This is a genomic window from Actinoplanes subglobosus (assembly GCF_042650585.1).
GTDB classification, from domain to species: Bacteria; Actinomycetota; Actinomycetes; order Mycobacteriales; family Micromonosporaceae; genus Actinoplanes; species Actinoplanes subglobosus.
This window is the reverse complement of record NZ_JBHSBL010000019.1, coordinates 589,546-646,714: the sequence shown is the minus strand read 5'-3', so window position 1 is coordinate 646,714 and position 57,169 is coordinate 589,546. Positions and strand designations below refer to the sequence as shown.

The window sequence follows — 57,169 nt, the reverse complement described above, 5'->3', positions numbered from 1 at the left end:
TACCGGGTCGTGTCGAACCGGCTCACCGGCAAGGCGGTCGTCACCGGGCGGGCCGTCCAGCCGCTCACCCGATTCACCCTCGACCTGGCCCGGCTCGGCGTGCGCGGCGTGCGGGTCGACGGGCGGCCGGCGAAATTCGAGCATCGTGGCGGCAAACTGCGGATCAAACCCGACCGCCCGATCGGCTACGGGGCGACCTTCAAGACCGAGATACGGTACGGGGGAAAGCCCGGTCCCGTCTCGGGCCGGTGGGGTGACATCGGCTGGGACGAGCTCAGTGACGGAGTCCTGGTCGCCAGCCAGCCGAACGGGGCGTCGTCGTGGTTCCCGTGCAACGACCGGACCGATGACAAGGCGTCGTTCCTGATCACGTTCACCGCCGCGTCGTCGTACACCGTGCTGGTCACCGGCGACCTGGTGGCACGTCGTCGTGGGGCCGGCACCACCACGTGGGTGTACGAGCGGGAGGAACCGACCGCGCCGTACCTGATGAGCGTGCAGATCGGCCGCTACGAGATGGTCGAACTGGCCCGCGGGGGAGTGCCGCAGCGGGCCGCGATCACCCCACGGGTGCGGGCCGCGTTCCGGCACGACTTCGGCCGGCACGGCGAGATCATGACGGCTATGCAGCGCCTGTTCGGGCCCTACCCGTTCCGGGAGTACGTCGTCGTGGTCACCGACGACGACCTCGACGACCCGATCGAAGCGCAGGGCATGGCGGTCTTCGGGCGCAACCACGTCGACGGGCGACGCACCCACGAACGGCTCGTCGTCCACGAACTTGCCCACCAGTGGTTCGGCAACAGTCTCACGGTCGCTGACTGGCGGCACATCTGGCTCAACGAGGGCTTTGCGACGTACGCCGAATGGTTGTGGTCGGAAGACTCCGGCGGCCCGTCGGCGAACGCCCACGCCGCCGGATGGCACGCCTGGGTCGCGGCGCAGCCGGCCCGGTTCGCCATCGCCGACCCGGGCGTGGACCGGATGTTCGACCCGCTCGTCTACAAGCGGGGGGCGCTGACCGTGCACGCGCTGCGGGCCGAGGTGGGGGAGCAGGCGTTCTTCGCGCTGCTGCGCTCGTGGGTGGCCGAGCACCGGCATCGGACCGTGACGACGGCCCAGTTCCGGGAGCACGCCGCCCGTCACACGCCGAAGTCCCTCGACGCCCTGTTCGCGGCGTGGCTCGACCGGCCCGCCTTGCCGGCGTTGCCCCGCGTCATGTGAACCGGGTATCCGGCGGGAACCGGGTGTGCGAAGGCACGGCTCGCGGCCCGTCCAAAGGCCGCTGAGTTGCGCCAGCCTTGGGAATCCAGGCCTGGCCCTGGCCATCGGTCGCTCTCTCGACCAGCTCCCGGAGGTGCGTGGCGAACGCTGCGTCACCAATCTTCTCGGCGGCGCCAAGGCTGATCTCGAGCACGATGACGGCTTGTTCCTCGAGCACCCCGATCTGCCGGGACCGATGATCGACAGTGGAGGTCGACCGGGGTCGGTGGGTCCGGGCGCCCGTCACGTTCCTGGCATCATGCTCACCCATGAATGATCAGGGCCGGTTTCGTGATGCGGCGCTCGCGGCGGGATTCCCGGACGACGAGGTCGACAGGTTCCTCGGGCGGCTCCGCCTGTCGATCCGCCTGACAGCGGGCGCCGACGGTGTTCCCGCCGGACATGCCGGCGGGACGCCCCGGCTGCCGGTGGACGAGGGGTTGCCGTTCGTCTTATCGGTCGACTGCGCGGCGGTGCCCCGGATCGAGGGCCTGCCGGCGGCGGGTTCGCTGCTGTTCTACCTGGATCATGAGAAGGACCTCCTGGCCGCGGCCGAGGGCGATCAGTCGTACGCGCGAGTGGTGTACGTGCCGTCCGGGGTCGAGATCGACGACCCGGTGAGCTCCCTCAGGGCCACGATCGTCGCGGACCTGGCCGATGATCACCAGGACGACGAGGACGAGGACGAGGGTGACGAACTCCTCGCCCTGGCCGGCGAGTTCTGGCCGTCCGGCGGGGGATTCCCCACCGCATACATCGGCGGTCACGTCGACGACCAAGTGCTCACGAGCATCGCCGAGCAGACGCTCGCCGGCCGGGAGAAGGCCGGCGAGATCACCGTGCCGATATCCGGCTGGTACTCGGCCGTGGCCCGGGAGAAGCAGCGCCTGGCGGGGGAGTGGCTGACCCTGGCCGCATTTCCCACCGACGACGAGTTCTACTCCGGCAGTTTCGTGATCCGCTACGACGACCTGGCAGCCGGCCGATTCGACAAGGCGTTGTCCGTGACCACCTTCAGCGAGTAGGACGTGCCGGTGGCGCCCGGGCCGGCGCCACCAGCACGTGTCGTCAGGCCGGTTCGATCCAGATGTTGCGGTACTGGACCTTGTTGCCGTGGTCCTGCAGACGGATCGCGCCGGTGGACGGGCCCTCGGGGATGTTGCCGCCGGTTCCGGCCGGGATCTCGATGTCGTCGTGGACGGTTCGGCCGTTCCAGACGACCGTGATCCGGGCGTTCGCCGTCTTGGCGCCGCTGCTGTCGTAGCGGGCGGCCCGGAACGTGATGTCGTAGGTCTGCCACGTCTCCGGTGCGGTGGCCGCGTTCACGTCGGGTGCCTTGACCGTGTAGATCGCCCCGGCCTCGTTGTCGGCGAGAGTGGTGTCCCCGAACGAGTCGAGGATCTGCAGCTCGTAGCGTTCCTGCTGGTAGACGCCACTGTTGCCGCGGTTCTGCCCGGTCACGTCGTCGGGCAGCAGCGGCACCTTGAACTCGACGTGCAGCTGGTAGTCCCCGTACGCGTCCTTGGTCCGCAGGTCACCGCAGCAGACCTCGGTGGCGCCGCCGGTGATCAGCGGCCACTGCGCGCGGCGGCCGTCGGTGTGCAGCCAGTTGTCCAGGTCCCTACCGTCGAAGAGGGTGATCCGCCGGCCGGGTTCGCGGACGCTGATCAGGTCGAGGTTGACGTGCCCGGTGTCCAGGGCGTCGACCCGGTAGGTGATGGTGTTGGCGCCCTTGCGCAGGTTGACCGTTTCGGTGACGGTCGCCCACTCCTCCCAGGTGACGGTGCTGGGCAGCGCCACCTGTTTGATCTTGCGGCCGTTGACGTGCAGGCTGACCGTCTTGGTGCCGCTGAACGGGTTGGGCCCGTTGGAGTAGCGCAGCCCCACCGTGTGATCGCCGCTGCGATCGGCGTTGACGTGGATGGTGGTGGAGGCGTTGAGGCTGCCGAACCCGGCGGCGAACCCGATGCCGGAGAAGCCGCGGTGGTCGGTGGCCAGGCCGGCCGTGCCCTCCCGGTAGCCTTCCTCGGCCTCGTAGTACACCGGCTGTGGCTGTTTACCGGGCAGCTCGTTCATGGTGTACCAGGCTTCGGTGCTCCACAGTGTCTCGCCGTCGCGGCTGGCGAACGGCCGCGGCGAGCGCAGGTGCACGATCCGGTCGCGGCGCAGCCCGGGGACGGTCAGGGTGACGGTCCTGCGGTCGGCGGAGACCTTGGCCGCGGTGACGGTCAGGGCCTCGGTGTCGACCTGCGGCCCGCCGTACTGCGCGGTCGCCGCATACCGCCACTGCTCCAGCTGGTACGCGGTGGGCAGCTTGGCGATGGTCGTGTCGGACAGCGGCTCGGTGTAATCGATCTTGAAGCCGTCCGCGGTGGCCTTCATGGTTTTCATGTCGAAGACGGTGGTGCCGTTCGGGGTGAGTTTCTGCAGGCCGAACCGGAGTTTGCCGTCCTGCCCCCAGTTGCCGTCGGCGCCCAGCCCACCGACGTAGATCGCCCCGTCCGGTCCGATCGACACCCGGTTGACGCCGGCCTCCAGGCCCTGCGTGTGCCGGAACACCGCGCCCTGCTCGACACCGTCGACCGTCTCGATCGCCGCCCGCTGCAGACCGCCGTAGGTGACATCACCGATCAGGAACTGGCCACGGTACGGACCGGAGTCCAGCAGCACGGGCGTGCTGGGCGAGTTGCCGATCTGGTTCTGCGGCAGCCACAACACCGGCCGTGTGACCGGCTGCGCGTCGAACGTACCGTCGGGATTGGTGTAGTGGTTGTAGAAGGCCTTGTCCTTGATCTTGATCAGTTTCGACGAGGGCAGCCAGCCGCCCTGGTTGTCGGTCACGTAGATCGATCCGTCCGGGCCCCAGCCGATGCCGTTCGGGGTGCGCAGGCCCCCGGCCACCGTGGTGACCTGGCCGCTCCTGCGGTTGACCACGATGTGCGTGCCACGGCCGCCGACCGGCTGCGGGTCGGTGGTGGCGCCGCCGTAGTTGATCGACACGGAGAGGTTGAGGTGGAAGTTCCCGTCCCGGTAGAGCAGGCCGAACGCGAACTCGTGGAAGTTCCCGCCGAACGGCCACACCGCGACGGTGCGCCGGGTGTCGAGCACCTGGTCGCCGTCGGTGTCACGCAGCTCGGTGAGCTCGTGTTTCTGTGACACGTAGACCATGCCGTCGACGACGGCCACACCCATCGGCTCCTTGAGCCCGTTCGCGATCTCCCGGTAGGTGACGCTGCCCGGCCCGGTCTTCCCGGTCACGTCGGAGACGAGGTAGACCTTGCCCTCGACCTTGTCGGTGCCACCCCAGGTGGTGATCACCATCTTCTTGTCGGGCCGCCAGGCGATACCGGTGACCTGGGGTTCGAAGCCCGGCGGCCGCAGGTCGGTGAGCGTGTATCCGGGGTTGACCGAGGCCAGCGGCAGCCCGTCACCGGGCGTGTCGGTGCCGGAGACGCACTCCTTGCGGCCCGGGGCGGTCACCCGGACCACGCCGGCGTCGGTGCTCAGCGCGCTCGTCGGCACGATCGTGAAGTCGCCGGCGCCGGGTGGCTTCCAGGCCAGCCGCAGTTCCTGGCCGCCCTCGCGTTCGAAGTGCTCGACGCGCAGCGGGTGCAGGCCGGCGGCCAGGTCGACGGTGCCGTCCTTGGGCACGTTGCCGTGCAGCCCGTCGTGGTCGATGACCAGTTGGTCGCCGATCCACAGTTTCGAGCCGTCGTCGCTGGTCAGCCGGAACGTGTAGGTCCCGGCCGCGGTGGTGGTGAGGTTGGTGATCGCGTGGGTGACGAAGTTCGACTGCAGACCGAACTGCTCGTCGGTCGACCAGTCGATGGTGGGCATCAGTTTGTCCACGTTGGGCGTCTGCCCCGGCTTGAGCTCACAGACCCGGTTGAGTGGCACCCCGATGTCGAACGTCCGGAGGGTCACCCCCGGTTCCTGCGGCGGCGGATCGACGGCGAACGCCGCCAGCGGTGCCGCGGTGACGGTGACGGCGGCTGAAATCAGAAGGGCGACCACGGACAGGCGTCTCATCTGCGCTCCCCGGTTACGGGTGAGATTCAAGGTTGTGAACATCCTGATCTAGTTCTATCGAGACGTCCAGATCTTTCAATGCGCAGATGCCAAACTTTTCAACGCCGGAACCAAAAGCTCGTCAGGCGGGCCGGGCGTGGGTGACCAGCGGATTCAACAAACTCCGAACGATCGCCGCACGCCCCGGCCGCAGAGTCTCCCCATCGATGACGCGAAAGGGGCGGGCATGAGAAGTGTGTTCCTGGGGATGGCCGGGTTCCTCGGCCGGATCGACGGTGAGACCCGGTGCGCGTTCTGGGTGCGGGAGCCGGTGGAGCACGGATTCGATCCGGATCTGCTGATCGACGTCGACCTCGGGTGCTGCCCGTCGGCCGCCGTGGCCAAGGAGATCAGCTGGGCCGACGTGCAGGTGGACGATTGTTTCACCGGGCCGGACGGGGTCATCGGCGGCACCACCCTCGGCCCGCGATGGCCCGAGCTGACGCTGGCCGGCGCGGTCTATCTGGAGCGCTCCTACCTCGCCTCGCTGCCGGACCGGGTGCGCCCGTCGTGCCCGCCGCCCGGGGTGCTCGCCCACGACTACGAGTGCGCGACGGTCGTGTACTGGCCGGACACGGTGGACCCGCGGGCCGGGAACCGGTACACCGGGCACCACGCCGAGATCGTCGACGAACGCGGCCCCCTCGCCGAGGTCGACGTGTACCCGCCGGGACGGGCCCGGCATCCCGATGCCACTCCGGTCCGGATGTGGATCGACCTGGCCTCGGCCGACCAGTGCGACGCCGGCCCCGGCGCCCTCACCACGATCGGCGTCGCCGGCGGGCCGAAGAGCGGTGCGTTGTTCCTCGTCGGCGGCCCGGTTGCCGGCCGGCCTGGGCCCGGTGATCAACCATCGGCCGATGCAAGCCGCTCACCCGTCGAACGGGGACTGAGACAGCCGGGTGCGGACGGCGTCGGCGCGGGGGTGGTCCAGGGCGGTCAGGATGGTCAGGGCCGCCTGCCAGGCGGTGCGGGCCGCGGCCTGGTCGCCGGCGGTTCGGCGGGTGTCGCCCAGGTTGATCAGGGCGTTCGCCTCGCCGTCGCGGTGACCGACCTCCCGGAAGACACCGATCGCCTCCTGGAAGTAGGCGGCCGCCCGCTGGTGCTCGCCGAGCCGGTCGTGGACGTACCCCATGGTGTCCAGGGTGTTCGCCTCGTCGTAGCGGGAACCGGTCCGGCGGCAGAGCGCCAGGGCCTCCCGGGTGTGCGCGAGCGCCCGCTGATGATCGCCGGACTCGCTGAGCCGCCAGCCGATGTTGTTCAGCGCCCGCGCCTCACCGACCGGGTGCCCGGCGACCCGGAACGCGTCGAGGGCGTGCCGGTCGTGCCGTAACGCCCGGTGGTGATCGCTCTGCTGCTCATGGACCCACGCCACGCCGAGATGGGTGTGCGCCAGCCCGGCCGGGTCACCGAGCCCGTCGAAGAGTGTCAGGGCGGTACGGAGACGGGCGTGTGCCTCGTCGTGACGGCCGAGCCGGGCCAGCGCGCGGGCGAGGATGCGCTGGGCGTACCCCTCGGCGGGCTGATCGTCCGTGCGATGGGCGGCGTCCGCGGCGATGGCGAAGACCCGGGCCTGGTCGCTCCAGCGGCCGGTGCGGTTGAGGAAGTCGGTGAGCGTCCAGGCCAGCCGCCACGCGTCGCCGTCGAGGCCGGTACGGGCGGCGTGCTCGATCAGGGTGAGCAGCACCGGATACTCGCCCGCGATCCACGACCGGGCCAGTTCGAGGTCCGGGAAGCCGCTCGTCACCACCCGGGCCGGGAGCGGGCCGAGCCGGATCGGGTCGCGCTGCGGGTCGAGACACATCGCCGCCGCGTGCGCGGTGTGCAGGTAGTGCGCGATCATCCGGTCCCGGGCGGTCGCACGGTCGGCGGCCGAACCCGGATCGAGGCGGGCGAGTTCGGCGGTGTACAGCCGGGACAGGTCGTGCAGCGCATACCGGGCGGGCACCGGTTCGCCGACCATGTTGACGTCGGCCAGCCCGGCCAGCCGCGACGCGGTCACCGGGGCGGGCCACCCGGTCAGGCTGGCCACGGCCGGGACCGCCACATCCGGACCAGGATGCAGCCCGAGCAGGCTGAAGAGCCGGGCGCCGCCGGGGTCCAGCCGCTGATAGGACCAGGACAGCGCCGCCCGTACGTCACTGTGCGGGTCCCCGGCGGTGAGCGCGTCGAGCCCGGAGCCGGTCTCGGCGAGTTCCCGGCTCAGGGCCCGCAACGCGAACGACGGGTGGGTCGCGGCCCGGGCGGCGACCACCGACAACGCCAGCGGCAGTCCCGCGCAGCGGCCGATGATCTCGTCGACGGCACCCGCCTCGGCCGCCACCCGGTCCTCACCGAGGTGCTTGACCAGCAGTTGCCGGGCCTCCGCGGCGGGCAGCCGGTCCAGCGGGAGCGGCACCGCACCCTCGGCGGCGACCAAGCCGGTGAGCTGGTTGCGACTGGTCACCAGCACCAGACAGCCGGGCGCGCCGGGCAGCAGCGGCCGCACCTGCGCCACGTCGCGGGCGTTGTCCAGCAGCACCAGCATGCGCCGGTCCGCGACGACGCTGCGGAACAGGCCGATCTGCGCGTCGGTGCTCGCCGGGATCCGGGCCGGCGGCACACCGAGCGCGTCGAGGAACCCGCGGACCGCCTCGGCGGTGGCGACGGCGATGCCGCCGGGGTCGAAGCCGCGCAGGTCGAGGTGGATCTGCCCGTCGGGGAAGCGTTCGGCCACCGCATGTGCCCAGCGCACCGCCAGGGCCGTCTTGCCGACACCCGCCGCGCCGACCACGGTCGCGATCACCGTTGTGGTGGACTCCGCCGACAGCAGACGGTCGAGGGCGGCGAGCTCGCGTGACCGGCCGGCGAACAGCCGCGCGGGTGTCGGCAGCTGCCGCGGCACGACCTGCCGTGGGGTGTGGGGCGCCGGGATGTCCGGTGCTTCGAGGCCGGAGCCGAGGATGCGGCGGTGCAGCCGTTGGACGGGCAGGCTCGGGTCGGTGCCCAGTTCGTCGGCGAGCCGGGTGCGCAGTGTCGCGTAATGATGCAGCGCCTCCGCCGACCGGCCGCTGCGGTAGAGCGCGAGCATGAGGACACCGGCGAGGCGCTCGTCCAGCGGGTGGGCGGCGGCACCGGCGGTCAGCGCGGGAAGGATCTCGCGGTGCGTGCCGCGGGTCAGCGCCAGCTCGAAATGCTCCAGCTGGGCGGCCCGGCGCTCGCCGTCGAGGGCCTGCCGGGCGGTGGCCAGCCAGGGTGTGTCCAGATCGGCGAACGCCTCGCCCTGCCACAGCCCGAGGGCCTGCCGGAACAGGCCGTCGGCGGTCTGCGGGTCGCCGGCGGCGCGGGCCTGCTCCACCAGGTGGCGGAAGCGGTGGAGATCGACGTCGTGCGGATCGACGGTGAGGACGTAGCCCCCGGACCGGCGGGTGATGTGGACGTCGCCGACCTGGGCGAGGACCTGCCGGAGCCGTGACAGGTAACCGGACAGGGTCTGCCGGGCCCGCTGCGGCGGCCGGTCCGTCCACACGCGGTCGATGAGGGCGTCGGCCGGCAGCGGCCGGTTCGCCTCCAGCAGCAACATGGCCAGCACACACCGCTGACGGGCGTGACCGATGTCCACTGGCCGGCCGCCGACGTGCATCTCGACGTCGCCCAGCACCCTGAAACGCACCGTGACGCAGCTCCAATCTCGGTGAGATCGTTCCTGCGCACTATGCCTATACCGGCACGTTCTGGCCACCGACTATCGGATCGGCGGCACCGGCTTGACTCCGGCGGGCTGACCGGGTCAGCAGGCGGCGGGAACGGCTCCGGCGGCGATGGACCGCAGCGCGAGCAGCGCGTCGTCGAGGGCGGCGACCCGGACCGTGGTCAGGCCGGACGGCGGGCTGCGTCGCGCCTCCGCGCAGTTGTCGGCCGGGACCAGGAAGAACGTGGCCCCGGCGGCCCGGGCACCGTGCAGCTTCTGCGTGATGCCGCCGATCGGGCCGACCGCGCCGTCCGGGCCGATCACGCCGGTGCCGGCGATCAGGTGACCGCCGGTGAGGTCGGCCGGTGTGAGTTTGTCGATGATGCCGAGCGTGATCATGAGCCCGGCGCTCGGGCCGCCGATCTCCTTCACGTCGACACCCACCACGACCCCGGCCGGGTTGCCGAGTTCGGCCAGCGCGGTGGTGATCGCCGTGTTCTCCGACTCCTCGAACGCCGTCTGATTCGACTCGATCACCTGCTCCTCGCTGCGGCCGTCGGTGAAGACCGCCTCGCGGGGGATCAGCGCGTTCGTGTCGTCGAGCCAGGTCCGCAGCGCGCCGGCCGCGTCGACGTCGCCGACCTCCACCGTGGTGAGCAGCAGTTTCCCGGCCGACACCGACGTCGGTGCTCCGGTCACCGTGATCACCTCGGAGCCCAGCACGTCGACGGTCGGGCCCGGCTGCTGGATCAGGTACGGCAGGGGCGCGAACCAGACTCCGGCCGCGAGCAGGACCGTGACCAGCGCACCGGCGGCTACCAGGGAACCCCGTGACTTCACCGGCGTACCCTATCGGGCGTCCCGGACACGTTCACGACCTATGGGCGTCGCCGGGCCGGCCACTACCCGGCCCACGCCCTCGCCGCCTGAGCCGGGCGGCCGCGTCACCGGCGGCGGCCCGTGTCATCGGCACCAGCGGGCTCGACGCCATCAGGGTCAGATCCTCCCGCCATGAGGTGGCACCGTCGAGGAAACGCAGCACCCGCTCCGGGGGATTACGGTCGAACAGCCGGCCGAAGAACGCGACACCGTCGGTCAGGCCACGATCCAGGGCCCGCAGCTGCACCGCGTCCATCCAGCGGTGCCGTGCCGGATAGGCCGGACCGGGCAGCGGCGGACGGCCCGCGGCGATCTCGGCCGCGATCCGCCCCGCCTGCCGGGCCATCGCGGTGAACGTGAAACCCGTCGACGGCCGCGTCGCGCCGCCGGCGGTGCCCAGGCGCACCACCCGGGGCGACGGGCGCGCCTCGAACACGCCGTCGGTCATCGGGATCACCCCGTTCTCCACCTCACGCACCCGCACCGTGGCCTCGTCGATGCCCAGCAGGCGCAGATAGCCGCGCAACGCCGTGTCGTACTCGTCGCCGGACAGCACCGCGGGGGAGAACTCGGTGTACTCGACCAGCGCGAACCGGTCACTGACCGGGAGGACATAGCCGAACGACACCCCGCGGGCCGGTTGCGGGGTCCGGAAGTCCATTAGGACCGCGCGCCGCGGATCGAACAGCGGCCCGTCGGCCTCCAGCCACCAACCCCGGAAATGCTGGAGCCAATCGGTACGGCCGGGACGCGCCGGCGGCCGCGGCCGGGAGTCGAGCACCCAGCCGGCACGAACGAGCGGCGAACCGTCCGCACTCCGCACGGTGACGTGCGAGCCGTCGTCGTCCAGTCGCGCCGCCGCCGCGGTGATCCGGGTCGCGCCGAGACGCTGCTCGGCCGCCCCGGCCAGCTCGTACAGGGGAGCGGACCGCAGCATCGCGTACCGCAGCGGGTGCAGTGGCAGGGTCCGGTGCCCGGCCGGCGTGATCACGTCGACGGCGTCCCAGCTCGCACTGAGCAGCGGGTCCAGGAACGAGCCCGGGGTACCCCAGAACGCCCAGGTGCGGTCCTGGCCCCTCTTGTGAACCGGGTCGACGATCGCCACCCGTACCCCGGAGAGGTCTTGGCGGTCGAGGGCGGCGAGCACCAGCGACGCCGCGCCGCCGCCGCCGACCAGGGCCAGATCGACGGTCGCGGGCGGGGACATCCCGTGATCATCCCATCTGCTGGCCGATGTCGGCCCCTGACCCGCGCGGGTCGTTGCACAGATCGACAAGCCGACTACCCTCGACTGTCGTGGATGGACTACCGAGCGGGACCGCGACCCGACTGGCCGAGGCCATCCGCGAGCTGGAGGCGTCCTTCGTGATCGATCCGGCGGCCGCGTTGCGGATCGCCGCCGAGGCGGAGGAGGCCGGCCGGGCCGCGGGGGATGTCGAGCTGGAGCTGCGTGGTCAGGCACTGGCCGCCGACGCGCTGCTGCGGCAGACCGAGACGACCGGGGAGGCGACCCGGATCCTGCGGACCGTGGAGTTCCGGGCGGCCGAGCACGACCTGCCGATGCTCCAGGCCCGGGTCCACCGGCTGCTGTCACGGGTGGCGGCCAACATGGGTGACTACGCCGGTCAGCTCGATCATGCGCTGCGGGGTATCGAGCTGCTCCCGGGTGCGGCCGGCCCACGGATCCGGGTGATGCACCTGATGGCCCTGGCCGAGTCACTGTTCCGGACCCGATCGATCGAGTCGTCGATCCGGCGCTACCAGGAGGCCGAGCAGGTCGCGCTGACCGCCGAGGACACCCTCTTCTGTTCGTACGTGCTGAACGATCTGGCCTATGCCCTGTTCTCCGCGGGCCGGGCCGAACAGGCCGAGCCGGTGATGAACCGGTTGCTCGCGTTGCTGGAGGGCGACGGGCGTGAGCCGATCCCGCCGATGCTCGACACGCTCGCCCGCATCCAGCTCGCCGTCGGCCGTACCCAGGAGGCCGTGCTGACCGCCAAGAAGCTGATGGCCTGCGAGTTCGACCCGGAGTACCCGGAGTCCGAGGCCGAGGCGGTCCTCACCCTGGCCGCCGCCTACCACCAGTCCGGCGCCACCGACGAGGCGCAGGCCACCCTGGACCGGGCCCGGGAGCTCGCGTCGTCGCCGGCTCTCGCCCGGGTGCGCGCCAACGTGCTGCGGGAGCAGGCCGAGCTGTGTGCCACGCTCGGTGACTTCCAGGCCGCGTTCAGCGCGTACCGGGCCTACCACGAGGCCAGTGAGGAGCTCAGCTCGCGGGAGCGGGAGGCGCAGGCCCGGATCCGGCAGGCGGCCTTCGAGACCGCCGAGGCCCGCCGCGACGCCGAGAGTTTCCGCGAGCAGTCCCTGCGCGACCCGCTGACCGGGCTGCGCAACCGGCGGTACGTCGACACCGTCCTGCCGTCGCTTCTCACCGGGGGCACCGAGGAGCGGCCGGTGATCGTCGCCATCGTCGACGCCGACCACTTCAAGCGAATCAACGACACGTGGTCGCACGACATCGGGGACCAGGTGCTGATCGCGCTCGCCGGGCTGGTCGCGCAGTCGGTGCCCGAACAGGGCGGCGAGGCCGGTGGCTTCACCGCCCGTCTCGGTGGTGAGGAGTTCCTCGTCGTCATCGCCGGACTGTCCCGGGCGGCGGCGCTGGACCGGGTCGAGGCGCTGCGGTCGGCCGTCGAACGGCACCCGTGGCAGCTGCTCACCGGGGACCTGCCGGTGACGGTGAGCATCGGCGTCGCCTACGGCCGGCACCCGGTGCGGCCGTCCGAACTGCTCGGCGAGGCCGACCGCAATCTGTACGCCGCCAAGCGCGACGGCCGCAACCGGGTGGTGGACCGGAACTCGCACGCCCGCGCCTGATCGCGGCGTCGCCGGGGTGGCGCGATCGTTCAAGACCGCGGGTGCCGCCTGGCCCTAACGTTTGCCGCGTGGGAGACGATTTCGCCAGCGGGGTGCTGGTCGCGGCGGTGCGGCGGGTGCTCGCCGACGACGGGGTGGCCGTTGGCGCGGCTGCCGTCAGCGGCGCTCATGTGCCGCTCGCGGTCAAGCGGGAGCTGCTGGGCGGGGTCGCTGCCGAGCATGGGCTGCTGGTGTTGCTGCGTGCGGGGGCGGCGGTGCTTCGGGAGCGTTCCGATCCTCTGCTGGCGGCCCTGCATGCGGCTGCCGGGCCGGCTGATCTGCTCGACCGATGGGCGCGATTGGAGCGTTTTGCGCATTCACGGCATCGGGTGGCCGTACAGGAAATGGGTGTTGATCTTGTGCGCGCCGACCATGTCGGACCGCGCGGCGAACCTCCGCAACCGGGTGAGGACGCGCTGATCCTCGGTCTTCTGACCGGTCTGATGGGAGCGGCCGGGGCTCGGGGGCTGACCGTGACCGCCGGTGGTCACACGGTGTATGCCGACGGGAACTTCCGGGAGCCACCGCCTGATCTCGCGCAGTGGTGTTTCAGCTGGTCAGGGGTGGAGTCACGACCTTTTGCCGGACCCGGAGGCGCTGACCTCGCGGCCCGGGCCCGGCACCTGCTCGCCGACGATCCGGCCCGGCGGTGGACGCTGCGTGACGTGGCCGCCGGAGTCGGAGTGCCCGCCCGCAGCCTGCAACGGCGGCTGCGGCACGAACGCGGCTTCACCGGAATGCTCGCCGGAGTCCGGGCCGAAGCCGCCGCCGAAATGCTGCGCGCCGGGCCGCTGCCACTCGGTGTCATTGGTTTCACCTGCGGTTACGCCGATCAGCCGCATTTCACCCGCGAGTTCCGCCGTCGCACCGCCATGACCCCCGGCCAGTACCGGGCCGCCTTCGCAGTGGAGAGCCGAACGTGAGAATCCAAGACCAGACCGTTCTGATCACCGGTGCCACCCGGGGGATCGGCCGGGCCCTGACCGAGCAGCTCACCGGGCTCGGCGCGAGCGTCATCGCCGTCGGCCGCGACCCGGAGCTGCTCGCCGGCCTGCACAGCGAACGGGTCACTCCCTACGCCGTCGACCTCGCCGACCCCGGTGCCGTCGACACGTTCGCCGACGAGGTCACCTGGCGGCATCCCGGACTCTCCGTCGTGATCAACAACGCGGCCGTGCAGGTCCACGCCGACCTGCTCGCCGACGACCCGCCCGTCCGGCCCGAACTGCGCCGCGAGATCGCCGTCAACCTGGACGCGGTCGTCGCGATCTGCGCCGGGTTGCTGCCGCACCTGCGGCAGCAACCTTCGGCTGCCGTCGTCAACATCACCACCGGGCTCGCGGTGGCACCGAAACGCACGGCACCGGTCTATTGCGCGACCAAAGCAGGGGTACGGACGTTCACGCGCGCCATTCGCTACCAGTGCGAACAGTCCGCCCCGCACATCCGGATCGCCGAGGCGATGATGCCGCTGGTCGACACCGACATGACCCGCGGGCGGGGCAGCGGCAAGATCAGTGCCTCGACGGCGGCTGCTGCGGTGATCGAGGGGGTACGCCGCGGATCGCCGGAAATCTACATCGGCAAGGCGCGTCTGCTGCCCACGCTCATGCGGGTGAGCCCGTCACTCGGTTACCGGATGCTCCGCAACGGCTGACCGGCCGTGGCCACCTGGGCTTTGCCGGCTTCCCGGTGCGGGATCTTGACCGATTCACCACCGTTCGGGGTGGTCAAGTACTCAAGATCGGCTGTAACGGGTGTCAGCCCGGGTAGGTGAGTGAGCTTCGCTCGGCCGGGGTCAGCCACTCGTGGTCCACCATGATGTCCAGGATCTTCACCCAGCCGGCCGGCTGGGCCGGGTGGTCGGGGTCGAGCTGGACCGCGAGCAGCGCCGCCTCGGCGAGGGTCAGCTGCGTGGCCGGCTTGCCGAAGTACGTCTGGGCGGCGGCGACCAGGCCGACCGCTCCCCGGCCGAAGTCGGCGCGGTTGAGGTAGCGGTCGAGGATCTCCTCCTTGGTGTAGGTGGACTCGGCCTTCCTCGCCATGATCCGGGTTCGTAGGTCGGACTCCTCGCCGGTGCCGGCCGCGATCACCGCGTACCGCTGGGTGATCAGCGAATCGCCCGACTCGTAGAAGCCCGGGTCGACGGCGGCGACGAAAGCCTGCGCCACCTGGGGCGACAAAGCGGACACCGACACGACCTGGTACGTGACGGTGCTCTCCGGCAGGGCCACGCTGTCGTAGTAGTACGTCGCGCCGATGATGCCGCCGGCCGCGAGCAGCAGGGCGATCGAGGCGCCGACCACCAACTGACGCCCGCGACCTCGTGACGGCGACGTGGGCGCTGGATCCTGAACGGGCGGTGCGATGTCGGCGAGAGTCACCGGGACACAGTAGGTCCACAGGGCCGCCGGTACCAAGGCCGGTCCTGTGGACGGCACTCCCGGACGGGTGTCGGTCGCCGGTGGATGGGTAGTCAACCATCGATGGGTCGGGAATCGCCGAGTGGGAGGTGGAGTGTGCGCGGGACCGCGGTGGCGGGGCGGCGCATCGCTCAGCTCCTGCTCATCATCGGCCTGGCCGTCGGTGCCTACATCGTGCTGAGCGCGTTCGATCATGCGGCGCGGGCCGACGGGGTGCTGCCGGATCCACTGAAGGACCCGGGTGTGCCGGCGACGGCCGGACGACTGGCCGACACCGCCCGGAAACCCGTCGCGGAGTTCACGAAGCCGGTGCGCAGCGCCGTTCCTCCTCGCAAGGCCGCTTCCCCGAAGCCGATCTCCGTGGCACCGAAGTCCAGGGAGCGAAACGTCTGGGTCGGGGCGAAGGCGACATCGACCCCGAAGCCGGCCGTTCCGAAGGTCGCTGCTCCGAAGGCAGCGGTGCCCAAGGTTGCCGTGACGGTGGCGGTGTCCAAGGCGGCGGCGCTGAAGGTTGCGGTCCCGGAGGTTACCGTGCGAGCGGTACCGACGATCCCGACCCAGGACGATCTTCGTGGACTGGCGACGTCCCTGCCCGAGATGCCTACCGTGCCGGCCGTCGTGCGCATCCTGTCGGCGAGGCCCTTCGCCGGCCTGCCGGAGATGGAGTCTGTCGTCCCTGAGATGCCGGCGGTCTCCCACGGGCTGACACCGCCGGTCGTGCAGAGTGCCACGGGGCCGCTGCCCGGGATCACGGTCGCCGCGGAACCGGCAGCCCTGCCTGGGAGTGTGCACTCCCGCGGCCGTTGTGCCGGCAGCGAGCAGTCCCGAGGACACCGTGCCGAGAGTGGGCACCGGGCCGGGAGCATGCTGAGCCCGGCACCGGCCACACCGCCATCGTCCCCGGTTTCGCCGCCACGGCCCGGCGGCCAGTGTGCCGACCCCGGGCATCACCGCGACTCGGGTTCCGTACCCCCGATGGTGGTGAGTTCGTCGGGGTGGCCGGATGTCGCGGCAGCCACCCTTCCTCCGCCCGCCGATGCGGGTTCTGCCGGGCGTTCCGTCCGGTACAGCGGTCCTCCCAGCTGATCACGCGGCCCGGATTTCAGTCCGGCGCCGGCCTCCGCAGTCCGGACGTCGGCGTTCCCCCGCTCCAGGCTGGGAGGCCTTCGTGATCCGCATCCTGCTCGTCGAACCCATGAATCTGCTCCGCGGCGCCCTCGCCGTCACCCTGTCCCAGGAGGAGGACCTGACCGTCGTCGCCGAACTGGGGTGTCTCGCCGAGGCGCCCGGCATGGCCCGGGCCGTGGCCCCGGACGTGGCGCTCGTCAACTTCGGGCTGCTCACCGGCGACGGCACGGACCTGTTCGCGCGGCTCGGCTGCGCCACTCTCGTGCTCGCCGGCCCGAACACCCCGCCGCGACTCCATCGCGCGCTGGACGTCCACGCCCGTGGGGTGATCGGCACCCAGGCCGCGCCCCGCGAGCTGATCCGGGCGATCCGGCGGGTGGCGGGCGGCGAACGTGTCATCGACGCCCATCTGGCCGTCGCCATGGTCGCGGCCAGACCCAGCCCGTTGTCGGCTCGGGAGGCCGACGTGCTTCGTGTCGCCGGTTCGGGGGTGCCGTCGGCCGAGGTGGCCGCCGCACTGCATCTGACCGCGGGGACTGTCCGTAACTACATGTCGGTGATCCTGCGCAAGACCGGCGCCCGCAACCGGCTGGAGGCCGTCCGGGTGGCCGAGGACGCGGGCTGGCTGGCCTGAAACGTGACTTCTGTCAGCGGTTCACCATGACCGCGCTCACCCCGGGCCGATGACAGAACTCACTGGGGCAAGCCTCGCCGGACATCGAGGCTGGTGATGACAGCAGAGACGCGGAACGTAGGGAGAAACGATGACACACCGGCAACGTATCTCGATGATCGCCGTCATGGTGCTCGCGGCTCTGGGGCTGGCCACGACCGGTGCCGGGGCGGCAGCGGCCGCCCCGCGAGCCCAGGCACCGGCACCGGCCGCGGTGATCAGCACACCGGTCACCGGCACCTTCACCGACGCGAGCGGAGGGACCGGCGCCTTCGCCGGCACGTTCACCCCCACCGGCTTCGCAGACCAGGACGGCAGCCTGGTGGCCACCGGCACCCTGACCGGTACCTTGACCGACGCGGCCGGCACCACTGTCGGCGACGTCGACCAGAGCGTCACCACGCCCGCCGCGGTCGCCCAGGCCACCTGCCGGATCCTGGACCTCACGCTCGGCCCGCTGCACCTGGACCTGCTCGGACTGGTTGTCGACCTCAACCAGGTCCACCTGGTGCTCAACGCCGTGTCGGCGCCGGGCAACCTGCTCGGCAATCTGCTCTGCGCGATCGCCGGCCTGCTCAACCCGATCCCGAACGTGGGCACCATCGCCGCGATCCTGAACCTGCTGCTGGCGCTGCTCGCCCAGCTCTGATCCCGCCATGCCCCGCGCGGTCGCACCCCTGCCCGGTGCGGCCGCGCGGAACTATCCGGTTGCCATGGGCGACTCACCGTCCGGAGGTGAGCGCCACGATGACGGCACAGGTGCGTTTGCGGAGGCCCCGCGGCTGGGATCACCCGTCGCTGGACGACGTCGGGCTCGACACGATGCTCGACGCTTTCGCATCACCTGCGGGTTCTCGCTGACGGTGGCCTCGTGCGGGTCTGTCAGGAGGGCCGTTTCCGGTTGTGCGAGCTGCGTCTGGCGGAGATCGAGCATCGCTGCCTTTCGTAGCTGCCGGCGGGGGGAGTGGGGTCAGCTGGTTCGGAGGGCCCGGGCCAGGGTGGGGATCATCACGGCTGCCGGGATCAGGTGCAGGAGCAGGAGGGTGGCGGCGGTGGTGGCGGCCGCGCCGGAGATCAGCGGCGGGACCAGCGAGACGACCGTCAGTGTCACCGCCGTCCACACGAAACGCTGTTCGGGGCGGGCAGTCCAGCGCAGCAGCGCGGCGGCGATGGCGACGCCCACGAGGCAGAAGAAGCCGGTCACCACGGCGAAGCCGGCCAGCGGGATCGTCTCGCCCCCGTCGGGGATCGTGAACTCGACACCGGCGGCCCGGGCGATCGCGGCGGCGACGGTGGTGGCCACCACAGCCGCGAGGGTGGCGAGCAGCCCGGTGACGGCGAGCCGCCGGAATCGGTGGCTGTGACGGGACGGGGTGAGTGAGGTGGTGCTGCTCATGGCGTACCTCTCAGGTCGGGGTGTGGCGATGCGGATCCGGGCGGTGCGGCGGCCGGGGTTGTGCAGGGCGCGGACGCCGGTGCCGCGCAGCCAGAACCCGGCGTCGCGCCCGAGGACCGGCCCGGGCGCACCGTCGCGGAGTTCCAGCTGGACACGGCCGCATGTGACGACGGCAAAGGCGTCGCGCCACTGCGCCGCCACCACCGTCACACGCTCGCCGCCGCGCAGGGTGAGCGTCGGCACCGGGGCTATGCCGGCAGGCTCTCGGGCAGTTCGAGCCCCGCGAACCGGTCGCTGTGGAAGGTGGTGATCTCGGCGATCTTTCCGCCGGTGATCCGCAGGACGTCGAGGGTCAGCGGCAGGTGCAGGCCACGCGACGGGTTCCAGTGGTAGAACGCGACGGCAGGCTGCCGGTTCACGGCGGCGGGCACGGCACGCAGGCCGGTCATGCCGTCGAAGCCGCACTCTCTCCAGTAGTTCACGACCGTGTCGCGGCCCAGGTACAGGCCCGGGGTGGGCGGCATCGACGACCGGACGTCGTCGCGCAGCATCGCGGCCAGCGCGGGGATGTCGGTGACCACGCACGCATCGGTGAACCGGCGTACCAGATCACGGGTCCCGGCGTCCCCGTCGCCGCCGGTCCAGTCCTGCCGCTGCGCCGGCAGATGCTCGCGCATGCCGGCCCGGGCCCGTTGCAGCGCGCTGTTGACCGAGTTGACGGAGTCTCCGAGCAGGTCGGCGACCTCCTTGGCCGGCCAGCCGAGCACGTCGCGCAGGATCAGCACGGCCCGTGGCCGCGGCGCGAGATGCTGCACCGCGACCAGGTAGGCCAGCTCGATCGTCTCCCGCGCCACGGCGAGGCTCTCCGGTTCGTCGGCGTCTCCGGCGGGCAGCTCGTCGAGCAGGCGGTCCGGGTACGGCTGCAACCACCGCACCTCGCCGCCGGCCGCCGGTTCCGGCCGGCACTTGGCCAGCAGGTCCAGGCAGGCGTTGGTGGCGATCCGGTACAGCCAGGCGCGGAACGTCGAGCGCCCCTGGAAGGTGTCGCGCCGCCGCCAGGCCCGCAGCAGCGTCTCCTGCACGGTGTCCTCGGCGTCCTCGAACGACCCGAGCATCCGGTAGCAGTGCACGTGCAGTTCGCGCCGGTGCCGCTGGGCCAGTCCTTCGAACGCCGGTTCGTCCAGCCGCGTGTCCGTAACCATCACGTCATCCTCCGCCTTCGTCGTGTCCTGACGTAGGTATGACGGGTACGGGCGCGAGAACTCATCACCCCGTCCCTGTTGCGTGTCAGGCGAGGATCTCCTCCTCGTCGCGCTCCTCCTTCGTCCCCGGTGCCTTGAACGGGTCGGAGGAGCCGGTCAGGTACCGGCTGATGACCTTGACGATCCACTTCACCAGCTTCGGCACCTTGAACACCGGTGGGGGAGCGGCCTGGAAGTTGTCGCGTCCGGCGTCGCGCAGCAGGTCCGCCTCCAGCCGGTCCGCAGCCGCCTCCAGCTTCTCCTTGCTGACGACCCGGTCGGTCTCGAAGTCGACCAGTTCCTCGCCGTTCTGCAGAGCGGTGGCCACGTCCTCGTCGCGCAGCGCCACGATCAGGCGCCGGTACATCGCCGGGGCCAGCGGCCGGGCGTGACCGTACTGCGCGCGGGCGTAGACACGCAGCAGGTGCAGGTCGTCGAGCCGTTTGCGGTAGCCCTTGACCAGGTCGTTCTTCTTCTTGTCGCGGCTGTCCTCCAGCACGTCGACGAGTCGTTCCATCCGGCGCTGGCGGCGCTCCAGGCCTTTGAGCGCGTTGCCGCTGCGCGAGGACGCGTTGAGTGCCCGGTCGTGGGACAGCTGATTGCTCCGGCGCTGTTCCGGGGAGACCACCGGGCCCGGCGTGCCCTCCGGGGCGGCCGCTGAGAAGCCCACCCCGGCACGCAGGTTGAGCAACTGGTCGTCGGAGACCCGGATGTCGAGCATGCCGATGATCTCGCTGACGTGCCCGGCGTACAGGGGGTGCGCGGCGACGAAGATCTCGTCACCGCCGACCATCAGCTGGATGCTGCGCGCGAAGACGGGCATCTGTGCGCCGCCGTTCAACACGCCGCCGCCGAACGCCTGCACCGCGCCGAGGAGCGCGCGCTGCCGGTCGGCCCGGTTGGTCAGGATGCGGCCGTGCACCTTCTGGAACGCCGTGAGGACCGCCTCGTAGGTGTCACGTTTGCGCAGCACCGTGCGGTTGTTGGAGACGAACGTCGCCCGGAGCAGGTTCTCGCCGGTGAGCTGGTCGTCGACGACCCGTTTGTTGACCAGCTCGTAGAAGAGCATCAGATCGACACCGAGGTCACGGATGTCGAAGGTGAAGAAGATCTGATGCCGGAAGTCCGACGAGTAGGCGAAGAACGGGAACTCCGATGTGGTGCCCTGCTGTGCGATCGCCGACTTCTGCCGGACGTCGCTGGTCAGTATCGGAGTCAGGCGCTGCCAGTCGACCTGTGGTTTCTTCGCCAGGTCGTCGACCAGGTTCGACGCGGCGCGGTGCAGGTCGAGGACCCGGCTGCGGTATTCGCTGAGCACGAAACCGGTGATGAAGTCGATCAGGTTCAGCACCACCAGCCAGGTTTCGAGCAGGTCGACCTGGACCTGGAATCCGGTGGTCGTGCCCTGCCTCAGCGTGGGAGCCACGAGCTTCTTCTTGCGTACGTCGCGGATGACGTCGGGGTTGCCGAAGAACAGCCGCTCGAAGGCGAGGAAGACGTCGGTCCACACCTTGTCGACGAGGATCCGGGTCAGGTTGACGTTCTGCTTGGCCCCGCCACTGCCGAGGATGAACTTCTTGATGCCCGGGGCGACGGCGCTGACCCGAAGGTAGGCGTTCTCGTTGAACGGGCGGCCCCGGTCGTCGGCACCCTTCGGAGTCTTCGGTGCCGTCCCGGCGAGGTGACTGCGGGCCATCCTGGTGCGTACGGCGGCGGCCTTCACCGCGTACCGGGCCAGGCCCGCGCTCTTGAGGGTCTCGGTGGTCAGCAGGAACGTGACGTCCAGCTGGTCGCCCTGGACCACGCGGGCCTGGGAGCCGATCAGGAAGTCGAACCGGTAGCCGCTCCTGGACAGCGCCCGCTTCAGTTTCCGGCAGGCCTCCTTCGGTTTGTGGTCGGGGTCGGCCAGCGCCTCGTCGATCGTCGTGATCAGCGCCTCGACGAGTGCCTTGTCCAGGCGGGCCAGGTCGGCGGCCACCTGTTCGGGCTTCTTGCCCTCGGCCAGGAAGAAGCAGATCTTGTAGTCCTGGCCGAGGGTCCGGTACGAGGGGCCCGGGCCGGTCGCGGTGGTGAAGATGTCACGGATGGCCTTGTTCCGGCGCTCGATGAAACGGTTCGTGTAGCCGTACTCCAGGACGTTGTCGTTGAGGTCTTTGATCCCGGTGTTGTCCCGGCCCTCGCCGGGGAACAGGATCGCGTAGAGCGTCAGCTCGTTCTGCCGCACCGGCCCGACGCCGCCGACCGGCAGGATCTCGCCGGCCACGCGGAACAGGTGCAGCGTGCGGACCTGCCGGTGGATCGCATCGGTCAGCAGCTTCCGGATCACGTCCGGTGGCCGGGCGTCGGCGCGTTCCACGATCTCGCGCATCTGCTGCGACTCCGTCCAGACCCGCGGCGGATCCTTGTCATCGCCGTCGTGGTACCGCGGGTCCAGGACGAAGTCGCTGGTGTCGTCGGCCATCAGCTGATCGACAGAGAGTTGTCGAGTTTGACCAGGCTGGTGGGGAGCTTGACCTCCCACGACTCACCGACGAGCTTGCCGCCCATCGAGTAGGCGAGCCCGCTGTCGTTCTTACCCGTGTAGTTGCCGGTCAGCTTGATGTTCTGCTCGTCGGTGACCGACTTGACGACGAACACCGACCCGCCGATCGAGATGCGCCGGTTGACGTCGTCGCTGCTGAACGCGGTTCCGGAGCCGACGACCTCCGGCTTGTCCTTGGTGACGCTCAGCGTGCCCGGCCCGTCGACGTTGTTGTCGCCCTGCTGCGACTTCAGCTCGTCCACGATCGACAGGTGCAGCACGTCGGCGGAGTCGGAGTCGGAGTTGACCAGGGCGCCGGCCCCGGCCCACAGCTCGCCGGTGCTCAGGTAGGTGAGGACCTGGTTCTCGAAACCGAGCCGCACCGGGACCTGAACGCGGGCCGCGCCGGCCCGCAGGAAACGGGTGAACAGCGGATCGTCGTCGGACAGCTGGGAGACGACCGGCCACTCCCGCTTCCGGCCCCAGAAGTACGGGTAGAAGATGTAGGTCATGTTGTTCCACTCGAAGCTCTGCTCGAAGACCTGGATGTAGGCGCCCTCGGCCTTGGCCTCCGCCAGGTCCACCTCCGGGTATCCGAACGGGCCCGCGTTGCCGGTGACCGCGTCGAACAGGTCGAACCGCTGGCCGGTCAGCAGTTGCACACAGCCCTTCTTCAGTTCGGTCTGCTCGGTCTCCCGGTTGATCGCCGGGTTGGTCCCGGTGATCGTGGCGTCGTTACGTGCCTGGAGACGGGCCTCGGCGACGGCCTCGTCGAAACGGGACTTGAGCCCGGCGTACGCCGTCATGATCGAGTTGAAGGTCTTGAGCTGCCACTCCTGGAGCTTCTCCGCCGTCAGCTTGCAGAACACCACCGCCACGACCTCCCAGTTGTGGAAGGCGAGCGTGTTGAGCGTGACGTCGACCGACGACGCCCGGTTGGCGCTCAGGTCGAAACCGGTCGGGTCCTGGCCCGGCTCGATGTAAGTGGCTTCCTTGTCGGCGACCTGCACGACGATGCGGTGGGTGCCCTTCTGCGTCTCGCCGAAGACGTTCACCGTCGCCGTCTGGGTCTGGTAGCCGTCCGGGATCGTCACCGCGAAGACGTCCGAGCTGATCTTCCGGTTCTCCTGGCCCTCACCCTGCGAGCTGTCCGGCACCGTGTCCATCTTGTCGGGTGACTTCCGGCTCGCCGTGGCGAGGGCCAGTGCCGGCGGCGGCGACGTCACGTCCTGGGCGCCGTACTTCGCCGCCCACATCTGGTACGAGTCCGGCCGGATGTCGGTGACCTGCAACGGCTGGAAGGTGGTGCCGTCGGCCAGGCAGTACCCCGGCGGCTCCGGCTCGGTCTGGCTCACCCCGGCCACCGGGCGGCTGCCCGCCACATGCCGCAGGAACGCGGCCGGCTCCGGGACCAGGAACTCCAGCATCAGCCGCTTGCCGTAGTTGACCACCTGCGCCCGGTACACCTTGTCGACGAACCGGTAGATCCCGGTGATGTCGTTGTTGCCGGTCCGGTTCTCGAACGCGTGGACGTCGGTCTCCTCCACCACGTCGGTCGTGGTCGTGGTCCGCCGGGTCAGCGACCGGGTCTGCACCCGGTTGACCGCCTTGGTGGAGATCTCCCGGGCGAAACTGGCCGACGCCGAGTCGGACTGCTGCCGCGAGCTGCTGCTGGAGAAGTTGAAATTGGAGGTGGCGTCGACCGACGGCCCGTAGGACGCGTGGATGGTCAGGCCCGCCTGGCTGCTCGCCGTCTCGTTGATGACGCTCTGCGACTCGGTCTGCAACTCGAACCGGTCGGTCGAGGAGAGATCCTGCTCCTTCTCCTGCGTCGTCTCCGTCTCGACGGTGTCGGTCTGCGTGGTGGTGTGACTGGTCCGGAACGTCCGCGACCGGGTCTCGCCGCGCAGCACGTTCTCGATGTGCGCGACCTCGCCCAGCTCGTACCGCAGCAGGGTCTGCTCCACCAGGTTCAGGTCGGCGACGCCCAGGACCTTCGCGTCGCCGTGCCCGGTGGGAACGGTGACACCGTCGGCGGGCAGCGCCGCCGGGGCGGGCGCGCACGGCCCCGGGGTCCGGCTGTCGGCCGGATCGGCCGCCGCCGGCCCGCCGTCGAGGTCGGAGCGGGCGAGGAACGTGTTGCCGATCCGGACGACCTGCCGGTCCGGGCCGATGTCGGCGTGCAACGAGCGGGCCAGGCCAGCCGCCCGGGTCTCCAGCAGGGCGACGGTCCGGGCGAGATCAAAACCCGTTTCCGGTACGCCGTTCGCCGCCAGCACCGCCCGGGTACTCCCGGTCAGGTTCCGCACGGCGGCCTCGGCGAGCCCGAAACCGGTGCGCCCGCTGTCGAGTACCTTCGTGCCGAACGCGTCCACCCCGTCCAGCAGCTCGTCGAGAGCCTGCCGGTGCGCTTCGAGGTTGGCCGACAGGGTGACCCGCCGCTGTGCCCGGGCCCGCGCCCGCGACGCCCGGCCGGCGGACGCGGCACGCAGCTCACCGTTGCCGGTGGCCACCGGCGGCAGCGGGAAGATGTCGCGCGGCAGAGCCAGCGGCGCACTGCCGAACACGGTCCGCGACAGGCTCGACTTGGCGGCCAGACGCCGGATCAGCCACAGCGCCCGGGCGGCGGTGGTGAGCAGTTCGCGCGTCTTGGTCGGCACCGACGGCACGATGGTGGCGGCGACGATGCTGTCCGAGACACGGCCGTGCAACGCGATGAACGCGTCGGTCCTGATGTGGGCGGCCGGGTCGGCCTTGTTGAACGCGTTACCGAACGCGGTCCCCGCGCCGGTGAAGAAGCCCTGGTCGGGCAGCGCGCGCACGGCGGTCATGAAATCCAGGTACGGCTTCTCGATCTTCTTGACCGAGTCGACGAACGCCGTCGAGCGGGTCAGCGTGGTGGCCGCGTCGATCATGCCGGTGCGGCCGCCGTCCCCGCGCAGCGACCGCAGCGTGTCGGCGAACGTCGTGACGAACACGCCGAGGTCCACGCTGGCGCCGGCGTTCTGCTGAAGGATGTCGACGTCCTGCGGCGGACGGACGGTGACGAAACGGAAGACCTCGGCGGTCGCCATGGATGTGCCCTTCGGTACGACGGATCGTGTCGTCCCGACGCTGGCAGCAGGGGCTGAAACCACGCTGATGCGGCGCTGAAACGCCCTGTCAGACGTCCCTGCGGTGGTGCGTGACCAGAGCGGCGGCGATGACGAGCAGCGGCCACAACAGATAGGCGAGCCACGCCTGGGTGACCGTGGCGTACAGGTCACCGACGACCTCGGGCGGGCCGTAGGACCGGGTCAGCCGCTGCCACGCCGGCACGAGCATGGCATGGTTGGCGGTGACCAGCTGGGGCGCCACCACCAGCAGCATGACGCCGGTGACGTAGGTGGTCCCGCCGTGCCGCAGCACCACCGCCAGCCCCAGCCCGACCAGCGCGCACACCGGGGCGATCAGGGTCGCCGCGGCGAACGCCGCCGCCGTGCCCTCCGCCGTGAACGACAGATCGCCCAGCATCAGACCGGACACCGTGAACGCGGCGACGGTGGCCACCGCGCCGGTCACCGTCCACAGCGCGGCCAGCACGGCCGCCTTGGCCAGCACCAGCTCGGCACGGGCCGGCACCGCGACGGTCGTCGCCCGGAGCAGCCCACTGCCGTAGTCGCTGATCATCGTGGCGGCGCCGGAACTGACCGCCACCACCACCAGCGCGAGACAGTCGGCCAGCGGGAAACCGTCGCTCAGGTCGAGCTCGTCGGCCGCCGGTTTGGCCTTCGCGGCGATCACCGCCGCGGCGACCGCCGTCAGCACGGTCAGGAGGACGGTCCACCGGGTGGACCGCAGCGCGCGGAGCTTCAGCCACTCGGCGGCGATCAGGTCACGCATCAGGCACCCCCGGCCCGGTAGTCGAGGCTGGTTGCGGTGAGGTCGAGGAACGCGTCCTCCAGCGAACGGCCCGGACCGGCCAGCTCCGCCACCGGCCCCTCGGCCAGCAGACGGCCACGGCCGATCACGATCACCTCGTCGGCGGTCGCGGCCATCTCACCGATCAGATGACTCGACAGGAACACCGTGCGGCCCTCGGCGGCGAGCCGCCGGAACAACCCGCGCGCCCACCGCACCCCCTCCGGGTCCATGCCGTTGACCGGCTCGTCGAAGATCAGCACCGGCGGATCACCCAGCAGCGCCGCCGCGATACCCAGCCGCTGCCGCATGCCCAGCGAGTACGACCCGGCACGCCGCCCGGCCACCTCGGTCAGCCCCACCTCGGCGAGCACCTCGTCCACCCGCCGCCCCGGCAGGCCGTTCCCCCGGGCCAGCGCCGCCAGATGCACGAACGCCGGCAGGCCCGGATGCGCCTGCGGGCCGTCCAGCAGCGCACCCGCGTGCCGCAGCCCGCGCCGATGCGTGCGGAACGGCACCCCGTCGATCGTGGCGCTGCCGCCGGTCGGTGCGTCCAGGCCCAGCAGCACCCGAAGAGTCGTGGTCTTACCGGCCCCGTTCGGCCCGAGGAATCCGGTCACCCGCCCGGGCCGCACGGTGAAGGACAGATCATCGACCGCGGTGGTACGGCCATAGCGTTTGATCAGTTGGTCGACGTGAATCATGCCGATCACTGTCCGGGAGCAGGCGCCGTACCGTCATCGGACCGTGGTCGTCATGCCGTGGTCTGATGCCCGCGCCATCGGACCGCCGATAGTCTCGGGCAATGTTCGGTGCGCCGGGCGCCTGGGTGGCGCTGCTCTGGTCGGCCGCGGCGTTCGCGGCGCTGCGCGGCTACTCCGGTGTGCCCGGCATGCCCGACGGACTGCCGCCCCGGCCCGCCTGGTGCTGGTTGCTGGCCGCCGTCGCCGTCATCACCGGCCTGGCCGCGAGCACACTGGTCCGCCGCCGGCCGCTCACCGCACTGCACCTCATGCTGCTCGCCGCCGTCGGTCTCGTCCTCGCGGTCGGGTCGGACGGCATCCCCAACCAGCCCGACCAGTCGGTCGCACTGTTCCTGCTCCCCGCCGGGATCGTGTTCGCCCGGGTCGTCATCGTCGACCCGCCCCGGGCGTGGTTCGCCGCCCTCGTGTCGATGCTGGCCGCGGTGCCGGTGAACGCCGGGCTGCGCGTGCTGCTGAGACAACCCGACGGGTTCCAGCCGACCGCCTGGCTGGCCTTCGCGGTGCTGCCCACGGTCGTCGCCGGGCTGCTCGGTTTCTCGGTCCGGCAGGCCCGCGACTATGCGCGACGGCTCAGCGAGCAGGCCGCCGAGCAGGCCGTGGTCGCCGAACGGCTACGGATCTCCCGGGAACTGCACGATCATGTCGCGCACAGCGTCGGCGTCATCGCCATGCAGGCCGGCGCGGCCGCCCGCGTCATGGACACCCAGCCCGAACGGGCCCGGGAGGCGATGCTGGCCATCGAGACGGTCAGCCGGGACACGCTGTCCGGGCTGCGGCGCATTCTCGGCGGACTCCGCGAGACACCGTTGCAGCCGCCGCCCGGTCTGGCCGATGTGGGCGAGCTGGTCGGGGCCGCACAGGCCGCCGGGGTGACGGTCGACGTCGCCTGGAGCGGGGAGCGGCGTGCGCTGGCCGCCGAGGTCGAGCTGTCCGCCTACCGGATCATCCAGGAGTCGCTCACCAACGTGGTACGGCACGCGGGCGCCGGCCTCTGCCGGGTATCGGTCGACTACGGGCCGGCGGAACTGGCGATCGCGGTCGTCGACGACGGGCGCGGCGGTGACACGGGTGGTGGCGGTTTCGGGCTGGTCGGCCTGCGCGAGCGGGTGGCGCTGGTCAACGGCACTCTCACGGCTGGTGCCCGGCCCGGTGGCGGCTTCGAGGTCGCGGCCCGGATCCCGGTGTCGGCGTCATGAGCGTCGGTGTCCTGCTCGCGGCGGCGGATCTCCCTTCGGCGGACCTCCTTTCGGCGGCGTCATGAACGTCCGAGTCCTGCTTGCCGACGATCATGCGCTGATTCGCAGCGCCCTCCAGATGGTCCTGGCCGACGCCGGGGACATCGAGGTGGCCGGCGAGGCCGCGTCCGGCACCGAGGCGGTGCGCCTGACCGGCGAGCTGCGACCCGACGTGGTGCTGATGGACATCCGCATGCCCGGGCTCGACGGCATCGAGGCGACCCGCCGGATCACCGCCGAGCCGGGCGGACCCCGGGTCGTCGTGCTCACCACGTTCGACGACGACGCGTACGTCCATGGGGCTCTGCGTGCCGGGGCGTCGGGGTTCCTGGTGAAGGACATGGCCCTGGAGGAGATCGTGTCCGCGATCCGGGTGGTCGCCACCGGCGACGCGCTGATCGCGCCGAGCGTCACCCGGCGGCTCATCGAGATGGTCGCCCGGCAGCCGGAGCCCGCCGCGCCACCCGTGGACCTCGACGGTGTCACCGGCCGCGCGCGTGAGGTGCTGATCCTTGTCGCGCAGGGCGCCACCAACACCGAGATCGCCGAGCGGATGCACATCACGATGCCGACGGTGAAGAGCTACATCGGCCGTCTGATGGTCAAACTCGCTGCCCGGGACCGCGTCCAGCTGGTGATCATCGCCTACCAAGCGGGCCTGGTCACTCCCTGACCTCGGCACCCAAACCCGCTGGTTGCGGACGCCTGGACGTGGCAGGTCAGTCTCGTTGGAGCAGAGAACCGAGCGAATGTCCCAGAGCGGAGCCGAGGATCTCGTGTGCCGGATCGATCCTCAGCCACAGCAACTTGTGACGGCTGCCGTCACGCATCGTCAGCGCCAGCCGGTCGGACAGGATTCCGCGGTGAAGCCTTGCCTCCACCACCTCATCGAGTGGAAGCACCTTGTTGGTCGGATGGGCGGAAACGATGTCCTGCTGCGACAACGACGATGCCGGCACCTCGAGCAGAACCATGGGCACGGTGCGCTCGTTCTTGTTGGCCAGTGTCGCCCGGAGACTCAGTCGCCGTCGCACCAGATGACGCGGCAGCAGCCACAGCTCACCGTGAATCCAGTCCGCCCATCCAGTCGTACAGCTCCTGCTGATCAACTGTGCTGTCTCAGTCACGGCGCCACGCTAACCGACAGTGGTGCCGACAGAGCGCCCGGAGTGCGCGCTCCCGCGGTGGAACGGACGCTCGTCATGATGCTGACCGTGGGCATCAGCGTGCAGGTCGCGCCCGGATGAGGGTGCGGCATCAGCAGGCCGGAGTCGCGTGGCCGGGTGCGGGTCGTGGTCTGCGACTACGCGTGCGAGCCGGGCGTGTGACCGGTTCGAAGGCACGGTTCAGGCGTGCGGCGACCGGCTGTTCCAGGCGGCGGCTGACCAGGATCGCGACGCCGGTCAGCACCACGAGGGCGAGCACGAGCAGCGGTACCGGTCCGATGGTGGTGTGGGTGCTCACGAAGTGGATCGCGGCGAAGCCGGTCGCGTAGTGCAGCAGGTAGAGCGGGTAGCTTGCGGTGCCGAGGACGGCCAGCCGCCGCCACCGGATCCCGTCGAGGCGGTGCAGTGACAGCAGCGCCAGCGCGCCGAAACACGCGGTGATCAGGAGGCTCGACGGTGCGTACGACATGCCTTTGTCGGCCGGCAGCGGATTGCCCTGGTAGTAGTGGATCGACAGGGCCCAGCTGAGCCCGATCAGCAGCCACAGCTCCGGCCGGGGCCCGGACCGGTGGATCAGATAGAAGGCGATCCCGGCCACGAAATAGTGCGAATTGCCGCGCATCACCAGGGCGTCCAGCCAGGGCTGCCCGATCTCGGCCGCCAGGATCGACGCCAGGCTCCAGATCAAACAGAACGCGAGCACATTACGGTACGTGACACCGATCCACACGACGACGAGGAAGAGCAGGTAGAACTTGAGTTCCAGCCACAGCGTCCAGTACACGTCGTCGATGCGCGGCGTACCGAGCGGATCCTCCAGCAGGAACAGATTCGCCGGCAGCGCCCGCAGTGGCACCGGGCCGAAGACCCGGGGGTAGACGGCGGTGACCAGTGTGGTGATCGCCGCACAGATCCACAACGCTGGGAAGAGACGGACAAACCGAGAGATCAAATACTTCTCGGGGGCACGACCCCACGCGGTCAGGCAGATCACGAAACCGCTGATCATGAAGAAGAACGGGACGCCGACCCAGCCGTACGCCGCGATCCGGTAGAACCAGCCGAAGACCTGGTCGGGTGGGCTGCCCCAGATCTGGACCCCTCCGTGGCCGGCCACCGCGACCAGGTGGAAGACGGCGACGCCGAGCGCGGCGACGAACCGGAAGAGGTCGAGTGCCGGCAGGCGTGTGCCCCGTGATGCCGCCGGCAGCCGGGTCACGGTCATCCCGCGGTCTCCGGTTCCGGCGCGGGCATGACCGTGTGCAGCAGCCGGACCCACAGCGACCGGCGGGCCGGGGTGCGGACGGTGCCGGTGGCGGCGCGTTCGGCGTTGTCGAGCAGTTCGGCGATGAGCGCCTGGTGCAGCCATCGTGCGGCCAGCGGCCAGAGCAGGAGCATCGCGCCGCGGGCCCGGGCAACCAGGATGTGCACCATCTCGGCCCGGCCGTGTCCGGTGGCGCGGACCCACAGCTCGTGGTATCCCGCCAGTGGTGCGTCGTCGGGGAACTCGAATCGCACGCGCAGGCCGGGTTCGTAGGCGGTGACGGTGTACCGGATCGGTCCGTGGCCGCCGCTCGCGCCGACGCCGAGCGGGCGGTCCAGTCTCAGCGGCCCCCAGCCGGGTGCGGGCCACAGCGGGTCGTCGGGTCCGGCGAGCCGGTCGTGCAGCGCGCCGAGGGTGGCCACGGGTGCGGCGATGACGCGTCGTTGCATGTTGATCATGGGGGCTCCGTACGGGCATGGCGAAGCCGTCGCGCCACCTGACGGTGTGGCGGACGTGTTCGCGCTGAGGGGTGTGGTGTGGTGGTTACCTGTCGACGCCGGGCACCGCGTCGCCCAGCTCGGTCCAGGTGCCGCTGTCTCCGGGGTCGTCCAGGCGCATGCCGCGCAGCACCTGGACCAGCTCGTCGGTGGATTCGCCGGCGTTGCTCGACGCCTCGATGACGTATTTCCCGCCGCTGCTGAGCCGGTAGCAGGCGTTCCCGGCCGGCGCGCAGAACGGCTGATCGTCCGGCATCGCCGGCCCGGCCGACGGTCCGAAGGACGGCTCGTAGGACTGCGCGAAGGACGGCCACATCGAGGGATCGAACGACTGCCCGTACGAGGGGGAGCCGGACGGCCCGCCGGCGACCTCGGTCGTCGGAATGAGTTCCTCACGGCTGATCCAGCCCGGGTACACCCGCACCCGCAGGCTGGTCACGCTGTCGCCGGTGAGGGGCTGGGTCAGGTCCGAATAATCCTCGGTCTCCCTGGTGAAACGCGCGGCACCCCGCTGGAGGTGTGCGCCGGTGAGCTCGTCGTCGCCGGTGACGCCCATCGAGGTGAGGTGGTAGCCGGGCGGGAGGTACGACATCCGCCAGGGCAGCGTGGCGGGACGGCCCGGGCCCGGGTGCAGCCCCGTGGCCACGCGGATCATGTCGGCCCGGCTCAGATCATCGCCCGCGGACTGGACGACCGCCCAGGCATCCGGGCTGTACTGCCAGGCCAGCGCATTGTCCGCGGAGGAGTGGAGGCCCTGCGCGTCACCGATCCGGACGGACTCGGCGTGACGGAACTGAGCCGGGTCGAACACGCCGTCCCGGTAGACGGTGAGCACCGAGTGGCTGACCGGGATCTGCTCGGTCGTGCCGTCACCGTGGTCGAACGGGGCCTTCGTGCCGCTCCTGTGGATGCGTGCCTGCTGGTAGCCGGGTGTGACGTTGACCGGGTCGCCGACCTCGAGGTCACCGACGGTGTAGGCGGTGAGGGTGTGATCGAACGCCGTCACCGGGAACCGCGCGCTCCCCTGATCGGCGGCCGAGACGGTACCGTTCCCGGCGATCACCTGCGGGACGACCGCCGCCGCGGCGACGGCGAGGACCAGCCCGGCCGCGCTGCCGGCCAGGGTCAGGCGTCTGCGGGCCTCGCGGCGACGGCCGCCGGCCACGAAGTCGTCGGTGCTGCGCCGCATCGGCGGGTCGCCGGCCCGCGCCGCGTCCAGCAACTCATGCATGTCGAGTCGCATAGCGCTCCGTCCCGTGCGTGTCGCCGGTCAGCAGGGTGGTGTCGGGACCGAGAACCTCACGCAGGGTCCGCAGACCGCGGACGGTGTGGCTCTTGACGGTCGCTTCCGGGCAGTTGAGAGCCTCGGCGGTCTCCTGCACGCTCAGGTCCTCGAAATACCGCAGCACCAGCACGGCCCGGCGGCGGACCGGCAGGCTCGCCAGCGCGGCGTGGATCCGCAATCGCTCGTCGACGTCGTGGGCGTCGTCCGAACCGGCCTTCTCCGGCATCACGTCACCGGTCGGCTGCTCGCGCCGCCACCAGGGCCGGCGCACCTCGTCGATGGCGGCGCGGACCACCATCGTGCGGGCGTAGCTCTCCGGCCGGTCGACCCGGCGCCACCTGGTGTAGAGCTTGGCCAGGGCGGTGAAGACCGCGTCCTCGGCGAGCTGCCAGTCGCCGCAGGTGAGGTAGGCGAGTGAGCGCAGCGAGTGCGCCTGCGCGTCGACGAAACTTCGGTAGTTCGTCTCTTCATCACTGTTCACCAGCCGGGGCTCCTGTCTGTCCGAGAACTAGACGGCCGGCGGGATGCGCGGCGGATGCACATCGACCGAAGTTTTTTCGGAAACTTCTGCCGTGCCCAGAATGATGGCCTTGAGCTCGGCCAGGGTCGCGATCCGGTGGCTGGCCGAGGAGAAGTCGTGTCCCTGGGTGAAGGCGTTGTGCACGACGGCGCAGTCGATGCCGGCCGCCACGGCCGCGTTCAGTCCCCGGGCGGAGTCCTCCACGACCAGGGCCTCCTGGCGGGTGGCACCGAAGCGCCGCAAGGCGGTCAGATAGGGCTCCGGGTGTGGTTTGGCCCGGTCGTAGTCCTCCCGGACCAGGACGAAATCCATGAACGGCCTGATCCGCCGCCGTTCGTGGATGATGTCGAAGTCCGCGCGTTTCGCCGTCGTGACGATCGCCATCCGGACGTACTTCGACAGTTCGGCGAGGACGTCGGCGACGCCGTCGATCTCGATGTCCTCGGTGCGCAGATACTCCTGGTAGTAGGCGTCGCGGACGGCACGCCGGGCGATGACGGTCTGCTCGTCGGCACCGGCCGCACGGGCCTGCTCCCAGGCACCCCAGCCGCGGCCCATGTCCCGCAGATAGCGATCCTTGTCCAAGGTCAGACCGATGTCGGCCAGCGCCCGTTCGCTGGCCTTGTAGTACCAGTGCTCGGTGTCCACCAGGACGCCGTCATGATCGAAGAGGATGTACTTCTTCACCTGGGCGATCGTAGCCACGTGAAGCCGATTGGCTCACCAGGGACGCCCGTACGGCCGATCATGGGGTGGTGGCGTCCCTGACGGTGGTGTCGGCTCGCGACCGGTGGTGGCTGCGTGCCGCTTTCGGGCTCGGTGTCGTGATGGTGATCGCCCAGTTCCTGGCTGCTGTCCCGGCGGTCCGTGGCTGGCTGGACGGGCATTCGTGGGCCCGGGACGTGCTGCAGGACGCGGTCTACCTGCTGGCCGCGGCGCTGGTCCTGGCCCGGGCGCTGATCGTCCGCAAGGATCGCGGCGCGTGGCTGGTGATGGCCGGTGGACTGGGCTTCTACGCGGCCGGCACGGTCTGGTGGATCGCCGTCGTCGTCAAGCAGGACCCGATGCCGTATCCGTCGGTCTCCGACCTCATGTGGCTGGCGTACTACCCGTTCGCGTACACCGCGGTGGTTCGTCTGCTCCGGGCACGGCGGTCCCGGATCAGTGTCTCCTCATGGCTGGACGGACTGATCGCGGCGTCCTGTGCGGCGGCGTTCGCGTCGGTGGTGTTCCTCAACGGCGTCACCGTCGACTCGTTCGAGCCCGGGCTGCCGATGCTGGTCAGCGTGGCCTACCCGGTCGCCGACATCGTGCTGGCCGGTGTGCTGCTCGGATCGTGGGCGCTGAGCAACTGGCGTCTCGAACGGGTCTGGACGTTGCTGCTGACCGGGATGGGCATCAACACCCTGGCCAACGCGCTGCGGATGCTGGAGACCAACAGCGGCATCTACGTACCGGGCGGCTGGACGGACGTACTCTGGACCGTCGCCCTCGCCTTGATCGTCGCCGCCGCCTGGCAGAGCCCGCAGCCCAGCGCGGAACGGCGGCCGGCCCGGGCACTGGTCGGCATGACGCTGCCGGCGCTGCTGGCGTTCGCGTCGATGGTCCTGCTGCTGAGCGACGGCTGGCGCCACAACGGGCTGCCACTGGCCAGCAGTTCCCTGGCCGCCGTCGCGATCACCGGCGCGATCGTGCGGATGCTGCTGACCGTGCGGGCGGTGGAGAACCTCGCGGCCGCCCGCCGGCAGGCCCGCACCGACGACCTGACCGGGCTGCCCAACCGGCGCCGGTTCCTCGAGATCCTCGCCCGTGACCTGGACCAACGTGACCCACGGTCGCCGATGGCGGTGGCCGTCGTCGACCTGGACCGGTTCAAGGAGATCAACGACAGCTTCGGTCACCACCTCGGCGACCAGTTGCTGCAGATGGTGTCGGAACGCCTGACCGAGGCGATCGGCAGCGATGGGGTGCTGGCCCGGCTCGGCGGCGACGAGTTCGGCGTGGTCATGCCGGACGCGGACGCCGTACGCGCGCAGAAGATCGCTCTCGGTCTTCTGCCCGCTCTGCGGCACCCGTTCGACCTGGACCAGATCGCGCTGCACGTCGACGCGAGTATCGGTGTGGCGGTGTTCCCCGATCACGGTACCGATCACTGTGTGCTGCTGCGCCAGGCCGACAGCGCCATGTACCTGGCCAAGAATGATCACCGTGGGGTGGCGGTGGCCACCGGGGCGGCCGCGGACGACGCCGGCCGGCAGCGCCTCACCACGCTGGAGGAACTGCGCACCGGACTCGACCGGGGCGAGCTGACGCTGCACTACCAACCGCAGATGGAGGTCGGCACCGGCGAGACGACCGGCGTGGAGGCGCTCGTGCGCTGGGAGCACCCACGCCGCGGCCTGGTGTTCCCGGACGTGTTCCTGCCGCTGGCCGAGCACGCCGGGCTGATGGGCCGGCTCACCCTGCAGGTCCTCGACATCGCCCTCGCCCAGTGCCGGGAGTGGCGCGACGAGGGCCTGTACCTGGTGGTGGCGGTGAACCTGTCCGCCTCGAACCTGCAGGACACCAGCCTGCCCGGGCACGTCGCGGACGGTCTGGCCCGCCACGGTGTGCCGCCGGGCGCGCTCCACCTGGAGGTCACCGAGGAGATCCTGATGCGCGACGCGGCCCGCGCCACCGAGGTCCTGGCCGAGCTGAGAGCCATGGGGGTACGGCTGGCCGTCGACGATTACGGCACCGGTTACTCCAGTCTCGCCTACCTGCACGCGCTGCCGGTGGACGACCTGAAACTCGACCGTGCGTTCGTCACCCACTGTGACACCGACCCGCGCAGTGCCGCGATCGTGAAGAGCACCGTCGAACTGGCCCACAACCTGGGCATGCGGATGATCGCCGAGGGCGTCGAGAACGAGGCCGCCCTCGACCGGTTGCGTGAGTGGGGCTGCGACCTGGTGCAGGGTTACCACCTGAGCCGCCCCCAGCCGGCCGACCGTCTGGTCACCTGGCTCCGCGAGCGTCAGCCCAGCACCCTGGCGTAATGGTCCAGCGTCCACGGCGCCCGGATGCGGGCGTCGCCGCGTCGTACCGTCTCAGGATTGAAAAGCTCCGCCCGCCAGGTGAAACGCGATGTGGCGATGTCGGCTTCGTACCTTTTCTGCGGTATCTCTACATCACCGGCAGCTGTCGGATGACCGCGACGTCGTCGCGACGACACCATCGACCGCATCAGCCGGCACCGAAAAACGGAGACGATCATGACCGAGACACCCATCCACCACCGGTACGGGTTCTGCGCCGTCGCACCGAGCCCGGAGGCGGCCGCCCTCATCCGCGCCGAACGCGACCTGAATCCGGCCGCGGCCGCCCTCGCCGAGAGCGTCGCGCCGCCGCCCCGGCCACTGGGCTACAACGACGGCATGATCATCCCGCCTACGGAGTTCCCGCCCGGCACCCCGGAGGCGGTCCTGCGGAGCACCGCGCTCACCAGGACGCCACTCCGAGGCGCCGTCCGTGTCATCGTCGTGCTGGTGGACTTCCCCGACCGGGCCATGGAACGGCCGGCCGAGGAGTTCGACGACCTGTTCTTCTCCACCGGCGTCCTGCCCAACGGCAGCGTGCGGGAGTACTACCGCGAGGTGAGCGGCGGCCTGATCGACCTCGTCGGGAAGACCGTCGGGCCGCTGCGGCTCCCGCGCCCGCTGTCCTGGTACGCCAACGGCAACTTCGGTATCGGCCGGCCGAGCGGTGCTCCCCGGGCCAACATCATGGCCCAGGACGCGGCCCGGGCCGCCGACGGGATCGTCGACTTCACGTCGTACGACAACGACGGCAACGGATTCGTCGACGCGTTCGTGATCGTCCACGCCGGGCGCGGTGGCGAGGAGACACGCAGGCCCGGGGACATCTGGTCGCACAAGTGGGTCCTGCCGTCCGTTCACCGGGCCGACGCGACCAGCATCTTCGCCTACCTGACGATCCCCGAGGACTCGAAGATCGGCGTCTGCGCCCACGAACTGGGTCACCTGCTGTTCGGTTTCCCCGACCTGTACGACGCCGACGACACGTCCGAGGGCCTCGGCGACTGGTGCCTGATGGCCGGCGGCTCGTGGGGCGGTGGCGGCGACGTGCCGGTCCACCCCTCCGCATGGTGCAAGGTCAACCAGGGGTGGGCGACGGCGGTCAACGTGACCACGCCCGGCCCGCTGACGCTGCCGGACGTCAAGGACAGCAACACGGTTCACCGGATGTGGACCGACGGCCGGACCGGGCCGGAGTACTTCCTGATGGAGAACCGTCAGCGAACCGGCTACGACGCGTCCCTGCCGGGCGACGGCCTCCTGATCTGGCACGTCGACGAGACCCGGGAGAACAACCAGGACGAGCGCCGCTACATGGTCGGGCTCGTCCAGGCCGACGGGCGGCGCGACCTGGAGGCCAACCGCAACCGTGGTGACGCCGGTGACCCGTACCCCGGGCGGTCGGAGAACACCCGTTTCGACGGGGAGTCCACGCCGAGCTCCGACTCCCACTCGGGGCGCGCCACCCACGTCGCCGTCACCGGCATCGCCCGGGACGGCGCGACGATGACGGTGCACGCCGCGGTCACCGCCCCCGCCGGCGTCGACGACGAGCAGAAGCCGGTGGCGGTCGGTTCACACATGTGACGTGCGGCGGGAGGCTGCCCCGGCCGGGTGGTGCGCTATACCTGGATCATGGATCTCGGGCTCGCGGGGCGTACCGCGCTGATCGTCGGTGGAAGCGGTTTGATCGGCCGGGCGGTCGCCGCCGCGCTGATCCGCGAGAAGGTGCGGGTCGTGCTGGCCGCCCGGTCGGCGGACCGGCTCGATCTGGCCGCCGGGGAGTTCGGCGGCCAGACCGGGACGGTCGTCGTCGACACCCGCGACACCGCCTCGGTGGCCGCCGCGGTCGAGCGGGTGATCGCCGACGAGGGCGCGATCGACATCCTGGTCAACGCGGCGGCGCCACCGGCCAACACCCTCGACCCGGCCAAAGATCAAGACCCTGATCAGGTACGGGACGCCTTCGACGCCAAGACGGTCGGCTACCTGCGGGTCGTCGACGCGGTACTCCCGCACATGCGGCGGGCCGGGTTCGGCCGGATCGTCAACATCAGCGGGCAGAACGCGTTCCTGAGCCGGTCGGTGACCGGTTCCATCCGCAACGCCGCCGTGATCGTCGGCTCCAAGGCACTGGCCGACTCGGTCGCCGGGACCGGGGTGACGGTCAACGTCGTCAACCCCGGTCTCGTCACGGCCACGCCGAACCCGGTGCCGCAGGCGGCGGCCCCCGGCGACTCCACCCCGGAGCAGGTGGCCGCCCTGGTCACGTTCCTGGCGTCGGCGCAGGCCGCGGCGATCTCCGGCGAGTCCATCGCCGTCGGCCACCGGGTCCTGGGCGTCCAGTGACCCCCGCCCGCCGTCACAGGTCGTAACCGCCGGGGACCTCGACGTCCCGCGCCGTCATCCATCCGCGCGGCGTACGCGACGCCCTCGTCGCGGAACACCTCAGCCGCGAGTACCGCCGCCAGTCCGGCGCCCCACCCAGCCAGGACGTCACTCTCCCGTGGTGAACCCACCCGCCGTACCGACCTCCATCTCCCGCGGCACGGCCGCCGCCCCTCGGCCGACGTCCTACGGTGTGTGCTTCCCATCCCCGCAGGACGGCCGTGGCGGGCCGGGATGGTCGCGGACAGCTGCGTCGGCCCACGGCACGCGGCAACCGCACAGTGCCCCCCACATCCGGTGGCTATCGCGTAGCCTGCCCGTTGATCGGGGGAGGGTGAAGCTTGTTCGCGCTCGTTTTCGACGCGGTGCGGGCGCGAACCGCGCAGGTACTGGCGATCTTCGTGCTGACCGCGCTCGCCGCCGGCGTCGCCGCCGCCGGACCCTGGTATGCCTACGCCTCGGCGACCCGCGCCGCCGAGGCGCAGCTGAGCGCCGCAACGGCGGCCCAGCGCAACGTCTCGATCCAGACCGAGACCAGTACCCAGAACGACGCGGCCGGTGCGCTCCGCCGGTTCGCCGACCTCGCCGCCGGTGGGCTGTCCAGCTCACTGGACCAGCCGGTGCGCGGGATCCAGCTGCGGCTGAGCGTCACCCGGGTCGACGGAGAAGCGGTCATGGCCGCCGCCTACCGGGACGACTTCTGTCAGCACGTCCGCCTCGACGGACCCTGCCCGTCCACCCCCTTCCAGATCGCGGTCAGCAACGCCACCGCCCAGAACCTGGGGCTGGAGACCGGCGACGAACTGACCCTGCTCGGCCAGCTGAGCGCCCCGTTCCGGTTCACCGTCGTCGCCCGCTACTCGATGCGTGATCCGGCGGACCCGTACTGGAGCAATCCGCTGTTCCGGGCCGAGGTCCCCGGCCTGGACCCGGTCTTCACACCGGTCGAGACGTTCGGTTCCGCCGGGTTCCCGGACCCGACGCTCACCTACGACGCCCAGGTCCCGCCGGAGCTGATCCGCGGCGACGGCGCGCAGCGCCTCGGTGCCGCGCTGGCCGCCGACGAGGACCGGCTGAGCCTGGACCGGCTGCGGATGATCACCGGCATCGACACGGTGCTGGAACGCATCGCCGCGGACCGGGCCACGATACGCCGCGGCGTCCTGACCGCGGGCCTGCAGATGCTGATCCTCACCTGGTTCGCGATCGGGATCGCCGGGCGCTGCACCGGCCGGGACCGGCGCACCGACCTGGCGCTGCTCAAACTGCGCGGCGTGAGCCGGGGCGGCATCCTGCGGCTGGCCTGGGGACAACACCTGGTGCCGCTGCTGTTCGGTGTGCTGGCCGGCGCGCCCGCCGGGCTTCTGCTCGCCGCCGGCCTCGCCGGGCCGGTACCCCCGAGCGACCGGGTCGTCGCGCTGTCCCTCGTCGGAGCCGCCGTCGCCGCCGTACTGCTCGGCGGCCTGCTCGTGCTGATCATCGGTGAGGTGCTGGTGCTGCGGCAGCCGGTCGCGGTGCTATTGCAGCGCTCGGCGGCGGGACGCGCCGACTGGCGCTCCACCCTGGTCGACCAGGTGCTCGCCGCGCTCGCGGCCGCCGCGGTCTACCAGGCCCGGTCGGGCGGGTCGGAGGACGGACTCAAGACCGCCGCGCCGGCCCTCGCCGCGCTCGCCATCGCGCTGCTGGCCGCGCGGTTGCTGGTACGCGTCGCCGACCGGATCGGCGGCGCGGCGTTGCGTGCCGGGCGGCTCCGGCTCGGCCTCACCGCCGTCCACGTCTCCCGGCAACGCGGCGCCGACCGGGTGTTCGCCCTGATCGTGGTGGCGGTCGCCAGTTTCGCCACGGCGGCCGGCGGGCTGGCCGCCGACCGTACCGTGCGGGCCGATCGCAGCGCCGCGGAGCTCGGCGCAGCCCGGGTGCTCACGGTGGAGGCACCGAACCGTACGGCCCTGCTCGCGGCGGTCCGGCGGGCCGATCCGGGCGGCCGGGAGGCGATGGCGGTGGTCACCGACACCACGACCATCCCGCGGGTGCTGGCCGTGGACACCACGCGGCTCGCCGCGGTCGCCGAGTGGCGCCCCGAGTTCGGGCCGGTCGGCCTGCTCCCGGACGCCACGGCGGCCGGAAGCGTGCAACCGCTGCCGGTGGTCACCGGCGACCGGTTGACCCTGCGGACACGGCGCGAGGGCACGGCCCCGGTCGCCGTCGAGCTGCTGCTCCAGCACGAGGGCACCGGCTTGCCGGTGCAGGTCGACTTCGGTGTCCTGAGCGCGGGGGAGGGCGCGGTCTCCGCTCCGGCGCCCGGATGCGCCGCCGCGCCCGGTTGTCGCCTGGTCCGCTGGGGGCTGACCGCGCCGGGCTGGACGAGCAGGTCGAGCCCGCTCCCGCCGGACACCGTGGTGACGCTGCGCAGCCTCCGGCAGGACGGCCCGGCGGCGGAGGTCCTGGACCCCGCCGGGTTCGGCAACATCGGCTGGTGGCGGCCGGCCGTCGGGGGCGTCGCCATCGACATCGCCACGACCGGCGACGGCCTGCGGCTGTCCGTCGACCGCAACGAGCTGGCAGTGCCGGTGATTGGCACCGAGGTCTGGGCATCCGACACCTCGATGCCCCTGCCGGTGGTGCTGGCCGGCGAAGCTCCGGCCGAGTGGCGGCTCACCGACCCGCTGCTGACCTCGTTCGGCCGGGCCCCGGCGCGGGTCGCCGGCTCCGTGCCGGCCCTGCCCGGGCTGGGCAGGGCCGGGATCCTCGTCGACCTGGACGCCACCAGCCGTGTCGCGGGTGGGAGCGATCCGCCCGGGGAGTTCCAGGTCTGGCTCTCCGCCGGCGCCCGCCCGGGCCTGGTGGCCGACCTGACCGCGGCCGGGCTCACCGTGACGACGGACGACAGCGTCGCGCAGCGATCCGCCGTCCTCGGCCGCCAGGGACCGGCGGCCGTCGCGCGGTTCGGTTTGCTGGCCGGCGTGGCGGCGCTGCTGCTCGCCGCGGCCACCACAGCCGTCGCTGTCGCCGTCGACCGGCCCACGCTGCGCAGGCAACTCGAGGCGCTGCGCCAGCAGGGACTACCCGCCCCGGTCGCGGTCACCACCGGTCATGCCGGGACGGCCGCCCTCGTACTGGCCGGTCTGTCGGTCGGTGTGTTCGCCGCCGCGCTGGTCGGGCCGCTCACCCGGATCGTGGTGCCACCGTTCACCGACGGCTGGGCGGTGCTGCCCCCGCCGGGCACGCTCAGCGGCGCCGCGCTCGCCCTGTCCGCGCTGGTCGCCCTCGTCGTGCTCGGGGTGACCGGGTGGCTGTCGGTGCTGCCGCTCCTTCGCAGCCTGCGGGCGCCCGGCTCGGTGCCGCCCCCGGCACCGCCCGACCGAGATAGCGGCGGTCTGCCGACCGGCACCTCGGCCGGTCGCGGAGCCGATCCGAAAGAGGACGGCCGATGATCTCGCTGGTCTTCGTCATGCTCTGGAACCGCCGCGGGCAGGCCGTCACCCTGGCACTGCTCGGCCTGCTGGCGGTCACCTCGGCGGTCGCTGCGCCGGCCTATCTGATCGCGGTCGACCGTGCGGTCGCCGTCGGGCAGATCGCCACCGCCGCGCCGAACGAGCTAGGGCTGGTGGCGAGCACGGTGCAGGACGAGCGCGTGGACACCGGCGACGGCACCGGGACCCCGGGCCAGGCGGAGCAGGGATTGCAGTTCGGTGACGTGGCCACCGCTCTGGTCGCTCTGCCCGGCTTCACCTACGTCTACTCGGCGGAGTACTGGGTCATCGGCATCGACCCGAATCCGGCGAACGCCGGGCGCTTCGTCTACCGCCAGGACGTCTGCGCCCACCTGCGGATCCTGACCGGCCGCTGCCTGGCCGCCGAAGGCGACGTACTGCTCGGGGAGCACACGGCGCAGCGGCTGAACCTCAAGGCGGGCGACTCGGTCGAGCTGCGGTCGGCAGTACCGAGTCCGGATCCGAAGCGGAAGATCTGGCTACCGGACGGCAAGCCGCGGCGCCTCCTGATCGCCGGCACCTACCGGACGACCGAGCCGGGCGCCGGCTACTGGGGCGGCCGCGGCTACTTCACCTCGACACCGGAGACCGGCCCGGGTGAACCGATCTTCACCACCGCGGTGACCCAGCAGACGATGGACCACGGCCGGATCACGCTGGTGATGGACGGCCGGGCCGGACCGGCCGCGTTGCATCCCGACCGTCTCGGCCAGCTCCGGACCGACCTGCGGAATCTGAATCAGAACACCGCCGACATCGGCATGGCGGTGCAGATCGACACCGGCATGCCGGCACTGCTGGACCGCATCGACATCGGACAGTCGTCGACCCGGCTGCTCGTGCCGGTGCTGGCCGTACCACTGATCCTGCTCGCCTGCTTCACCATCTTCCTCACCGTCGGCTACGGCCTCGAAGGCCGGCAGAGCGAGCTGGCGGTCGTCGCGCTGCGTGGCTCGCGATGGTGGACACGGTGGTGGCTGGCGGCCGGCGAGAGCCTCGTCGCGGTCCTGGCCGGCGCCCTGTTCGGCTGTCTGATCGGGCAACTGCTGGTCAACGCGGTCGCGGCGATCGTCTTCCCGGACGTCGGCATCCCCGCCGGCTGGAGTTCACTGCGTTACGCACCGCTGGCCGCCGGGGTGGCGCTGCTGTCCGTGATGGTGGCCCAGCGCCGCCAGTTCGTCGGACCGGTCGCCGCACTGCTGCGCCGGCACCCCACCACCGGCAACGGCCGGTGGGCGATCGCGGCGGAGGCGCTCGCCGTACTCCTCGCCGTCGTCGCCTCGGTCCAGCTCGTCCTCTCCCAAGGGTCACTGACCGGGGTGGGCCTGTTCGCACCCGCCATCCTGATGCTCGCCCTCGGCCTGCTCGCCGCCCGCGTCCTGCTTCCCCTGATCAGCCGGTACGCGGTGCGCGCCCTGCACCGCGGCCGCCTCGGTGTCGCCCTGGCCGGTCTGCAGCTCGCCCGCCGACCCGGCGCCGGCCGGCTCTTCGCCCTGCTGGTGGCCACCGTGGCGGTGGCCGGCTACGCGACCAGCGCGGTGGACACCGCCGCCGCCGGCCGCACCGTCGAGGCCACCCTCGGCATCGGTGCGGACCGGGTCCTCACCGTGCAGACGGCACAACCCCAGCAGCTACTGGCCGCGGTGCGCCGGATCGACCCGGACGGTGCCTTCGCCATGGCGGTCACCCGGCTGCCCCCGGGCGCCTCCTCGGCCGACCCGCCCGGCCTGGCCGTGGACTCCACCCGGCTGGCGGCCGTCGCGGCGTGGCCGGACGACGGACCCGGCCCGGCCGAGGTCGCCGGCCGGCTACGCCCGGAGTTGCCGGCCCCACCGGAGTTCCCCGGCCCGGACATCGCCGTCGACGTGTCGGCGTCCGGCCTGGCACCGGGCACGAGAGGCCTGCGACTCCAGGTGTCGGTCTCGTCCCTGAACGGGATCGGTGACGCGGTGATCGAGCTCGGCGAGCTGCAGAACGGGCCGGCCACGTACCGGCAGAAGATCGAGGTCTGCCAGGAGGGATGCCGGATCGACGGCATCGGGTTCGCCCGGACCGGCACGGCCCGCATCACCGCCGAGGTGGTGCTCCGGGGCGTGCGCGCCACCGGCCCGGACCGGGAGGTGTTGCCCGTGGCCCGGCTGGCCGACCCGGACAGCTGGCGGGCGAGCCCGGAGGTGCGGGTCGCGTCGGCGCCGGACGGCCTGCGGGTCGAATTCGCCGAATCGATCAGCGTGTCCCCGCTCGTCTGGATCAAGCCGGCCAGCACCCTTGACCCGATCCCGGTCGCCGCCGCCGGTGGCCGCCCCGCCGGCGGCGTCATCAACGGCCTGGACGGCAGGCCCATGCTCATCACCGACGCCGCGACCCTGCCGGTCGTGCCCCAGCTGGGCCGCCGGGCCGTCGTGGTCGACCTGGAGTACGCGGACCGGATGACCATGAACGCCGGCCTCGGCAACGCGCCACAGATCTGGCTCAACGCCGCGGCCCCGCCGGACATCCTGGACCGGGTCTCGGCACAGGGTCTCACCGTCGTCGACGACGTCCGCTCCGACCAGATCCGCCGCCGCCTCGAACAGCAGGGACCGGCGCTGGCGCTCGGGTTCCATGTGCTGGCCGGCGCCCTGGCCGTACTGCTGGGGGCGGGAGCGCTGGTGCTGTCGGCAGCGGTGGACCGGCGCCGCCGGGTCGAGGACCTCTCCGCGCTGCGGAACCAGGGGCTGCGTCCCGGACCGGCCGGACAGGCGATGCTCTTGACGTACCCGGCGCTGGTCGCCGCCGCCGTGGTGGTCGGACTGCCGGTCGCGGCGATCGCGTGGCTGGTCACCGGCTGGGCCCTGCCGCTCGCCGGCCCGTACCCGCCGGACCTCCCGCTGCCCGGCTGGCCGCGGGTGACCGTGCTGCTCGCGGTGGGTGCGGTGGTCCTGCTGGTGCTCACGGCCGTGGCCCTCGCCACGGGACGCGATCTGCGCCGGCGTGTGACGCGCCGGGGAACGCTGTGACACGGGGAGTGCGATGAGAACGCTGACGGTGGACGCGGCGGACCTGGCGTACGGGGACGCCGCCCCGGTGCTGCGCGGCGTGACGGCCGAGGCCCGGCCCGGCGAACTGCTGGCGGTGACCGGCACGTCGGGTGCGGGAAAGTCGACGTTGCTGAACGCGATGGCGGGGTTGCTGGTGCCCCGGTCGGGTGCGGTGTCGGTGGACGGTGTGCCGTTGGTCAACCGTGATCATGCGGTGGGCCTGGGCGTGGTCCTGGTGCCGCAGGACAACGGTCTGGCGGCGATTCTGACGGCTGTCGAGAACGTGGCGGTGGCGGTGCTGGCGACCGGTGGGACGTCGGCGGAGGCACGCCGCTACTCGACGGAGATGCTGGCCTCGCTGGGATTGTCCGGTCAGACGGATCAGCTGGTCGACGAGCTGTCCGGCGGGCAGCAGCAGCGGACCGCGATCGCTCGTGGCCTGGCGTTGCGGGGTGCGGTGCTGCTCGCCGACGAGGTGACCAGTGAGCTGGACGCGGCGAACCGTCAACGGGTGCTGGAGCTGTTGCGGGGCGAGGCGGCGCGGGGCGCGGTAGTGGTGCTGGCGACCCACGATCCGGAGGCCGCGGCGCTGTGTGATCGTGAGCTGCACCTGGCCGATGGCATGGCGTCCTGGGTGCGTGGTTGATGTTCCCCGGGGGCCTCCGGCCGTGGAACGACCGGAGGCCACGTTGCCGTTACGGGATGGCGCTGGTGTTGAAGGCGAACCGGGCCACCGAGTCGGCGATGGCGTCGGCGTTGACGTCGAGTGCCGTCATGTCGATGTTCGTGATCGTGTCGCAGGCCTGGTGGTAGCAGACGTCGTAGGCGACACCGGCCGTACCGCCGAACAGGGCCTGCTCCTCGGGCGTCTTGACGCCCTCGGCGCCGGTGAAGATGCCGCCGGCCGGAATGCCCACGGCGATGAACGGGCCGTAGTCCGACCGGCCGTCGAAGTCGGTGCCGACATGACCGAGCCCGCGACGGTCGAAGAACGCCTCGAGCTGCTTCTCGATCTGCGCCGAACCGGGCGGCCCGGCCGGCGAGCCCTCCGCGTCGGAGTCGTCACCGTCGTACAGCTTGTAGGCGTAGTTCGGCGAGGCCACCATGTCGAAGTTCAGGTACAGCCTGATCCTGTCCTTCTCGGCGGCGGACAGGCCCTCGACGTACTGGTCGGAGCCGAGCAGACCGGGCTCCTCGGCCGCCCAGAACGCGAAGCGGACCTTGTTCCTCACCGGGAAGTGCTTCATCTGGAGGGCCGTCTCGAGGATCGCGGCGCTGCCGGAGCCGTTGTCGTTGATGCCCGGGCCCTCGGGAACGCTGTCCAGGTGGGCGCCGACCATCACGACGTTCTTCGGGTTGCCGGTCCGGGTCTCGGCGATCACGTTGTGGTCGGTGCCCAGCGTCAGGGTGGCGTCGACCTTGAGCCGGACGGTGGCGCCCGGCGTGCCGGCGAGTTCGTTGCCGACGGCGAAACCCGCGAAGACCATCGGCACTCCGGCCCGCCATTCGCCGATGTCGAGCGGGAACGGGTCGGTACGGCCGGGCTGCCCCTCGTTGAACACGATGATCCCGGACGCGCCGGCGAAACCCGCGTTGCGGATCTTGGTGACGAACGGGCAGGTGCCACGCTGGATGAGCGCGATCCGGCCGGCGACGAAACCGTCGAAGTCGGAGGTCTCGCAGCCACTGGTCGACGTGGGCGTCGGCGTCGGCGGCAGGGTGAGGTCGACAGCCTGCACCTGTGCGGTCACGTCGCCGGGCGGGGAGGGCGTGAACGTGACGAAGTCCTGACCGGGCACCCAGGCCTTGCCGGTCGGCGCGGTCAGTTCCAGCGTGGGCGGGTTGTTCTCGACCCAGCCCTGCACGAAGTTGATCGGATCGAGCGTGACCTTGTAACCGGCACGCCGTAACTTGTCGGCGACGTAGTCACGGGACGCCTGGTAGCCGGGCGTCCCGGCCGCACGGGTCCCGCCGTTGGCGTCGGCGATCGCCTGCAGCGCGTTGAGGTGCTTCCTGGCGTTCGCCCCGGTCACCTGCTTGACCAGGATCTTGGCGAACACGTCGTCGAGTGAGGTCGCCGAGGCCGGTACCGGCTGGGCGAGGAGCAGGGCCGCGGTCGTGGCCACCGAGACGGCGGCGGCGAGGCCCCTGCGGAGACTGGTGCGCATGATCCCCCCGGACAGATAGATCAATCGATGCTCATGTTTCCGGTGAAGCGCGATCGCCCGGACCGTAACCCGCCTTTTCCGGAGGCAGGAATGGTCCGATCAGGCGGTCCCGCAGAACTGGACGCACCACATCATCCACTTCGGACAAACCGGATCCGGCGCGCTCGCCGCCGAGCGGCGAAAAGCTGTCGGGGGTACGCCTATCGTGCGGCCCATGACGGGATGGGAAGCGACCGGTCGCCGGTTGGTGCGGCGCTACGCCGTCACGCAGCGGTCCGCCATCGAGAGCGTCGCGCAGACCTCGGCCATCCCGGTGCGGCGTGACCTGTTCGCAGACCGTCGCCTGGAACCCGGCGTCCGTGACGAACTCGGGCTGGCACTCGGCCGGATGCTGCGGCAGCAGGGTGCGGCCCGGGCCGGATACGAGGAGATCGAACGGGCGGTGCCCGATCTGCGTCAGCACGGGCGGCGGGCGCGTGCCCTGGCCGTGTTGTCCGCTCCGGACACCGTGTCCCTCGTGCGGGCCAAGGGTCTGCCGGCGTGGGCCGGCAGGCCGCCAGTATCGTCGGCCGATGAACTTCCTTGCTGCTGGGTTGTCGCGGGCGGGGATGAACGACGTCATCTCCGTCGAGTCGGTGAGCGGTGGACTCGCCGCGGTCGCCGGGATCGCCCACCGGACGAACGCTTCCTCCATGTTCGTCAAGGCCTTCGCCGCAGAATCCGACGGCGGCGCCTTGGACAGCGGCGCCTTCGAAGCTGAGGCCGAAGGGCTGGCGGCCCTGCGCGAGGTCGGCGGGCTGGCGACGCCCGAGGTGATCCTCGCCAACCGGGAGCTGCTCGTGTTATCGCTCCTGCAGCCGCGGCCGGTCAGCGCAGGATTCTGGGAGCGGTTCGCCCATGGGCTCGCCCACCTGCACACGAGCACTGTTCATCCCCGCTTCGGATGGCACCGCGACAACTGGCTCGGCCGTCGCCGGCAGGTCAACACCTGGGCCGGCGACGGGTTCGCCTTCTTCGCCGAGCACCGGTTGCTCCGCTGGCTGTCCGAGCCCCGCGTCGAGGCCGCGCTCGATCCGGCCGACCGGGCCGCGATGCACCGATTGTGTGACCGGCTCCCCGAACTCCTTCCGGACCGGCCGGCCTGCCTGACACACGGCGACCTGTGGGCTCAGAACGTGCTGGCCACCCTGGATGGACAACCGGCGGTGATCGACCCGGCGGTGTCGTACATGTGGGCCGAGGTGGACCTGGCCCATCTCTGGACCACGGCACCGCCGCCGGAGTCGCGCCGGTTCTTCGACATCTACGCCGAACTGACCGGCCTGGACGACGGCTGGCGTTCCCGCATGCCGATCATCCAGTTGCGGCAGCACTTGGCGGTCGTGGCCCAGTTCGACGACGACTGGGGCGCCGCCGAGACGATCCGGGCCACCCTGCAGCCGTTCCGCTGAACCACGTCGCGACCGGTCGGAGGTTCTCATCCGGCGGCGATGAGAGCACACACAACGGGGCACGTGTGACCTCACCATCGCTATCACGCGGATGAACGATCACGATCCACTCATCGTGATCGTTCATCCGCGCCATCGCGACGCCCGACGCACACGATCGCCGATCGTATGCGCTGAACCACGCTGCCGACGGGGTGCTCTGGCTGGTGACGCGACCGCTGACGCTGCCGACGGGGTGCTCTGGCTGGGTGACGCGACCGCTGACGCTGCTGACGGGCTGCTCTCGCGGCGACGTGTCGGCTGATGCTGCGGGCGCGTCCGCTGAGGTTGCCGACGGCCGGGCAGGGCGCGCGTGCCCGGCGGGGGACGAGCCGTCTAAACGCGGGCGTTGCGGCGGCGGACCAGCAGCAGTGCGAGGGCGGCCAGGCCCGCCACCACCAGCAGGCCGCCGAAGACGAACGGCAACGGGCCGCTGCCCTCGTCGCTGACCGGGTCGAGGTTGGGGGCGGCCTCGGCGATGATGGTCGGCTTCTGGCCGGGGGTGTCGTCGTCCCCGGCGGCGAGCGGGCTCGGTGACACGCGGGGTGAGGACGACGTCCGGACGGGTTCGACCAGGGCGGCCAGTGTCATCTGCACGGTCGCCGTGTCGCCGGCGGTGCCCTGGACGGTGGCGCGGGCGGTCCGGTAGCCGTTGCGGGTCGCGACGACCCTGATCGACCCGGCGGCGATCGGCTCGGCGGCACTCGACCTGATCGAGAACCGGCCGGTGGGGCCACTCGTCGTACGGTATTCGTGCCCCGCACTGTCCCGGACGGTCACCGTCGTACCGCCGACGGCCTTGCCCCCGGTGTCCCGGACCCGGCCGGTGACCCGGTCCACCCCGGCCGCCGGCTTCTCCGCCCCGGAGACGTTGACCATCTTGAAGTCGTAGCTGTTCTGCCCACCCAGCCGCACACCGACCGAGATGTTGAGACCGCTGCTCTCACCCGGGGCGACGCTGGGCGCGACGACGGTGGCCGCGAGATCCTTGCTCTTGCCCGCGCCGAGACTCGGCTCGGCCCGGCAGCCGCTGGTGCACCGCAGGCCGCCGCCGACCACGACGATCGCCGTCTCGGTCGCGGATCCGGTGTTGGTGACCCGGAACTTCACCCGCACCGTCTCGCCGGGCGCGACGTTCTCCGCCGACACACTCAGGATGCGGACCGGTGCCGGCGCGGCTGCCACGGGTGGTGCGAACACCGCGAGCGTCCCCGTGGTCAGCACGATCATTGCGGCGGCTCGGGCCCAGCGGTGCGCGGTCACGTCCATCCACCTTCTCCGGGGGCGGGCGACATCGGTCGATGACGCCGCGGGCCACTATGCCCTGCCGGGACGAGATACGCGACCCGAGCCGGTTCTCACCGGCGGCAGGTGTGATTCCGGCGTCTGACGGGGCATGTCGTGGGCATGGCGACGACCGAACTCCAGAACCGGATCCAGCGCCACCTCGACACGCTGGTCGACTCCGGTGCGGAGAGCGCGGTACAGGCGGCCGCCTACCGTGACGGTGAACTGATCGTCGACGCGGCCGCCGGGCCGGTCACCGCCCGGACGCCGATCTTCAGCTTCTCCACCGGTAAGAACGTCACGGCCGTCCTGGCCCACGAGCTCGTCGCCCGGGGGTTCACCGGCTTCGACGACCCGGTGGCCGATCTGTGGCCGGAGTTCGGTGCGGGCGGCAAGACCGCTGTGACACTGCGGCACGTGCTGACCCACACGGCAGGGCTCCCGGCCATGCCGCAGGGGATCGGGCCGGCCGAGCTGCCGGACTGGGCAACGGTCTGTGACGCGCTGGCCGCCGCCGGACCACGCTGGCCGGCGGGCGAGGCCATGGGCTACCACCCCTACACCTTCGGCTATCTCGTCGGCGAGATCGCCCGGCGCGCGACCGGTCACCCGGTGCGTGAGTTGCTCCGGGAGTGGATCACCGAACCGCTGGGTCTCGACGGGCAGCTCTTCTACGGTGTACCGGAGGAGTCGCTTCCTGGTCTGCCCCCTCTTGACGAGGAGGAGCGGGACGGGATCCCCGGGCCGTGGGAGAGCGCGCCGAGCGCCGGGTTCGGTAACAGCGCCGAGATCCTGCGGGCTGACATCCCGTCAGTCGCCACCGGCACGGCGTACGCGCTGGCCACGGTGTTCGACCGGGCGCTGGCGGACCCCGTCCGGTTCGCGGGGATGTCGGCTGTCGCGTACGAGGGAGATGATGTGATCTTCGGAACGCCGGTGCGGATGGCCCTGGGCTTTCCGATCGGCCGGATCGGTGCCGCCGCCGAGGAGCGGTCGGCGGCGATCGGATGGCCCGGCGGCGGCGGAAGCTACGCCTACGCCGATCCGGTACGCGGGATCGCCTTCGCCCTGACGAAGACGCGGCTCACCCCGCACTTCGACACCGCCCTGTCAACGATCGCGATCGTCGAGGAGAACACGCCCGCGACCGGGTAGGCGCCTTCGCCACCGGTAGCGAGTCGTCACAGACCCGCTACCGGTGGCGGTGAGCGGCTTATCGTGGTTCGTCGTCCGGCGTTGTCGGCGCCGGGTCGGCGTGCAGTTCCCGGAGGCGCTGGGCCACGTCGATCCCGGCGGTCAGGGTGGTCAGGGCGGACGCGGTCGCACGGGCCAGGAACCGGTCCAGTTCGGCGTCCATGGTGTCGTCAAGGTCCATCGAACTCCCTTCCTGCCGTGTCGGCCATCAGGCGTTTCAGGTTCTGGCGGGCGTGACGGAGGTTGGACCGGACCGTGGCAGTGTTCTGTCCGGTGATCTCCGCGATCTCACCGGGTTCGTAGCCGTCAGTCGTCAGTGCGAGCACTGCTCGCTGTGCGGGCGGCAAGGTGCGGAGCATCGCCAGAACGGTGGTGGTGTCCTCGTCGAACGGGCTGCGCTGCTGGAGAGTCTGCGCCGCGGCGCGTACCTCGGCGTCATGCCGGCGGGTCGTCCGGGTCCTGACCCGGCAGATCTCCCGGCGCACGGCCGCTCTGGCGTACGCGTGCGGTGCTTCGATCTGCGCCCACTGGTTCAGCACGGTACGCATGACGTCCTGAACCAGATCCTCGGCCTCGTCCACGGACGACGCTCCGATCCGGATGGCGAACCAGGTCAGTGACCGGAAGTCGGCCAGGTAGTAGGCGTCGAAGGTGGCGGGCTTTCCAGACGGCGAACCCATGGCGTTCTCCTCAACATCGGTGGGGATCTGCTCATCGGGGTTGCCCTCCCTGATTTCGGTGTTGTGCGGGGTGTGGCAGTGGCGCTTTTGGCTTGACAGCGACATCCGGTTGCCGTCGGATGGCGCTGCTGCCCTCTCCCTTCCACGCCATCGAGTGGTTTTGCAGTAAAGGTGCGGGCAGCGGGGGCGGGCGTGCAATCGCCGGTGGGGATTTCTGTCAGGGACGGCGAGAAGCCACCACGGCGAGCACGACGGCGGCGGTCAAAGCGGTCACGGCCAGGGAACCGGACAGCAGGTAGGCGCCGGGCAACGTGGTGGCGATGAGGTTGACGACCTTCTCGGTCTCGCGGTCACGGTCGGGCTCGACGGTCACGGGTGGTTCCTCCTCCGGGGTCTGTACCCGGGGAGTGCGATGTGACCGGCCTGGCGTGCAGGTCAGTGCGGCTCGTGGGTTTCCGAGTCGAAGCGGAACCGCACGGCCGGGACGTGGAAGCTGAACGGTTCGGCGTCGCCGACGAGGGCTCGGGCCGCCGCCGAACGGACCGGGCCGGTCAGCGGGCGGCAGTCGTCGAGGGCGATGTCGAGGCGGATCTCCTGCCGGGTCGTGTGGTGGTGCCACTCCTGGACCGACAGGGCACGGTCCTGGCGTACGACGTACGCCAGCATGTCCTTGAAGCTGGTGAAAGCGGCATCCCACGGGCCGTCGGCCGGGTCCGGGGCGACCGTCAACCGCGCGGAGACGTCGGGGGCGCTGCCTCGCCCGGGGTCGAGCCGGACCGTGACCGTGGTGTCATCGGGTGTCTCCACCGCGGCCTCGCGCAGCAGGTGCATGGGCAGGGCCTCGCAGAGCAGCCGCCCGCCGAGCGCGTGCGCCGGATGATCGACGGCGGTGGTGACGAAATGCACTCCCGCGTGGCCGGTGCGCGGGTCGTGGACGTAGATCCGCCAGTTCGTCTGCACGGGTGACGGCAGCAGCCGGCGCAACCGTCCGAGCGCCGGCGGACCGAGATGCCCGTGCCGGTAGGCGAGGAAGCTGAAGACGGCCAGGTCCGCGTCCGGTCCGACACGCTGCAATTCCAGACCCGGTGGTACGAGGGGGAACAGCCGCGTGGCGGGGACGAGGTAGTTGACGTATACGACGTCGGTGATGTCACTGACCATGGGCGGGACGGGCAGCACCTCGCACGCGGCGCGGACGGCCCGGCTGTTGGCGAGCGCCTGAACCGGCCGGGCCAGCGGACCACCGGGATGAACCCAGTCCGCGTAACGCCCGTGGGCGGTCCGCGGCCGTCGCCGTCGCAGCACCAGTTCCGCCGCCGGCCCGGCCGTCCCGGCCACCGCGAGCGCCACCCGTAGATCCACCAGCGGATTGTCCTTCAGCGCCGCAACCGGCCCACGCCGACGATCGACGGGTTCCTATCCGGGGGCGCCGGATCGTTAGAATCATCCGGCGTGGATCCGATCTGGTGACGGGGGAACAGGGGCCGGTGTTCAACGAGGTGCAGCTCGAGCAGCAGCTACAGCAGGCGCGCGCGTCTTTGGTGCAGGTCCGGGATGCCGTGCGGCCGGAGGCTCCGGCCGATGTGACCGCTGAGGCGGCCGAGGGCCTGGTCCAGGTGACGCTGGGTGGCGCCGGTCTGGTCACCGAGCTGTCCATCGACCCGCGGGCGTTGCGTCTGGGCAGCGAGGAGCTGGCCGATCAGGTGCGGGCGGCCGTCAACGACGTGCTCGAGCAGCGGGCCGCGTCGACCGCGACGGCCGAGCCGATGCCCGATCTCGACGCGATGACCGCCGTCGTCGAGCGCCTGCAGGACGAGAGCCTGCGGCAGATGCGCGAGATCACCCAGGGCGTCACCGACACCATGCGCCGGCTGCACAGGGGTGGCCGGTGAGTGGCCCGCTGGACACCGATCCGGAGACCGTGTCGGCCGGCGCGGACCAGTTGCTCGCCGCCACCGGCAACGTTCGCGCGGTGTTCGAGAGGTTCTCGTCGGAGGTGACCGCGCACGCCGAGGCGTTCGGCGGCGACGACATCGGGATGCTGCTGGGGATCGCGCACCAGGCCTGCCTCGACGCGGTCGCCGAGTGCATGACCACCAACATCATCGACCTGGAGGACTACTCGGCGTCGCTGCATCAGATGGCGGAGAATCTGCGGGCCGCGGAGCAGGCCGGTGCGGACCTGTTCACGGCGATCATCGGCCGGCTCGGCTGACGGGGGCGGGGTATGGGTCTGGAGATTCCCGGCGAGCTGGCTTCGTTGCTGTCGCTGCTCGGCTACGACTGGCCGGAGTCCGACGAGACGAAGCTGTTCGAGCTGGCCGGTGTGTGGACCGGGATGGCCGATCAGATCAACTCCTCGGTGGAGCAGCTGAACGCGGCGGCCCGCACGGTGCTGGAGAACAACTCCGGTGACGGTTTCGCCGCGTTCGCCACCGAGTGGAACGACGAGGAGTCGGCGCCGCGCAACATCGGTGACGCGGTGATGCCGGCGAACATCATCGGGATCGGCCTGATGGTGTCGGCCGGGATCGTGCTGGTGCTGAAGATCCAGGTGATCGTGCAGCTGATCCTGCTGGCCATCCAGATCGCGCAGGCGATCGCGACGGCGGCGGTCACGTTCGGTGCCTCGCTGCTGGAGATCCCGATCTTCAAAATCATCAGCGGGATGATCATCGACCAGTTGATCGGTATGGCAGTGGACGCGGTCCTCAATGGCGGGTAGGACACGGGACCGGCCGGCCCGGCAGCCGCCCGCCGACGGCGGTGCGAAGATCGTCTCCGCGATCCTGAAGAACGCGAACGTCTTCAAGACCGGCAAGGGGAAGACGACAGTCGACCCGGACAAGGCGCCCGAGGCGGTCCTGGTCCTTCGGCGGGGCACCGGCTTCCATGCCGCCGACTTCGATCGCAAGGCCCGGGACCTCAAGAAGCTCGCCGACGCCGGCAAGCTGAAGAAGGCCACCCCCGCCGAGCGGGGGAAGGTGTGGGACCCCAAATACAAGATCAGCCGCACGAAGCCGAACACCCATCGGTGGCGCATGATCCGGCAGATCGACAAGAGCCCCGAGCGGAAGGCCTCGGCCGCCAGGACGCGCGCCGGAATCCTGCTGCCACTGCGTAAGGGATATGCGCCCCAACCGGGTGACGGCGGCCTCGATCCCGACCACATTCACGAGCTGCAGCTCGACGGGGGTGACGAGTATACTAACCTGCGCCTCATGGATGCCTATACGAATAGGACCATGGGCTCGGAAATTCAAAATGCGCTTCGTGACGTCCCATTCGGTACCCGAATACGAATAGAAATCGAAGATTGATGACTGCCCTTGACGAGCTCCGCCCGAAAGTCGACGCGTTCCGCCGGCTCGCCACCGAGCGCGGGCTGGACGTCCGCATCGAGGAGCCGGTGCCGCTGCCCGTCATCGACGACTGCCCGCCGGGCGTCCGCGACGCTTTCAGCCTGTTCAGCCTGGTGGAGGGGTCGTTCTTCCGCTTCGCCGTGCCGCCGGAGATCCTCGACGAGCAGGCGTGGCTGGCCATCCCGGTCTACGAGCACCGGCCGATCAACGAGGTCATCGCGATCGGTGCCGAGTTGTGGCAGTCGCAGTACCAGACTCGATTCCAGGACAAGTTCGAGGGCGAGCCCATCGTGATGGACATCGTCCGCGGTGACGTCTATTTCGCCGATGCGGACGCGTGGATGCAGGTCGACGAGTCACCCGACGATGATTTCGAGCCGCACGAGTTCGCGCCTGACGTACCCACATTCTTCAATGAATTTGTTTTCGGGCCGCGTTATCCCGAGCTGGTGACGACGGTGCTCGGTGCCGGGTCGCTGACCCACCGGGTCGCCAAGGGCCCGGACAAGGGCGAGCTGAGCGACACCTGGCTGCGGTTGCTGCTGGCCGCCGGCGTGGTCTCCGAGCTGCCGGAGGGGCAGGCCTGATGGCGGTCGATCCACGTTTCCCGGCCGTCTGGGGGCCGGATGAGCTGTTCGCCTACCCCCGTGACAAGTGGATCGCGGACGGTGTCCCGGCGGCCGCGCTGCCCGACGGCGACGAGATCCCGCTGGAGGTCACCGTCGTCTACACCGCCTTCCTCGACGGCGAGATCGGGATGTTCGACATCCTGCACCTGACCGGCGAGGACAGCGATCTCGACATCAAGCTGACGGTCGTCGGCGCGGTCGCGGAGAACCACAATCTGCTCTACGTCCTCGATCAGCGCACCGGTGAGGTCCTCCAGTTCGACCTGGAGGAGCAGGACATCCAGGCGGTCAACTCCAGTTTCCGGCAGTTCGTCGAGTTCCTGTGGAAATTCGCGCTGTTCGTCGAGGCCGACGAGGGCAAGCAGGGCCGCCGCGAGCGCGCGTTGCGGTTGAGCGGCGAGTTGCGCGCCATCGACCCGCAGGCGTTCGAGGCCGACGCCTGGTGGCCGCTGGTCATCGACCAGACGCGCTGACCAGTGGCTCCACGGCACCGCGCACCGGCGGCGCGAACCAGCGGTCGTGCAGCCGGCGCAGTGGTGCCGGGGACCACCAGTTCCAGTCGCCGAGCAGGGTCATCGCCGCGGGCAACAGCAGGCCACGGACCACCGTGACGTCGATCAGCAGCGCCACCACCATCGCGAAGCCGATCTCCTTGACCGCGATCAGGTCGCCGAGCAGGAAGCCGGCGAACACCACGCCGATGCAGAGGGCGGCGGCGGTGACCACCGGCCCCGACTTCACGATCCCGGCGTGCACGTCGCGTTCCTCCTGGATCCGGGCGAGCAGGAACACCTCGTAGTCCATCGACAGCCCGAACACGAACACGAACAGCAGGACCGGCGTGGTGACGTCGATCGCGCCCCACGACGAGAACCCCAGCAGCGTGTCACCGGCACCCCACTGGAACACCACGACCAGCGCGCCGAGTGTCGCGAGCAGGGTCAGCGCGTTCATCAGCAGTGCCTTGACCGGGATCACCAGCGACCCGGTGAGCACGAACAGCAGCACCACCGTGGACAGCACCACGACCAGCAACGCGAGTGGGAACCGCCCGGCCACCGAGTCCCGGTAGTCGACGAGTTCGGCCGCCGCACCACCGACGAGCACCGGGAACGGCACCTCCAGCGCCCGGACCGCCCGCACCACGTCACGAGAGACGGGACCGGCTTCCGGTGTGACATCGACGATGGCCACCGGCCCGGCGACCTCCGGTCGTGGCGCCACCCGCAGGACCCCGTCGAGGGTGTTGAGCGTGTTCATGAAGTCCCGTACCTCGGCGCCGGACGGGTCGGTGTCGACGACGACCACCACCGGATCGGCCTGCCCGCCGTTGAAGTCCCGCTGCACCGCCGCCTGCAGCCGGTGTGCCTCGGCCGAGGCGGGCAGGGCGCGGGCGTCGGAGTTCGCCAGGTCGACCCCGAACACGAACGGCGCCGACAGCCCGAGCAGCCCGAACGCGACACCGGCCGCGACCGGCCCCGGCCGGCGCCGGGCGACCGCGGCGAGCCGCGCGAGCATCCCCGGGGTCCGGGCGGCGGCGCGGGCCGCGGCGATCCGGGGCACGGCGACGG

At 70.9% G+C, this 57,169-nt stretch carries 50 protein-coding genes and 1 pseudogene (1 of these 51 cut by a window edge); 23 read left to right on the top strand and 28 right to left on the bottom strand.

Annotation, left to right across the window (positions count from 1 at the left end):
• Window positions 1-1,224, top strand: the 3' portion of a protein-coding gene (locus tag ACFO0C_RS28405; protein ID WP_378069758.1) for a M1 family metallopeptidase. Its footprint begins 120 nt before the window's first position; the window shows 1,224 of its 1,344 coding nt (coding positions 121-1,344); its start codon lies off the left edge, out of view; the stop codon is at window positions 1,222-1,224.
• On the opposite strand, the gene ACFO0C_RS28400 is transcribed toward ACFO0C_RS28405, so the two are convergent.
• Window positions 1,217-1,534: a hypothetical protein gene (locus ACFO0C_RS28400; RefSeq protein ID WP_378069757.1), complete on the bottom strand. Its 318-nt coding sequence runs from the start codon at window positions 1,532-1,534 to the stop codon at window positions 1,217-1,219. The genes ACFO0C_RS28405 and ACFO0C_RS28400 overlap by 8 nt on opposite strands.
• On the opposite strand from ACFO0C_RS28400, the gene ACFO0C_RS28395 reads away from it, so the two are divergent.
• The gene (locus tag ACFO0C_RS28395; RefSeq protein WP_378069756.1) at window positions 1,533-2,288 is read left to right on the top strand and encodes a DUF1963 domain-containing protein; all 756 of its coding nucleotides are present in this window, start codon (window positions 1,533-1,535) and stop codon (window positions 2,286-2,288) included. The genes ACFO0C_RS28400 and ACFO0C_RS28395 overlap by 2 nt on opposite strands.
• 43 nt (window positions 2,289-2,331) lie before the next feature.
• Here ACFO0C_RS28395 and ACFO0C_RS28390 read toward each other — a convergent pair whose 3' ends face one another.
• From ACFO0C_RS28390 to ACFO0C_RS28375, 4 genes are all read right to left on the bottom strand, one after another.
• Entirely contained in the window at window positions 2,332-5,292 is a 2,961-nt protein-coding gene (locus tag ACFO0C_RS28390; RefSeq protein ID WP_378069755.1) for a family 16 glycoside hydrolase, read from the bottom strand.
• A gap of 910 nt (window positions 5,293-6,202) precedes the next feature.
• Entirely contained in the window at window positions 6,203-8,983 is a 2,781-nt protein-coding gene (locus ACFO0C_RS28385; protein ID WP_378069754.1) for an AfsR/SARP family transcriptional regulator, read from the bottom strand.
• A 117-nt stretch (window positions 8,984-9,100) separates the two neighbouring features.
• Complete coding sequence (locus tag ACFO0C_RS28380) at window positions 9,101-9,841, bottom strand: S16 family serine protease (protein WP_378069753.1); 741 nt, start codon at window positions 9,839-9,841, stop codon at window positions 9,101-9,103.
• A gap of 31 nt (window positions 9,842-9,872) precedes the next feature.
• Window positions 9,873-11,087, bottom strand: a complete 1,215-nt coding sequence (locus tag ACFO0C_RS28375; RefSeq protein WP_378069752.1) for a lycopene cyclase family protein — start codon at window positions 11,085-11,087, stop codon at window positions 9,873-9,875.
• A gap of 89 nt (window positions 11,088-11,176) precedes the next feature.
• Between ACFO0C_RS28375 and ACFO0C_RS28370 the strand changes: the two genes are divergently transcribed.
• The 3 genes from ACFO0C_RS28370 (at window position 11,177) to ACFO0C_RS28360 (ending at window position 14,453) form a co-directional block, all read left to right on the top strand.
• Entirely contained in the window at window positions 11,177-12,757 is a 1,581-nt protein-coding gene (locus ACFO0C_RS28370; protein ID WP_378069751.1) for a tetratricopeptide repeat-containing diguanylate cyclase, read from the top strand.
• 68 nt (window positions 12,758-12,825) lie between these two features.
• The gene (locus ACFO0C_RS28365; RefSeq protein WP_378069750.1) at window positions 12,826-13,719 is read left to right on the top strand and encodes a helix-turn-helix transcriptional regulator; all 894 of its coding nucleotides are present in this window, start codon (window positions 12,826-12,828) and stop codon (window positions 13,717-13,719) included.
• On the top strand, window positions 13,716-14,453 hold the full coding sequence (locus ACFO0C_RS28360) for an SDR family oxidoreductase (RefSeq protein ID WP_378069749.1): 738 nt from the start codon (window positions 13,716-13,718) through the stop codon (window positions 14,451-14,453). Before ACFO0C_RS28365 ends, ACFO0C_RS28360 begins: the two co-directional genes overlap by 4 nt.
• A 103-nt stretch (window positions 14,454-14,556) precedes the next feature.
• On the opposite strand, the gene ACFO0C_RS28355 is transcribed toward ACFO0C_RS28360, so the two are convergent.
• Both ACFO0C_RS28355 and ACFO0C_RS28350 read right to left on the bottom strand, forming a co-directional pair.
• Window positions 14,557-15,180 carry a transglycosylase domain-containing protein gene (locus ACFO0C_RS28355; RefSeq protein WP_378069748.1) on the bottom strand — a complete coding sequence of 208 codons (624 nt, stop codon included), beginning with the start codon at window positions 15,178-15,180 and terminating at the stop codon, window positions 14,557-14,559.
• 230 nt (window positions 15,181-15,410) lie between these two features.
• Window positions 15,411-15,713, bottom strand: coding sequence for a hypothetical protein (locus ACFO0C_RS28350; protein ID WP_378069747.1), 303 nt, complete (start codon window positions 15,711-15,713; stop codon window positions 15,411-15,413).
• A 674-nt stretch (window positions 15,714-16,387) separates the two neighbouring features.
• Between ACFO0C_RS28350 and ACFO0C_RS28345 the strand changes: the two genes are divergently transcribed.
• Together ACFO0C_RS28345 and ACFO0C_RS28340 are read left to right on the top strand one after the other, a co-directional pair.
• Window positions 16,388-16,981 (top strand): LuxR C-terminal-related transcriptional regulator, encoded by a 594-nt coding sequence (locus ACFO0C_RS28345; protein WP_378069746.1) that lies wholly within the window; start codon window positions 16,388-16,390, stop codon window positions 16,979-16,981.
• Window positions 16,982-17,111: 130 nt separating this feature from the next.
• Window positions 17,112-17,669 carry a hypothetical protein gene (locus ACFO0C_RS28340; protein WP_378069745.1) on the top strand — a complete coding sequence of 186 codons (558 nt, stop codon included), beginning with the start codon at window positions 17,112-17,114 and terminating at the stop codon, window positions 17,667-17,669.
• A gap of 321 nt (window positions 17,670-17,990) precedes the next feature.
• Here ACFO0C_RS28340 and ACFO0C_RS28335 read toward each other — a convergent pair whose 3' ends face one another.
• From ACFO0C_RS28335 to ACFO0C_RS28310, 6 genes and pseudogenes are all read right to left on the bottom strand, one after another.
• On the bottom strand, window positions 17,991-18,659 hold the full coding sequence (locus tag ACFO0C_RS28335; RefSeq protein ID WP_378069744.1) for a DUF6069 family protein: 669 nt from the start codon (window positions 18,657-18,659) through the stop codon (window positions 17,991-17,993).
• Window positions 18,660-18,664: 5 nt separating this feature from the next.
• Window positions 18,665-19,660, bottom strand: a pseudogene (locus ACFO0C_RS28330) (RNA polymerase subunit sigma-70); the annotation flags it as partial.
• A 43-nt stretch (window positions 19,661-19,703) separates the two neighbouring features.
• Complete coding sequence (locus ACFO0C_RS28325) at window positions 19,704-22,118, bottom strand: hypothetical protein (RefSeq protein ID WP_378069743.1); 2,415 nt, start codon at window positions 22,116-22,118, stop codon at window positions 19,704-19,706.
• Window positions 22,118-25,252, bottom strand: a complete 3,135-nt coding sequence (locus ACFO0C_RS28320; RefSeq protein ID WP_378069742.1) for a hypothetical protein — start codon at window positions 25,250-25,252, stop codon at window positions 22,118-22,120. The genes ACFO0C_RS28325 and ACFO0C_RS28320 overlap by 1 nt, the downstream gene beginning before the upstream one ends.
• An 88-nt stretch (window positions 25,253-25,340) precedes the next feature.
• The gene (locus tag ACFO0C_RS28315) at window positions 25,341-26,060 is read right to left on the bottom strand and encodes a hypothetical protein (protein WP_378069741.1); all 720 of its coding nucleotides are present in this window, start codon (window positions 26,058-26,060) and stop codon (window positions 25,341-25,343) included.
• On the bottom strand, window positions 26,060-26,782 hold the full coding sequence (locus ACFO0C_RS28310) for an ABC transporter ATP-binding protein (RefSeq protein WP_378069740.1): 723 nt from the start codon (window positions 26,780-26,782) through the stop codon (window positions 26,060-26,062). Before ACFO0C_RS28310 ends, ACFO0C_RS28315 begins: the two co-directional genes overlap by 1 nt.
• A gap of 101 nt (window positions 26,783-26,883) precedes the next feature.
• On the opposite strand from ACFO0C_RS28310, the gene ACFO0C_RS28305 reads away from it, so the two are divergent.
• Window positions 26,884-28,038 carry a histidine kinase gene (locus ACFO0C_RS28305; protein ID WP_378069739.1) on the top strand — a complete coding sequence of 385 codons (1,155 nt, stop codon included), beginning with the start codon at window positions 26,884-26,886 and terminating at the stop codon, window positions 28,036-28,038.
• A gap of 61 nt (window positions 28,039-28,099) precedes the next feature.
• A complete protein-coding gene (locus ACFO0C_RS28300; protein ID WP_378069738.1) occupies window positions 28,100-28,750 on the top strand; it encodes a response regulator transcription factor in 651 nt (216 codons plus the stop codon).
• 46 nt (window positions 28,751-28,796) lie between these two features.
• On the opposite strand, the gene ACFO0C_RS28295 is transcribed toward ACFO0C_RS28300, so the two are convergent.
• The 6 genes from ACFO0C_RS28295 to ACFO0C_RS28270 form a co-directional block, all read right to left on the bottom strand.
• Window positions 28,797-29,204, bottom strand: coding sequence for a hypothetical protein (locus tag ACFO0C_RS28295; protein ID WP_378069737.1), 408 nt, complete (start codon window positions 29,202-29,204; stop codon window positions 28,797-28,799).
• A gap of 130 nt (window positions 29,205-29,334) precedes the next feature.
• The gene (locus ACFO0C_RS28290) at window positions 29,335-30,468 is read right to left on the bottom strand and encodes an acyltransferase family protein (RefSeq protein WP_378069736.1); all 1,134 of its coding nucleotides are present in this window, start codon (window positions 30,466-30,468) and stop codon (window positions 29,335-29,337) included.
• Window positions 30,465-30,965 (bottom strand): SRPBCC family protein, encoded by a 501-nt coding sequence (locus ACFO0C_RS28285; RefSeq protein ID WP_378069735.1) that lies wholly within the window; start codon window positions 30,963-30,965, stop codon window positions 30,465-30,467. The genes ACFO0C_RS28290 and ACFO0C_RS28285 overlap by 4 nt, the downstream gene beginning before the upstream one ends.
• 85 nt (window positions 30,966-31,050) lie before the next feature.
• A complete protein-coding gene (locus ACFO0C_RS28280; protein WP_378069734.1) occupies window positions 31,051-32,247 on the bottom strand; it encodes a hypothetical protein in 1,197 nt (398 codons plus the stop codon).
• The gene (locus ACFO0C_RS28275) at window positions 32,228-32,770 is read right to left on the bottom strand and encodes a SigE family RNA polymerase sigma factor (RefSeq protein ID WP_378069733.1); all 543 of its coding nucleotides are present in this window, start codon (window positions 32,768-32,770) and stop codon (window positions 32,228-32,230) included. Before ACFO0C_RS28275 ends, ACFO0C_RS28280 begins: the two co-directional genes overlap by 20 nt.
• Window positions 32,771-32,797: 27 nt before the next feature.
• Window positions 32,798-33,496 (bottom strand): HAD family hydrolase, encoded by a 699-nt coding sequence (locus ACFO0C_RS28270; protein WP_378069732.1) that lies wholly within the window; start codon window positions 33,494-33,496, stop codon window positions 32,798-32,800.
• 68 nt (window positions 33,497-33,564) lie between these two features.
• Between ACFO0C_RS28270 and ACFO0C_RS28265 the strand changes: the two genes are divergently transcribed.
• Window positions 33,565-35,847 (top strand): putative bifunctional diguanylate cyclase/phosphodiesterase, encoded by a 2,283-nt coding sequence (locus ACFO0C_RS28265; RefSeq protein ID WP_378069731.1) that lies wholly within the window; start codon window positions 33,565-33,567, stop codon window positions 35,845-35,847.
• On the opposite strand, the gene ACFO0C_RS28260 is transcribed toward ACFO0C_RS28265, so the two are convergent.
• Window positions 35,826-36,065, bottom strand: a complete 240-nt coding sequence (locus ACFO0C_RS28260) for a hypothetical protein (protein ID WP_378069730.1) — start codon at window positions 36,063-36,065, stop codon at window positions 35,826-35,828. The two genes, ACFO0C_RS28265 and ACFO0C_RS28260, sit on opposite strands and share 22 nt — an antisense overlap.
• Between ACFO0C_RS28260 and ACFO0C_RS28255 the strand changes: the two genes are divergently transcribed.
• The 5 genes from ACFO0C_RS28255 (at window position 36,064) to ACFO0C_RS28235 (ending at window position 45,434) form a co-directional block, all read left to right on the top strand.
• Window positions 36,064-37,473 carry a M6 family metalloprotease domain-containing protein gene (locus tag ACFO0C_RS28255; protein WP_378069729.1) on the top strand — a complete coding sequence of 470 codons (1,410 nt, stop codon included), beginning with the start codon at window positions 36,064-36,066 and terminating at the stop codon, window positions 37,471-37,473. The genes ACFO0C_RS28260 and ACFO0C_RS28255 overlap by 2 nt on opposite strands.
• 48 nt (window positions 37,474-37,521) lie before the next feature.
• Entirely contained in the window at window positions 37,522-38,235 is a 714-nt protein-coding gene (locus tag ACFO0C_RS28250) for an SDR family NAD(P)-dependent oxidoreductase (protein ID WP_378069728.1), read from the top strand.
• A 380-nt stretch (window positions 38,236-38,615) separates the two neighbouring features.
• On the top strand, window positions 38,616-41,708 hold the full coding sequence (locus tag ACFO0C_RS28245) for an ABC transporter permease (RefSeq protein WP_378069727.1): 3,093 nt from the start codon (window positions 38,616-38,618) through the stop codon (window positions 41,706-41,708).
• A complete protein-coding gene (locus ACFO0C_RS28240) occupies window positions 41,705-44,767 on the top strand; it encodes an FtsX-like permease family protein (protein ID WP_378069726.1) in 3,063 nt (1,020 codons plus the stop codon). Before ACFO0C_RS28245 ends, ACFO0C_RS28240 begins: the two co-directional genes overlap by 4 nt.
• 13 nt (window positions 44,768-44,780) lie before the next feature.
• Entirely contained in the window at window positions 44,781-45,434 is a 654-nt protein-coding gene (locus ACFO0C_RS28235; RefSeq protein WP_378069725.1) for an ABC transporter ATP-binding protein, read from the top strand.
• A gap of 49 nt (window positions 45,435-45,483) precedes the next feature.
• Here ACFO0C_RS28235 and ACFO0C_RS28230 read toward each other — a convergent pair whose 3' ends face one another.
• On the bottom strand, window positions 45,484-46,956 hold the full coding sequence (locus tag ACFO0C_RS28230; protein WP_378069724.1) for a M28 family metallopeptidase: 1,473 nt from the start codon (window positions 46,954-46,956) through the stop codon (window positions 45,484-45,486).
• Between the two features lie 31 nt (window positions 46,957-46,987).
• Window positions 46,988-47,419 carry a hypothetical protein gene (locus tag ACFO0C_RS28225; RefSeq protein ID WP_378069723.1) on the bottom strand — a complete coding sequence of 144 codons (432 nt, stop codon included), beginning with the start codon at window positions 47,417-47,419 and terminating at the stop codon, window positions 46,988-46,990.
• Between the two features lie 109 nt (window positions 47,420-47,528).
• Here ACFO0C_RS28225 and ACFO0C_RS28220 point away from each other — a divergent pair, with 109 nt between their 5' ends.
• Window positions 47,529-48,407: a fructosamine kinase family protein gene (locus ACFO0C_RS28220; RefSeq protein ID WP_378069722.1), complete on the top strand. Its 879-nt coding sequence runs from the start codon at window positions 47,529-47,531 to the stop codon at window positions 48,405-48,407.
• Between the two features lie 375 nt (window positions 48,408-48,782).
• Here the strand turns inward: ACFO0C_RS28220 and ACFO0C_RS28215 are convergent, their stop codons facing one another.
• Window positions 48,783-49,709: a carboxypeptidase-like regulatory domain-containing protein gene (locus ACFO0C_RS28215; protein ID WP_378069721.1), complete on the bottom strand. Its 927-nt coding sequence runs from the start codon at window positions 49,707-49,709 to the stop codon at window positions 48,783-48,785.
• 144 nt (window positions 49,710-49,853) lie between these two features.
• Between ACFO0C_RS28215 and ACFO0C_RS28210 the strand changes: the two genes are divergently transcribed.
• A complete protein-coding gene (locus ACFO0C_RS28210) occupies window positions 49,854-50,888 on the top strand; it encodes a serine hydrolase domain-containing protein (protein ID WP_378069720.1) in 1,035 nt (344 codons plus the stop codon).
• 58 nt (window positions 50,889-50,946) lie between these two features.
• Here the strand turns inward: ACFO0C_RS28210 and ACFO0C_RS28205 are convergent, their stop codons facing one another.
• The 4 genes from ACFO0C_RS28205 to ACFO0C_RS28190 all read right to left on the bottom strand — a co-directional run bounded on the left by ACFO0C_RS28205 (window position 50,947) and on the right by ACFO0C_RS28190 (window position 52,969).
• Window positions 50,947-51,108, bottom strand: coding sequence for a hypothetical protein (locus tag ACFO0C_RS28205; protein ID WP_378069719.1), 162 nt, complete (start codon window positions 51,106-51,108; stop codon window positions 50,947-50,949).
• Complete coding sequence (locus ACFO0C_RS28200) at window positions 51,098-51,607, bottom strand: RNA polymerase sigma factor (protein ID WP_378069718.1); 510 nt, start codon at window positions 51,605-51,607, stop codon at window positions 51,098-51,100. Before ACFO0C_RS28200 ends, ACFO0C_RS28205 begins: the two co-directional genes overlap by 11 nt.
• 217 nt (window positions 51,608-51,824) lie before the next feature.
• Entirely contained in the window at window positions 51,825-51,980 is a 156-nt protein-coding gene (locus ACFO0C_RS28195; protein ID WP_378069717.1) for a hypothetical protein, read from the bottom strand.
• Between the two features lie 62 nt (window positions 51,981-52,042).
• Window positions 52,043-52,969: a DUF2071 domain-containing protein gene (locus ACFO0C_RS28190; RefSeq protein WP_378069716.1), complete on the bottom strand. Its 927-nt coding sequence runs from the start codon at window positions 52,967-52,969 to the stop codon at window positions 52,043-52,045.
• A gap of 104 nt (window positions 52,970-53,073) precedes the next feature.
• Here ACFO0C_RS28190 and ACFO0C_RS28185 point away from each other — a divergent pair, with 104 nt between their 5' ends.
• The 6 genes from ACFO0C_RS28185 to ACFO0C_RS28160 are packed head-to-tail and all read left to right on the top strand — an operon-like array spanning window position 53,074 to window position 56,071.
• Window positions 53,074-53,499 carry a YbaB/EbfC family nucleoid-associated protein gene (locus ACFO0C_RS28185; RefSeq protein WP_378069715.1) on the top strand — a complete coding sequence of 142 codons (426 nt, stop codon included), beginning with the start codon at window positions 53,074-53,076 and terminating at the stop codon, window positions 53,497-53,499.
• A complete protein-coding gene (locus tag ACFO0C_RS28180) occupies window positions 53,496-53,822 on the top strand; it encodes a hypothetical protein (protein WP_378069714.1) in 327 nt (108 codons plus the stop codon). Before ACFO0C_RS28185 ends, ACFO0C_RS28180 begins: the two co-directional genes overlap by 4 nt.
• A 12-nt stretch (window positions 53,823-53,834) precedes the next feature.
• Window positions 53,835-54,332 carry a WXG100-like domain-containing protein gene (locus tag ACFO0C_RS28175; RefSeq protein WP_378069713.1) on the top strand — a complete coding sequence of 166 codons (498 nt, stop codon included), beginning with the start codon at window positions 53,835-53,837 and terminating at the stop codon, window positions 54,330-54,332.
• Window positions 54,322-54,927 carry a hypothetical protein gene (locus ACFO0C_RS28170; RefSeq protein WP_378069712.1) on the top strand — a complete coding sequence of 202 codons (606 nt, stop codon included), beginning with the start codon at window positions 54,322-54,324 and terminating at the stop codon, window positions 54,925-54,927. Before ACFO0C_RS28175 ends, ACFO0C_RS28170 begins: the two co-directional genes overlap by 11 nt.
• Complete coding sequence (locus ACFO0C_RS28165; protein ID WP_378069711.1) at window positions 54,927-55,556, top strand: hypothetical protein; 630 nt, start codon at window positions 54,927-54,929, stop codon at window positions 55,554-55,556. The genes ACFO0C_RS28170 and ACFO0C_RS28165 overlap by 1 nt, the downstream gene beginning before the upstream one ends.
• On the top strand, window positions 55,556-56,071 hold the full coding sequence (locus ACFO0C_RS28160; protein ID WP_378069710.1) for an SUKH-4 family immunity protein: 516 nt from the start codon (window positions 55,556-55,558) through the stop codon (window positions 56,069-56,071). The genes ACFO0C_RS28165 and ACFO0C_RS28160 overlap by 1 nt, the downstream gene beginning before the upstream one ends.
• Here ACFO0C_RS28160 and ACFO0C_RS28155 read toward each other — a convergent pair.
• The coding region (locus ACFO0C_RS28155; protein ID WP_378069709.1) for an MMPL family transporter at window positions 56,052-57,169 on the bottom strand (1,118 nt) is incomplete at its 5' end. The two genes, ACFO0C_RS28160 and ACFO0C_RS28155, sit on opposite strands and share 20 nt — an antisense overlap.

Bases quoted from the DNA above. Each gene is read 5' to 3' on its own strand.
- ACFO0C_RS28170 (WP_378069712.1), top strand. From the start codon at position 54,322: ATGGCGGGTAGGACACGGGACCGGCCGGCCCGGCAGCCGCCCGCCGAC.
- ACFO0C_RS28375 (WP_378069752.1), bottom strand. From the start codon at position 11,087: ATGTCCCCGCCCGCGACCGTCGATCTGGCCCTGGTCGGCGGCGGCGGC.
- ACFO0C_RS28220 (WP_378069722.1), top strand. From the start codon at position 47,529: ATGAACTTCCTTGCTGCTGGGTTGTCGCGGGCGGGGATGAACGACGTC.
- ACFO0C_RS28395 (WP_378069756.1), top strand. From the start codon at position 1,533: ATGAATGATCAGGGCCGGTTTCGTGATGCGGCGCTCGCGGCGGGATTC.
- ACFO0C_RS28175 (WP_378069713.1), top strand. From the start codon at position 53,835: ATGGGTCTGGAGATTCCCGGCGAGCTGGCTTCGTTGCTGTCGCTGCTC.
- ACFO0C_RS28400 (WP_378069757.1), bottom strand. From the start codon at position 1,534: ATGGGTGAGCATGATGCCAGGAACGTGACGGGCGCCCGGACCCACCGA.
- ACFO0C_RS28290 (WP_378069736.1), bottom strand. From the start codon at position 30,468: ATGACCGTGACCCGGCTGCCGGCGGCATCACGGGGCACACGCCTGCCG.
- ACFO0C_RS28200 (WP_378069718.1), bottom strand. From the start codon at position 51,607: ATGGGTTCGCCGTCTGGAAAGCCCGCCACCTTCGACGCCTACTACCTG.
- ACFO0C_RS28320 (WP_378069742.1), bottom strand. From the start codon at position 25,252: ATGGCGACCGCCGAGGTCTTCCGTTTCGTCACCGTCCGTCCGCCGCAG.
- ACFO0C_RS28205 (WP_378069719.1), bottom strand. From the start codon at position 51,108: ATGGACCTTGACGACACCATGGACGCCGAACTGGACCGGTTCCTGGCC.
- ACFO0C_RS28300 (WP_378069738.1), top strand. From the start codon at position 28,100: ATGAACGTCCGAGTCCTGCTTGCCGACGATCATGCGCTGATTCGCAGC.
- ACFO0C_RS28315 (WP_378069741.1), bottom strand. From the start codon at position 26,060: ATGCGTGACCTGATCGCCGCCGAGTGGCTGAAGCTCCGCGCGCTGCGG.
- ACFO0C_RS28325 (WP_378069743.1), bottom strand. From the start codon at position 22,118: ATGGCCGACGACACCAGCGACTTCGTCCTGGACCCGCGGTACCACGAC.
- ACFO0C_RS28280 (WP_378069734.1), bottom strand. From the start codon at position 32,247: ATGCGACTCGACATGCATGAGTTGCTGGACGCGGCGCGGGCCGGCGAC.
- ACFO0C_RS28240 (WP_378069726.1), top strand. From the start codon at position 41,705: ATGATCTCGCTGGTCTTCGTCATGCTCTGGAACCGCCGCGGGCAGGCC.
- ACFO0C_RS28285 (WP_378069735.1), bottom strand. From the start codon at position 30,965: ATGATCAACATGCAACGACGCGTCATCGCCGCACCCGTGGCCACCCTC.
- ACFO0C_RS28305 (WP_378069739.1), top strand. From the start codon at position 26,884: ATGTTCGGTGCGCCGGGCGCCTGGGTGGCGCTGCTCTGGTCGGCCGCG.
- ACFO0C_RS28210 (WP_378069720.1), top strand. From the start codon at position 49,854: ATGGCGACGACCGAACTCCAGAACCGGATCCAGCGCCACCTCGACACG.
- ACFO0C_RS28165 (WP_378069711.1), top strand. From the start codon at position 54,927: ATGACTGCCCTTGACGAGCTCCGCCCGAAAGTCGACGCGTTCCGCCGG.
- ACFO0C_RS28310 (WP_378069740.1), bottom strand. From the start codon at position 26,782: ATGATTCACGTCGACCAACTGATCAAACGCTATGGCCGTACCACCGCG.
- ACFO0C_RS28250 (WP_378069728.1), top strand. From the start codon at position 37,522: ATGGATCTCGGGCTCGCGGGGCGTACCGCGCTGATCGTCGGTGGAAGC.
- ACFO0C_RS28255 (WP_378069729.1), top strand. From the start codon at position 36,064: ATGACCGAGACACCCATCCACCACCGGTACGGGTTCTGCGCCGTCGCA.
- ACFO0C_RS28260 (WP_378069730.1), bottom strand. From the start codon at position 36,065: ATGATCGTCTCCGTTTTTCGGTGCCGGCTGATGCGGTCGATGGTGTCG.
- ACFO0C_RS28230 (WP_378069724.1), bottom strand. From the start codon at position 46,956: ATGCGCACCAGTCTCCGCAGGGGCCTCGCCGCCGCCGTCTCGGTGGCC.
- ACFO0C_RS28235 (WP_378069725.1), top strand. From the start codon at position 44,781: ATGAGAACGCTGACGGTGGACGCGGCGGACCTGGCGTACGGGGACGCC.
- ACFO0C_RS28160 (WP_378069710.1), top strand. From the start codon at position 55,556: ATGGCGGTCGATCCACGTTTCCCGGCCGTCTGGGGGCCGGATGAGCTG.
- ACFO0C_RS28390 (WP_378069755.1), bottom strand. From the start codon at position 5,292: ATGAGACGCCTGTCCGTGGTCGCCCTTCTGATTTCAGCCGCCGTCACC.
- ACFO0C_RS28340 (WP_378069745.1), top strand. From the start codon at position 17,112: ATGACACACCGGCAACGTATCTCGATGATCGCCGTCATGGTGCTCGCG.